Source organism: Sphingopyxis sp. LK2115 (assembly GCF_014595975.1).
Classification (GTDB): Bacteria; Pseudomonadota; Alphaproteobacteria; order Sphingomonadales; family Sphingomonadaceae; genus Sphingopyxis.
The window spans coordinates 110,884-155,832 of record NZ_JABWGQ010000047.1 but is presented as its reverse complement, the minus strand read 5'-3'; the positions used below and the strand labels follow the sequence as shown (position 1 = coordinate 155,832).

Here is a 44,949-nt window from a genome sequence, read left to right as displayed (position 1 = left end):
TCCGTGAAACCCTCGAGGGATCGCACCGCCTAGCTCTGCAATTACAGATCTGACCCTAAGAACCCCCGGCCGCCGCCAGTCGCGCGATCGCTTCCTCCTTTGCGATCAGCGGCAGCAGCTCGGCCATGTCGGGGCCATGGTCGCGCGCGGTCAGCGCGCGGCGCAGCGGCAGGAACAGTGCGCGGCCTTTCGCTCCCGTCGCCGCCTTTGCCGCGGCGGTAAGCGCGTGCCACGGGTCGGCGCCCCAGTCGATCCCCGGCGCCGCCTTTGCCGCGGCGGCCAGCACCGGACGGTCGACCGCGTCAGCCGCGGGCGGGACGAACGGCCCGTCGAACACCGCCACCCAGTCGGCGGCCTCGGCAACGGTCGCCAGATTGGGACGAATTGCGTTCCAGCGTGCTGCGTCGATCGCCGCGGGCAAACGATCGGCGACCGCGGCGTAATCGGTGTGATGGAGGATCTTCTGCCCCAGCAGCGCCAGTTCGGCCTCGTCGAAACGCGCCGGGGCGCGGCCAAAGCGCGCGAAGTCGATGCCCGCGATCAGCGGCGCCATATCGGTCACCGGCTCGACCGGATCGCTGGTGCCGAGCCGCGCGAGCAGCGCAGCAAGCGCGATCGGCTCGATCCCCCGTTCGCGCAGCGCATCCATCCCGAGCGAGCCCAGCCGCTTCGACAATTTGCCCTCGGTCCCGACGAGCAGCGCCTCGTGCGCGAAGGCGGGGGGCGCGGCGCCGAGCGCGGCAAACATCTGCACCTGCGCGGCGGTGTTCGACACATGGTCCTCGCCGCGCACGACATGGCTGATGCCCATCGCGATGTCGTCGATCACGCTCGGCAACAGGTAAAGCCAGCTGCCGTCGGCGCGGCGCACCACCGGGTCCGACATCGTCCGCGGCTCGAAATGCTGTGGCCCGCGAATAAGGTCGGTCCATTCGATGGGCGCATCATGGTCAAGCCGGAAGCGCCAGTGCGGCGCCACACCTTCGGGCGCCGGCGCACCCTCGGGCTTGCGCTCATAGACGGGGGGCAGCCCGCGCGAGAGCAGGATCTTGCGGCGAATCTCCAGCTCCTCAGGCGTTTCGTAACAGGCATAGACGCGGCCGGCCGCCTTCAGTTTTTCGAACTCGGCCTCGTAGAGCGCGAAGCGCATCGACTGCCGCACCTCGCCGTCCACGTCGAGCCCCAGCCAGTTCAGGTCAGCGCGAATGCCCGCGACATATTCCTCCTTAGACCGCTCAAGATCGGTGTCGTCGATGCGCAGCAGGAAGCGCCCGCCATGCTTGCGCGCCCACAACCAGTTATGGAGCGCGGTGCGAACGTTGCCGACGTGCAGATGGCCGGTCGGCGAAGGGGCGAAGCGGGTCGTGACGGTCATGGCGCGCGCCTATAGCCGCATTGCCGCCCCGATGGCGACCCCGCAGTTGCGCGCCGCGCCGCGTCCGTCAGCCTTCGCGCTCCTCGCGAAGCTTGCGGTTGACGCGCACATGCGCCGCCCAGCGCAGCGCCATGCCGATCACCGACAGCGCCGCCCCCGCGATCACCGCAAGCGCCAGCGTGCGATCCCCGCCCGCACTCGGCCACGCCGCCCACGCGAGCAAGGCGACGCTGACGATCGACAGCGCATAGCCGACGCCGGTCAGCCAGTTCGTCAAGCGATCACCCGGCGACCGGTTGCGGCGCGCGCGTCGCGGGCCAATAGGCCCAGGCGATCGCGAGCAGCGCGACGATCAGCAACACGCTATATTCCATGCCGTTGCGCCCGCCGCCGACGACGAACCAGCCGGCGGGCATGTGGACGAGGATCATTCCCAATGTCAGGATGAAGGCGTGGCCCAGCGCGGCAAGACTGGTCCAGCGGCGCGCGAGCATCAACGCGGGACCGACCAGCTCATAGATTGTGACCGTCATCGCCCAGCCATAGCCATAAGGAAAGCCGAGGCTGTCGAGCCAGGTGCCGAAGGGGACGACCAGATCGGCCACGAGCCGGTAGACGCCGTGGATCAGAATGAGCAGCGCGACCGTGATCCGCAATATGTCGAGCACCCGTTCGGCCCGGTCCGCCGGCGCCTTCGCCCCCAATGACAACATGATCCTTATCCTCCTCCTCTGTCCCGGCGCTATCCCGTCCGGAACCCGTGCGTGATCGGATAGCGCCGGTCGCGACCGAAATTGCGCGTCGACAGCTTGACCCCCGGCGGCGCCTGGCGGCGCTTGTACTCGGCGATGGCGAGCAGCCGTTCGATCCGCGCCACCGCGTCGCGGTCGAAGCCGTGACGCGCCACGACATCGTCGACGCTCGCCTCTTCCTCGACCAGCATATGGAGCATACGGTCGAGATCCTCATAGGGCGGCAGGCTGTCCTGATCCGTCTGGTCGGGGCGCAGCTCGGCGCTCGGCGGCTTGGCGATGATGGTTTCGGGCATCACGGGCATCACCGGGTTGCGCGACAGCCGCGGCACATTGCCATTGCGCCATTTCGCGAGCGCAAAGACCGTCATCTTATAGGCGTCCTTCAGCGGATTATAGCCGCCCGCCATGTCGCCATAGATGGTCGCATAGCCGACGCTCATCTCGCTCTTGTTGCCGGTCGTCAGCAGCATCGGTCCGAATTTGTTGCTGAGCGCCATCAGCGTCACGCCGCGGATGCGCGACTGGACATTTTCCTCGGTAATGTCGACGTCGCGGTCGGCGAAGCTGCCCGCCAGCATCTCATCAAATGCCTCGACCGCAGGCCCGATCGGGATGGTGTCGAGCCGGCATCCGATCAGCTTTGCGCAGCCTTCGGCATCGTCGAGGCTGGCCCGGCTGGTAAAGCGGCTTGGCAGCATCACGCACCAGACCTTGTCGGGGCCGAGCGCGTCGGCGGCGATCGCCGCGCAGAGCGCCGAATCGATCCCGCCCGACAGGCCGAGCACGACGCCGGGAAAGCCATTGCGCTCGACATAGTCGCGCAGCGACAGGATCATCGCGCTATAGATGTCGGCGGGATGCGCCTCCCATTCGGCGATCGCGCCCGCGTCGCAGCGCCAGCCCGCGGCGTCTCTCGTCCAGCGCGTGACCCGCTCCTCCGCCTCCCAGTCGGTCAGGCGATGCGCGGTGGCGCCGTCGCCGTTCAGCACAAAAGAGCAGCCGTCGAACACCAGCTCGTCCTGTCCGCCGATGCGGTTGAGGAAAATAAGCGGCAATCCGGTTTCGGCGACGCGCGCGGCGAACACCTGCGAGAGGCGCCGCTCGTCCTTGTCGATCTCATAGGGACTGCCGTTGACCGAGATCAGCAGCTCGGCGCCCTCAGCCGCGAGATGCCGGCACACGGTCGGCAGCCAGCCGTCCTCGCAGATCGGCAGACCCAGCTTCATGCCGCGCCATTCGACGACGTCGGGCAGCGGGCCGGGCGCAAAGACGCGCTTTTCGTCGAAGGTGCCGTAATTGGGCAGTTCATGCTTCCTTCGCGTCGCGACCACCCGGCCGCCATCGAGCAGCGCGACGATATTATAGAGCTTGCCGTCGGCGCCGCGTTCGACCGATCCCACCAGCATCGCCGGGCCGCCGTCGGCGGTCTCGGCGGCCAGTTCGGCAAGCAGCGCCGCGGCGCGTGTCGCGAGCGCTGGCTTCAGCACCAGATCTTCGGGGGGATAGCCGATCAGTTGCAGCTCGGGATAAAGAATGAGGTCGGCGCCCTTGTGCCGTGCACGAACCGCGCGCATCGCATCGGCATTGGCGGCGAGGTCGCCAACCGCCTGGGTCATCTGCGACAGGATGATGGTAAGCGTGTCGGCGCGGTCGGTCATGGCCGCGAGCCTTACCCCCGGCGCGCGCGATTGCAACGACCAAGCGGATAGCGATTGCGGCGACGCGAGCGCAGACGGCGCCAGCGGGCGGCCATCGCCCCTTTAACCCCTTCCCCTTGGCGCCTTCGCTGGCTAAGGGGCGCGCAATCCCATCGGCGAAAGGGCCCTGCACCCCATGAAACTCATCTCCGGCAACAGCAACCTGCCGCTGGCCCGCGCGATCGCCGACTATCTCGAACTGCCGCTGACCGATACCAGCGTACGCCGCTTCGCCGACGAAGAAGTCTTCGTCGAAATCCACGAAAATGTCCGCGGGCAGGATGTGTTCGTCGTCCAGCCGACCAATTTCCCCGCGAACGACAATCTGATGGAATTGCTCATCATCAACGACGCGCTGCGCCGCGCGTCGGCGAAGCGCATCACCGCGGTCGTTCCCTATTTCGGCTATGCGCGGCAGGACCGCAAACCCGGCCCGCGCACGCCGATCTCGGCCAAGCTCGTCGCGAACCTCATCACCACCTCGGGCGCCGACCGCGTGCTGGCGATCGACCTGCACGCCGGTCAGATCCAGGGCTTTTTCGACATTCCGACCGACAATCTCTATGCCGCGCCGGTGATGAGCGCCGACATCCAGGCGCGTTTCGGCGACAAGAATCTGATGGTTGTGTCGCCCGACGTCGGCGGCGTCGTGCGCGCGCGCGCGCTGGCCAAGCGCCTCGACAACGCGCCGCTCGCCATCGTCGACAAGCGCCGCGAACGCGCGGGCGAGTCGGAGGTGATGAACATCATCGGCGATGTCGCGGGCCGCTTCTGCATCCTCATCGACGATATCGTGGACTCGGCGGGCACCCTCTGCAACGCCGCGTCCGCGCTGAAGGCCGCGGGCGCCGAGGGCGTCGTCGCCTATTGCACCCACGGCGTGCTGTCGGGCGGCGCGGTCGCGCGCGTCGATGCAAGCGAACTCACCGAACTCGTCATCACCGATTCGATCCAGCCGACCGACGCGGTCAACGACAGCGCCAAGGTCCGCACGCTGACCATTGCGCCGCTGCTCGGCGAAGCGATCAAGCGCATCGCCGACGAAACGAGCGTCTCCTCGCTGTTCGACTGAGTCCAGCAACGGCGGCGATGAAAAATGCTGCGCGGGCTGGCGGCGCGAACCTGGCTGCGCTAGCGGGACGCGATGCCGATCTCTTCCGACCTTGCTCTCGCCAACCGCCTCGCCGACGTCGCCGGCGAAGCGATCCGTCCGTTTTTTCGGTCCCAGTGGGGGCATGAGGTCAAGGCCGACGCCTCCCCGGTGACCGAGGCCGACCGCGCCGCCGAAGCCGCGATGCGCCGCCTGATCGATGCCGAGGCGCCGCGCGACGGCATCGTCGGCGAGGAATATGGCGCCGAGCGCCCCGAAGCGGCGCGGCAATGGGTGCTCGACCCGATCGACGGAACGGTCAGCTTCATGGCCGGGCGCCCTATCTTTGGCACGCTGATCGCACTTTTGCAGGACGGCTGGCCGCTCATCGGGATCATCGACCAGCCGATCACCGGCGAACGCTGGGTCGGCGCGGCCGGTCACCCGACGCTGTTCAACGGCAAGCCCGCGACGACACGCAGCTGCCGCAGCCTGTCCGAGGCGGCGCTCGCGACGACCGGGCCGCAATATTTCAGCGACCATGACGGCGATCATTTCATGGCACTCGCCGCGAAAACGGCACACAAGCGGATGCTGTTCGGCGGCGACTGCTATAATTATGGTCTGCTGAGCTGCGGCCATATCGACCTGGTGGTCGAGGCGGGGCTGAAGCTTCACGATTTCGCCGCGCTCGTCCCTGTGGTCGAGGGCGCGGGCGGGACGATGTGCGACTGGAACGGCGATCCGCTCCACCACGAAAGCACGGGCCATGTCATCGCGCTCGGCGATCCGGCGCGGCTCGAAGATGTGATCGAAGCGCTCGCCTGCCACCATTGACCCCTGGCGCGATGACCCGCTTCCCCGAATCGCTTGCATTTCCCGGTAAATCCCCCTAAGCGCGCGCCTTCCGATTGTGTCGGCTGGCTGAAAGGGCTGCCAGGCCGATACGCAAACGGACTTCAAAGGAGACCAAAATGCCCAAGCTGAAGACCAAGAGCGGTGTGAAGAAACGCTTCAAATTCACCGCCTCGGGCAAGGTGAAGCACGGCGTCGCCGGCAAGCGCCACCGCCTGATTTCGCACAATTCAAAATATATCCGCACCAATCGCGGCACCAGCGTGCTCAGCGATTCGGACGCTGCCCATGTGCGCCTCTGGGCGCCCTATGGCCTGAAGTAAGGAGCACGGGACGATGTCACGCATCAAACGCGGCACGACGACGCGCGCCAAGCACAAGCGGATCCTGGAACAGGCGAAGGGCTATTATGGCCGTCGCAAGAACACCATCCGCATCGCCAGGCAGGCGGTCGAAAAGGCCGGCCAATATGCTTACCGCGACCGCAAGGTAAAGAAGCGCAGCTTTCGCGCGCTGTGGATCCAGCGCATCAACGCCGCGGTTCGCGCCGAAGGCCTGACCTATTCGCAGTTCATGCACGGCGTGAAGCTCGCCGGCATCGAACTCGACCGCAAGGTGATGGCCGATCTCGCGATGAACGAAGGCGGTGTCTTTACCGCGATCATTGCGCAGGCGAAGGCAGCGCTGCCCAAGGCAGCCTGACGCTTCAGCGCCAAGGCGAACGAAAAAGGGCGGTCCCGGCGGGGCCGCCCTTTTTCATTTCCCGCCGTCCGGGCGCCGATCCTGGACGACCGCGCGCATGACGCGCACAAAGATGCCCCGGCTGTGGGGGCCGGGGCATCCGATCAGGCTATTTAAGGGACCAACCGAATATAGCCTGAAGTCTGTTTGTCCGAGCTTAGCGGAGCAGGTTCATCACGCCCTGCGTGCTCTGGTTCGCCTGGGCGAGCATCGCGGTCGACGCCTGGGCCAGGATTCCGGCGGCGGCGAGATTCGTCGATTCGACCGAGAAATCGGCATCTTCGATCCGCGACTTCGATTCCGCCAGATTCGTGACGGTCGACGTCAAATTGTCGACGGCCGAGGTCAGACGATTCTGCTGGGCACCAAGGTTGGCGCGCTGCGTCGCCACCGTCTGGATCGCGGTGTCGAGCGTCGCGAGCGCACCCGACGCGCCCGCCGAAGTCGAAATGTCGAGTGTGGCGACACCCAGGGCAGCGGCCTGCATGTCGGCGATCGTAATGTTCACAACGTCGCCCGAATCGATGCCCGTCTGGATATCGAAGCCGGTTGCCGCACTGCCGTTCAGCAGGACATTGCCGTTGAATTCGGTGCGCGTTGCGATGTCGCCGATCTGCGAAATGAGCGCGGCAACTTCGGTCTGGAGCGCCGAGCGGTCGGTGGCGCCGTTGGTGCCGTTGGCCGACTGGACGGCCAGTTCACGCATACGGACGAGGATGTCCGAAATGCTGCCAGCGGCGCTGTCGGCGGTCTGCGCCAGCGAAATGCCGTCATTGGCATTGCGGATCGCCTGGGTCAGGCCTCGCGCGGTGGCGTCCATGCGGGTCGCGATGGCGAGGCCGGCGGCGTCGTCCTTCGCGGCATTGATGCGCTTGCCGCTCGACAGGCGTTCCATCGCCTGCGACTGCATTTGGCTCGCGACACGCGAATTATTCTGGGCGCGCAGCGCGCTCACATTGGTGTTGATGACAGTCATCTTAGTTCCTTTCCGGCCTCGACGGCCATTCCCGTGATGTGAGGGCTCGAGGAGCGGTCACGGAATGCAGTAACGGCGGCGTGCGGTCCGGTTTAAGCATGTCGTGTCAAAAAAACGCCGAGAGCCGCCGCGCGCCGATCGGGATTCAATGTAAATATATGGAAAATAACATATTTTAGCTTTGGCACGGGCTTTGCATTCTTCTTTGTGCGTGCGGCGCAATGCCGCGCATCAGGACGGATGAAGAAGCAATGAGCACGATTGACCCGAGCCGGCTGCTGCAAATGCGCAGCTCGATCCTCAATCAGAATCAGGCGCTGCAACGCGCCGCCGGACGCGGCGGCGGCGTCGGCGACGGTGTCGGCAACGCAGGGGGCGCCCCCGATTTCGGCGCCGCGATCAACCATGCGCTGCAACAGGTAAACGCCCAGCAAGCAAAGGCGAGCGAGCTTAGCGAAGCCTATGAGCGCGGCGACACGCACGACATCGTCAGCGTGATGATCGAACGGCAGAAAGCCTCGCTTGGCTTTGAAACGACGTTGCAGGTCCGCAACAAGCTGCTCTCCGCCTATCGCGACATCATGAACATGCCGGTGTAAGCGATGACCGACGCCCAGACCCTGACCCCGATCGATCCCGGCGGAGCGAGCCGCCTGCCCGCCCCCGTCCTCGGTGGCCGCTTTGCGCCGCTCGCACAGTTCATCCGCCAGCCCGCGGTGCAGCGCGCGCTGCCGGCAATCGCCGTCACCTCGGCGATCGGCATCGCCGCGCTCGCCTATTTCACGATGCAGGCGGCGCCGCAGGCGCAGCTGTTCGCCGGTCTCGACGACGCCGACAAGGCGGCGGTAGCCGAAGCCCTGCAGGCGCAGGGTATCGCGCACAGCATCGACGCCGCGACCGGCGCGCTCACCGTCGATGCCGACAAGTTGCATCAGGCGCGCATCGCGCTGGCCGGACAGGGTTTGCCGAAAGCGGCGCCAAGTGGCGACAGTCTGATCGCGTCGCTTCCCATGGGGTCGAGCCGCGCGATCGAAGGCGAAGCGCTGCGCTCGGCGCGCGAGGCCGACCTGGCCCGCACCATCGAGACGATCGACGCGGTCAAGAGCGCGCGCGTCCATATCGCCGCCGCCGAACCCAGCCTGTTCGTGCGCGACGACAAGCCTGCGACCGCATCGGTGATGCTGATGCTGCAAAACGGCCGATCGCTTTCGGATGGCCAGGTGCAGGCGATCCGCTTTCTCGTCGCGTCGTCGGTTCCCGGCATGAACGCCGATCAGGTGTCTGTGATCGACCAGCGCGGCGCGCTGCTTTCCGACACCGCGACCGGCAGCGACATGAAGGCGTTTCAGTTGCAATTGCAGGTCGAAGACCGTTTCCGCCGCGCGCTCGACACGCTGCTCGGCCCGATGCTGGGCGCGGGCAATTATACGGTCGAAGTCCATGCCGACGTCGACATGTCCGAAAGCCAGGCGACGCGCGAAAGCTTCCCCGAAAACGACCGCGCGCTGACCAGCGAACAGATCACCCGATCGGTCAGCGGCACCGTCGGCGCGGCGGCCGTGGGCATTCCCGGCGCGCTCGCCAACCAGCCGCCACAGGGAACGACGATCACCGCCGAAGGACCGCAGCCCGTGCCTGCCAACGCGCCGACACCCGGCACCGAAAGCAATGAAAATGCCGCGCGCGCCTATGAAGTCGGGCGCGAGATTTCGGTGACGCACCAACCGCAGGGCAGGCTGCGCCGCGTGTCGGTGGCGGTCGCGCTCAACCAGGGCAGGAAAGCGCTGACGCAGGCCGACCTCGCCAAGATCGACGCGCTGGTCAAAGGCGCGATCGGCTATGATGCGGCGCGCGGCGATCTTGTCGCGATCAATCAGCGCCCCTTTGCGCCCGTCGAAAATATGGCGCCCGCCTTTTACGATCAGGGCTGGTTCCTGCCGCTGGTCAAACAGGTCGGCGCGATCCTTGCGGCGCTGCTCGCTTTCCTGTTCATCGGCCGCCCGATGATCCGCGCGGCGAAACAGCGCGCCGCCGCGCGCGCCGAACAGAATCAGGCGATCGAGGAAACGCTTCTCGCCGCGACCGACCGCCCGGCGCTCGCCAGCGGCGCGAACGGCCGCGAAATCACGCTCGAAATGATCGAGGCGGCGCCGAGCTATGAAGCCCGCGCCAACCTCGTCCGCGCCTTTGTCCGCCAGGATTCGGCGCGCGCCGCGCTCGTCGTGCGCCAGCTGATGCAGGAGGGCGCCCGTGGCTGACGTCGCCGAACTCGACACCGCACCGACCGAAACCGCAATCGACGGGTCGGCGGCGGCTGCGATCCTGCTGATGCTTCTCGACGAAAGCGAAGCCGCGACGATCCTGAAGCATCTCGGCCCCGAAGAAGTGCGCCAGCTTGCCAAGGCGATGTTCGACGCCGCCAACGCCAGCGAACAGCAGATCGGGCAGGCGCTTGACCGGTTCGTAACGCGCAGCCGCGACGTCAGCGCGCTCGCGATCGGTGCCGACACGCGCATCCGCACGGTGGTGACGCAGGCGGTCGGCAACGTCCGTGCCGACAACATCCTCGCCGCGGTCGCGCCGCAGCGCAGCGCCGCCTCGCTCGAAATGCTGCGCTGGATGGACGTCGACGCGATCAGCGCGCTGCTCGCCAGCGAGCATCCGCAGGTCGGCGCGCTGATCCTTTCGGTGCTTGTCCCCGACGTCGCGGCGCGCGCGATCGAAACGCTCGACGACGTGCTCCAGGCCGATCTCGTACTCCGCGCCGCGATGCTCACCGCGGTGCCTGCCGCCGCGATCGAGGATCTGGAAGCGGTGCTCGCGAGCGCCAATGTCGACGGCCAACGCGTCGCCAAGCAGGCGATCGGCGGTCCGAGCGATGTCGCCAAGATCATGAAAAAGATGCCGAAACAGCTCAGCGAACGCACGCTGCGCTCGCTCAAGAAGCATGATCGCATCCTCGCGCAGACGATCGAGGAGGAGATGTTCGTCTTTGAAAATCTGCGCGACCTTGACAAGAAAAGCCTCAGCAGCGTGCTCCGCTCGGTCGACGCGGCGCAGCTTGCGGTCGCGCTCAAGGGCGCCGACGAGGATATGGTCGACATGTGCCTTGCCACCATGTCGCAGCGCGCCGCCGAAACGATCCGCGACGAAATGGCCGAAATGACGATGGTCAAGCGCGCCGACGTCGAGGATGCGCAGAAGAGCGTGATGCAGATCGTGCGCCAGATGGCAGCGAACGGCGAAATCATGATCGCGGGCGGAGGCGACGATTATGTCTGACCTCGCCGCCGAAACGGGCTTTGTCCCCATCCGTCTGGCCGATGCGATGGCGCAGCATCGCGGCTTTCGTCCACTGTCCTTCGTGCCGACCGTCGAAGCGACGGCGTCCGCGCCCGAGCCAGCGGCCGAACCGGACGAGGACGATCCCTTCGCGCGCGGCCTGGCCGAAGGGCAGCGTATCGCCGAAGCCGCTTATACCGCCGAGCGGCACCAGCTGCTTGCGCTGCTCGCCAGCGCCGAGGCGTTGCAGGACGAACCGAGCGAGGAACTGGCGCAGCTGATCGCCGAAACGGTCGAGCGCCTTGTCCGCCAGATCGTCGCCGCCGCGCCGATCGACGCCGAATGGCTGCGCGCGCAGGCCGAAACCGCCGCGGCGATGGTCGCCGACGCCGACAAGGCGCGCACCCTCTGGGTCCACCCCGACGATGCCGCACTGCTCGCCGATTGCCCGCTGACGCTGCCCGTCGAAAGCGATCCCGCGATGGAACGCGGCACGATTCGCCTCGAAACCTCGACCGGCTGGATCGAACATGGCCGCGCCGTCTACCTCGACGAACTGCGCGCCGCGCTCGGCGAAGGGGCGGACGCGTGACGCGCCGCCTCGCCCTGTCGGCCCAGCAGCTGCTCGGCGGCGTCGATCTGGCGCAGGCCAGCCCGCGCCGCATCGGCACGCTCGTCGCGCATGAGGGCATCATGCTCGAAGTGTCGGGTTTCCCCCAACCACTTGGCAGCAACGTCCGCATCCGCTCCGCCGACAATGACTATGTCTATGGCGAGGTCGTCGGCTTTCGCGGCCACCGCAGCCTCGTCCTTCCGTTCGACACGAACAAGCCGCTCGTCACCGGCGCGCCGGTCGAGCCGCACGGCGCCTCGTCGATGGTGCCCGTCGGCAAGGCGTTGCTCGGTCGCATCATGGACGCGCAGGGCAATCCGCTCGACGGTCGTCCGGCGATCAAGTCGCAGTTCCAGTGGCCGCTCGCCGGGCGCAAGGTCAATCCGCTGCGCCGCGGCCGCGTCACCCGCGCGCTCAACATGGGCGTGCGCGCGATCAACGGCCTGCTCACCGTCGGCGAGGGCCAGCGCGTCGCGATCATCGCGGGTTCGGGGGTCGGCAAGTCGGTGCTGATGGGCCAGATGATCGCGGGCACCGAATGCGACGTCATCGTCGTCGGGCTGATCGGCGAGCGCAGCCGCGAGGTCAGCGATTTCGTCGAAACCAAGCTGCCCCCCGAAGTCCGCAAGAAATCGGTCGTCGTGGCGGTTCCCGCCGACCATCCGCCCTTGCTCCGCCTGCGCGCCGCGATGCGCGCGACCGCGATTGCCGAAGCCTTCCGCGCCGAAGGCAAGAAGGTGCTCCTCCTTATCGACAGCCTGACGCGCGTTGCGCATGCGCAGCGCGAGATCGGGCTGACGCTGGGCGAGCCGCCGACGATGAAGGGCTATCCGCCGTCGGTGTTCGCGCTCATTCCCTCGCTGTGCGAGCGCGCGGGCATCGACCGCGAGACCGGCGGCTCGGTCACCGCGCTTTACACGGTGCTCGCCGACGGCGGCGACATCGACGATCCGGTCGTCGACAGCGCGCGCGCGATCGTCGACGGCCATATCATCCTGTCGCGCGCACTTGCCGAACAGGGCGTCTATCCGGCGATCGACGTCGCGCGCTCGCTGTCGCGCACCATGGCCGATTCGGTCGACCCCGACCATGCCGCCGCCGCCGCGCGCTTCCGCCAGCTCTGGTCGCTTTACGAGGAGAATCGCGACCTGATGCTGATGGGCGCCTATGTCGCGGGCGCCGACCCCACGCTCGACGAAGCGATCGCGCGGCGCGCCGACCAGCTCGCCTTCGTATCGCAGCCTGCCAAGGCGCAGGTCGATTTCGACACCTCCCGCCAAACCCTGATCGAAGGATATTCCGCATGACCGCCCGCATCGCACGCCGCAAACGCATCATCCGCGTGCGCTCCGTCGAACATCAGCTGGCCGAGGCCAATCTGGCGCGCGCCAATGGCGAGCTTGCGAATCTCGTCGAGCTCGCGCGGCGGCTCGAAACGCTGCGCAGCGACCTCGCGATCGCCAAGGGCGCGGTCGCGGGCCGCGCGCTCAACACCGTCGGCGAACTCGCGATGCGGCTCGATCTTGCGCAGGAGAATCTGACCGCGCCGCTCAGCAACGCCAGCGCGCGCCGCGACCAGATGGGGGCGCTGGCACAGCGTGCGATGGCCAAGGAAGAATCGGCCGTCCGCCTATATGAAAAGAGCCGCAAGTCGGCCGAAGCCGAGCAGGAACGCCGCAGCGATGCCAATCGCCCGCACCGCCCGCGCGTCGGCATGCGGCTGCGCCTGATCGAAGGCGGTGCGGCATGATGAACGCCCCCGCCCTTCCCGCGGTGCCGGGCGCCATGCCCGCAGGCTTCGCCGCCTTCCTCGCCGATATTGGCCAGGTCGCGCCGAATGGCAAAGCCGTGGGTTTCGACCGACTGCTTGCCGCCGCGCCGGTGCCGCTGCTGCCCGTGCCGACGGACGCGCCCGTCGCGCCCGTCGCGCCGGTCGCGCCGCCCATCAAGACCGATGCGGTGCCGACTGCCGAAACCGGCGTCGGCGCCGCCGAACTGCCCGTCGCGCCGCCGTCGGACTCCGCCACCGTAACGCTCGAAACATCGCCCGCCATGTCCGCCCCCGACGCAGGCGACGCGGCGGCGCTCGCCGCGACCCTGCTCGTCGCACTCGGCGGCGCGCGTCCCGGCGGGGTGCCTGCCGCGAACAAGCCGACTGACGCCGACACTGCGCCCGATGTCGAGCATCCCGGCGAAGCGCCCGCGGCCCCCGCCATCGAAAATTGGGCGATGATCGTGTCCGCCGTCCTTCCCGACACCGCGCGCGCTGGCGAACCCAAGGCCGCGAAAGCCGAGAGCGCCACGCCGCCGGACGCCCCGGCGCCAGGCACCAACCCGCCGCGCATCGCCCCGGACAAGGCCGCTGCCGACGTACGGGAACCGCTGCCCGGCACTCGGCCGGCCGCGGCGGCGCCCATCCGCGACGCTGTCGTCGCGCCCCCTCCGCTTGCCGCCGAACCGCCCGCCGCCCGCGTGGCCGAGGCCGCACCCGCGATGACCCTGTTGTTCGTTCAGGCGCCCGCCCTTGCCGCCGCCGCGCCGTTCGACGCCGCCGCGCCCGTGGCAATCGCCGAACGCGTGCTCGACATGGACAGCGACGGCGCATGGATCGACCAGCTTGCGCGCGACATCGCCGCGACCAAATCGGACAGCGGCGACATCAGCTTTCGCCTGATGCCGCGCCATCTGGGTCGCCTCGACGTTGCGATGCGACAAGGCGACGAAGGCATGTCGCTGAAGATGGACACCCAGCATGAAGCGACGGCGACGATCATCACCGCCGCGCAGGGCCGCCTTGTCGACGAACTGCGCCAGCAGGGTGTGCGCATCGCGGGCGCCGAAGTCACGCACACGCCGGCCGAGACCGGGCGCCAGTCGCAGGGCCAGAGCCAGGGCCGCGCCGCGACGCCCGACACCGCCCATCTCATCGAAACCGCCACCGAACGCGCCGAGCCGCGTGACGAAGCGCGCGCCGCGGATCGCCGCGGCCGCTTCGCCTGATCAGAAAGGGTCCGTCATGGCCAAGGATGTTGTCGAAGCCACGCCGAAGAAAAAGGGCAAGGTCAAAAAGCTGCTGCTGGTCGGCGTCGCGGCGATCGCGCTGATCGGCGCGGGCGCGGGCGCGGGCATCTATTTCGGCGCGCTGTCGGCGCACGAAGCCAAGCCCGAGGATCATTATCCCAAGCTCGTGCTTCGCAGCACCGATGATGCCGAGCCCGCGGCCGACGGCGACGACAAGGAAGCCCCGCTGAAGGTCGGCACCGTCTCGGTGCCCAACGACCGTTTCAAGGTCGATCCGCGCAAATATGAAATCACCTATTATCCGATCAACGACAGCTTCACGACGAACCTCGCCGACGGATCGGGCTTCCTTCAGGTGGGTATCAGCCTTTCGACCTTCTACGACGGCAAGGTTATCAATAATATCAAACGACAGGCGGTGCCCATCCGCTCGGTGGTGCTTATGGTCCTCGCCGAACAGGATCCGGCTTTGCTCTCCACATCGCAGGGGAAACAGCGGCTTCAGCGTCAGTTGACCGCCGCAATCAACGATGTGCTGCGCGAGAAGGAAGGTTTCGGGGGCATCGACAATGTTTATTTCACGAGCCTGGTGATCCAGTGACCGCCAGTGCCAAAAGCATGAGGGCCGCGAAGGCGCCCGCCGCACCCGCGGCCGAACCCGCCGACAGCAGGGAATCGCTGCTGCTGCGCCGCGCCGCGGCGAGCTATGCCTTTCCGGCGCTCGAAAGCGTCGCGAATCAGTTTTCGCGGTCCTTGCGCGACCTGATCCGCGCGCTGGGCGCACCGGCGGTGCAGGTCGAACGGTCGGGCGCCGAACAGCTGAGCTTCGCCGAATGGAGCGCTGCGAGCGCGCCCGCGATTTTCTGGCGCTATCACGCGCCGCCGCTCAAGGGTCCGCTGCTGGTCGCCGCGGCGCGGCCGCTTCTCCTCCAGCTCGTCGACATCTTCTATGGCGGGCGCGGCCAGCTCGCCGTCGAGCGCGAGGAGCTGACCGACGCCGAAGACCGGTTTGCCGCGCGCCTCGGCCGCGACATCGCCATGCAGATCGCCGCCGCCTGGCGCGACAAGCTCGCCATCGAACCCGAACTCGACTGCGTCACCGGCGACCCGGCAAAGCTCGCCGCCGTGCGCGCCGACGACGAATTATTCGTCCAGCGCTTCACGCTGCGCGGCGCGCCGCTCGACGGGCGGACGATCGTCTGCGCCTATCCGGTCGCGGCACTGCGCGGCATCGCGGATGACGAGCTGCTGCCCGATGTGGCAAGCAGCGGCGCCGACCCGGCGTGGACCGCCGCGCTCGACAAGGCGCTGCGCGGCGTGCGCCTGCCCGTCCGCTCGGTGCTCGCGCGGCCCGAAATCAGCCTCGTCAAGCTGCTCGCGCTCGAAGTCGGCGACATCATTCCGCTGTCGATGCCGCGCCATGTGCCGGTAACCGTCGCCGGGCGCAGCTTTGCCTTCGGCAGCATCGGCGAAGCCAATGGCAACGCCGCCATCCTGATTGACCATATCGAAAAAGGACCCGACCATGACTGACATCGCCGACGCGCCCAGGGCGGCGCGCGCCGACCGGCGCGACAAGAGCATCGCCGCCGCCCCCAATTTCGACCTGCTCGCGGGCGTATCGCTGCGCGTGTCGGTCGAGGTCGGGTCGACGTCGATGACGCTGTCCGAACTGCTCGCGCTTGGCGAAGGCAGCGTGATCGAACTCGATCGGGCGGCGACCGACCTGCTCGACATCTATGCCAACGGCACGCTGATCGCCAAGGGAGAGATCGTCAGCGTCGACGGCCGCTACGGCATCCAGGTCGCCGAAGTCGTTGCGCCCGCGCGCGGCCTCCAAGGGCTCGAACGGAGGGCCTGATGCTCGAATATATCCTCCGCTTGGCTCTCCTGCTGCCGCTCGTCGGCGCGATGGCGTGGGGCAGCCTGTGGCTGTGGAAGCGGGTGCAGACGGGGATGCCGCTCGTCGGCGGCGGCGGCGTCCGGCCGCGCGCGATCGAAATGGTCGACGTGCTGCCGCTCGGTCCCGGATCAAAGCTCGCGGTGGTCGAGTTCGCCGGGCAGCGCGTGCTGATCGCGGTGTCGCGCAACGGCATCACGCGGATCGCCGACGACGCGCAGGGGGATTTCCATGTCGACTAGCGTGAAAGCCGAGCTTGTCGAAGCTCCGTCCCTTCCTTCGACGTCAAAGGAAAAAGCGGCCCTTCGACAAGCCCAGGGCCAAGGATCATTTTTTGAAGCGCGTTGGATGCGCGGTGCGGCGGTTGCGGGTGGCCTCGCGCTGCTCGCGTCCGCCTCTCCGGCGTTCGCGCAGGCCGCCGACGGGCTCAGCCGTGCGGTGAACGAAATCGGCGGCGACGGACGCCCCTTGAGCCTGTCGCTCCAGATCCTCGTGCTGATGAGCCTCTTGACGGTGCTGCCGTCGCTGCTGCTCATGATGACCAGCTTCACGCGCATCATCATCGTGCTGTCGATCCTGCGCCACGCGCTGGGCTTACAGCAGACGCCGCCCAACCAGGTGCTCGTCGGTCTCAGCCTCTTTCTCTCGCTGTTCGTGATGCAACCCGTCATCAGCGAGGTGAACCGCGTCGCGATCGAACCCTATGGCCAGGAACAGATCGACATCGGCGAGGCGGTGACGCGATCGGGCGATGCGCTCCACGGCTTCATGATGAAACAGACGCGCAAGACCGACCTGATGATGTTCGCCAAGATCGCGAAGGCGCCAAGTTATGCCAGCCCGAAGGACGTGCCTTTCTCGATCCTGCTTCCCGCCTTTGTCACCAGCGAACTCAAGACCGCGTTCCAGATCGGCTTCCTCATCTTCCTGCCCTTCCTCGTCATCGACCTGATCGTCGCATCGGCGCTGATGTCCTTGGGCATGATGATGCTGTCGCCGACGATCATCTCGATGCCTTTCAAGCTGCTGCTCTTTGTCCTCGTCGACGGGTGGGCGCTGACGATGGGCTCGCTCGCCTCTTCCTTCATGGGTTAGCGCCATGGAGGCCGACTATTTCATCGGGGTCGCGCAGCAGTCGCTGTGGATTCTCGCACTCGCCTCGGCGCCCTTGTTGCTGCCGGTGCTGATTATCGGCGTCCTGCTCGGCATGGTCCAGGCGGCGACGTCGATCAACGAACAGACGCTGACCTTCGTGCCCAAGCTGATCGTCGCCGCCATCTGTCTCGCGATTTTCGGCGGCAGCATCCTCGTGCTGCTCACCGATTTCACCCGCGACCTGTTCGCGCAGATCCCGGCGCTGGTACGCTAAACCGGCCGTGAACCCCGCCGACATCCCCAACGTCGAAGCGATGCTCCAGCTGTGGATGCTGGGGATGATCCGTCCCGGCGCCGCCTTTGTCGCCGCACCCGTGTTCGGCGCGGCGAATGTGCCGGTGCAGCTCCGGCTCGTGATCGCGCTCGCGGTCGGCCTGCCCGCGGTCGCGGCGTCGGGCATGGTGCTGCCGGCCGAGGGGATCGTGTCGGTGCCGGGCTTCTTCCTGATCATCGGCGAGGTGGTGATCGGCCTGGCGATCGGCTTCGTGCTCCAGATGGGGCTCGCCGCGGCGCTGCTCGCGGGCGAAGTCATCAGCAACGCGATGGGCCTCGGCTTTGCGTCGATGGTCGATCCGCTCAGCGGCGCGTCGAGTTCGGCGATCGGGCAGTTCCTCGCGATGCTCGCCACCGCGCTCTTCCTCGCCGCCGACGGCCACCTGCTGCTCATCGACATCATAGTCGGCAGCTACACCGCCCTCCCCCCCGGCAATGCCTTTCCGTCGTGGGATGCGCTTGGCGGCGTGATCCGCTTCGGCAGCCTGATGTTCGCCGCCGCGCTGACGATCGCCATGCCCGTGGGGTTCGTGCTGATCCTCGTCCAGATCATCATGGGCGTGATCGGCCGTTCGGCGCCCGCGCTCAACCTGTTCGCGGTCGGCATCCCCGCGACATTGCTCGCCGGGATCGTGCTGCTCGGCGTCGCGACGCCCGCGATGGCCGAGGCGATCGCGCGTATTCTCTCCGACGCGCTCGACGCCGCGCGCATGGTCGCGGGCATCTGAACCATGGCCGAGGGCGCCGACAAGGACCAGAAAACCGAACAGCCGACGGCCAAGAAGCGCGCCGATTCGATGCGCGAGGGCGATGTGCTGATGTCGCGCGAGCTTGCGACCGCGCTGATGATGCTCGCCGCCGCCGGGTGGATCGTCGCCGCGGGCGGCTGGTTCGTGCAGTCGGCGGGCGATCTGGTGCGCCGCGGCCTCACCCTGACCGCCGCCGACGTCGCCGATTTCGCGCCGGGCGAGGCGCTGATGCGCAGCGGCGCCGAAATCCTGCTGCCGCTCGCCAGCCTGTTCGCGCTGGCGCTCGGCGCCGCACTCGCAGGCCCCGCCATGCTCGGCTCCATGGGCTGGCGCGGCAAGGCGCTTCATTTCAAGGGCAGCCGCATCAACCCGATGAGCGGGCTCAAGCGCATGTTCGGAATGCAGGGCGCGACCGAGCTGGCCAAGGCCATAGCCAAGGTCATCCTGCTGGGCGGCATAGGCTACTGGCTCGTCGCACGCAGCCTGCCTGCGATCATGTCAATGGCCGGAGCCGACCTGATCGGCGCCGTCGGCCTCGCGGGCAAGGCGATCGGCCATGCGATGCTCGCGCTCGCCGGCGGGCTGGTGCTCATCGCGCTGATCGACGTGCCGGTGCAATGGTTCCAGCGGAACAAAAGGCTGATGATGAGCAAGCAGGAGGTGAAGGAAGAGATGCGCCAGTCCGACGGCGCGCCCGAACTCAAGCAGGCGCAGCGCCAGCGCGCGCACGAGATTTTGAGCGGATCGGCACGCAAGGCAGTGTCCGAGGCGACCGTCGTGCTCACCAACCCCACACATTTTTCGGTCGCGCTGCGCTATCGTCCGGGGACCGACGCCGCGCCGGTCGTCGTCGCGCGCGGGCGCGGCGACGTCGCGCTGTCGATCCGCGAACTCGCGCGCGCCGCCAATGTCCCGCTGCTCGAATATCCGCAGCTGACCCGCGCCATCTATTTCACCGCGCGCGCCGGCCGCACCATCCCCGAAGAATTGTTCGTCGCGGTCGCGACCGTGCTCGCCTTTGTCTTCCAGCTCGAACGCGCGGTCGCCGACGGCATCGCGCCGCCCGCGGTCGATGTGCCGCCTTCGCACCGTTTCGACCCTGAAGGGCGGCGTCAGGCTTAAGATCGCTCGCGCGCTGCCGTTAAGAAGTGCGAAGGATATTTCGCCATGGTCAATTCCATCGCCAGCAGCCTGGGCTTCGGGTCGGGCATCGACATTCCAAAGCTGGTCGACGACCTGTCGAACGCATCGCGCCAACCCAAAATTGCCCGACTTACCGAATTGACACAGGCGAACCAGACGCGGATCAGCGCGGTGGCGAAGGCGCGCGCCGACCTCGACGGATTTGCCGATTCCCTCAGCCAGATGATCGGCGACGGGACGCTGCGCAGCACACCGACCGTGTCCGACGACAGCGTGCTCGGCGCGACGAGCCGCGCGGGCCTGTCGGCCGACAGCTTTGCCGCGACCGTCGTGGTGAACCAGCTTGCGCGCGCGCAGACCAATTATTCGGGCGTCGTCGCCGATCGCACCGCCGCGATCGGCACGGGAACGATGACGCTGACCGTCGGCGGCGTCGCGCAGGCGATCACGATCGACCCGACCAACAACAGCCTCGACGGGCTTGCCGATGCGATCAACGCGAGCGGCGCGGGCGTCACCGCTTCGATCATCGCCGACGAGGGCGGCCACCGGCTGATCCTCAAGGGCCCGACGGGCGAGGCCAATGGCTTCACCCTCACCGCCGATGCCGGCGCCGATCCGGGGCTCGCCGCCTTTGCCACCGATGGCGGCATGACGCTGGGCCAGAGCGCCACCGACGCCGAGTTCACGATCGACGGCATCGCCTTCAGCCGCGCGACCAATATCGTCGACGATGTTGTTCCCGGCATGTCGCTGACGCTGAAAAAGGCGGCTCCCGGCCAGCCCGTCGACATCGGCGCGAGCCGCCCGCTCGACATGATCAAGCAGACGGTGGGCGATTTCGTGGCCGTCTACAACCAGCTCAAGGCCAGTCTCACCGCGGCTTCCAACCTGCCCGGCGCAACGACCTCGCTGCGCGAACTCGAACGCGAGCTCGGCGGTCTGATCCACCAGGTAATTTCGAGCCACGACAGCATCAACCAGCTGTCCGACATCGGCCTGTCGGTGACCAAGGAAGGGCTGCTGTCGGTCGATAACGCCAAGCTCGACAAGGCGCTGGAAACCGACGCCGGTGCTGTCGAAGCCCTGTTCAATCCCCGCCGCGACGCGACGCACAACGAAACGACCGATCCCGGCATCGCCTTTGCGCTCGATGCGATCCGCGACAAGGCCGTCGGCGCCAATGGCGCGATCGACCGCGTCTCGCGCTCGCTCGCCGACAAGCAGAAAAGCCTCGCCGACCGGCTCGCGAAGGTCGAGGAGCGCGAAGACGCCTATCGGGCGCGGCTCGAGAAGCAATATGGCGCGCTCGAAGCCAAGCTGGCGGCGTTCAAGGCGACGCAATCCTATCTCGAACAACAGATCAAGCTCTGGACCAGCCAGGGCAACGACTAGACTGGATTCCGAGGACCGCCGTGACCGCCACCGCATCGACCGTCCGGGCAACCGGGCTTTATCGCCGGTTGCAGAATGAAAGCCGCGCCGCCGCCGCCGACCCCGTCGAGCTGGTGACGATGCTCTATGACGAACTCGAAACCGCGGTCGGCGTGCTCGCGGCGATGGTGCGGCAGGGGCAGCGCATATCGGCCACCGAACCCGCGCACCGCGCACGCACGATCCTGATCGGGCTCGACGTCAATCTCGACCACGACAAGGGCGGCGACGTCGCGGCGGCGCTGTCGCGCGTCTACCGCAGTATGCGGCGCAAGCTTGACGACGCCGTGGCGACGAACAGCGCCGATGCGCTTGCCGAACTGCTCGAGGGCATCAAGACGATCAGCGCCGCCTGGCGGCAGCTTCGCTGACGCTTTTCCCGCTTTCGCGAAACGGCACCGGCCCACCCTTCGCAAGAAGGGCGGGCCGGTTTCCTTTCGTCGAAAACCCGCTGGGTACCCGGCCGCCCTGGGTGGGGACGGGCGGCCGGGTGGTTCAGGAGCGGACCAGAGCTCCCTTTTTTCAGCGGGTGCTGAAACCTGCTTCGAACAGACCGTCAGGCAGCCTGTTGATAGACCCCATATTTGCGCATCTTTTCGATCAGTGTCGTGCGCTTCAGCGTCAAGAGGCGCGCGGCCTCCGAAATTATGCCGTCGGCGAGGTCGAGCGCGACGTGGATTTGTTCAAGTTCGATCGTCTCGATCTCGCGCTTGAGGTCGATCGGTCGGCCCGGTGCCGGCGTCTTGGCCACAGCCGCCGCAGGCAGCGGAGCGGCGGAATCGTTCGGGCGGACCGGCACCGCGGCGGCGCTGGTGGGGACAGCGGGCCGCGGTGCCAGCGCTGCGGTGGGGTTCAGGAGCATCGCGACGTCCTGCGCATCAAGCGTCTCGCCGCCGTGGAGGACGCTGGCGCGTTCGACGAAGTTTCTGAGTTCGCGCACATTGCCCGGCCAGCGATGCTGCATCAGCGTCGCCATCGCACCGGCGTCGAAGCGGCACTTGGCATCGGCGGGCATCTTGCGCTGGAAATGGCGGATAAGCGCGGGAATATCCTCGGCGCGGCTCGCCAGGCTGGGGACCTGAAGCACAACCACGCCGAGCCGGAAGAACAGGTCTTCGCGGAATTTGCCTTCGGCGATCGCGGCGCCGAGATCCTGGTGCGTCGCCGAAATGACGCGCACGTCGATGGGCTTTACCTCGCTCGACCCGACGCGGACGATTGTCCGGTCTTCCAGCACGCGCAGCAGTTTGACCTGCATGTCGAAGCGCATGTCGCCGATTTCGTCGAGGAAGATTGTGCCGCCTTCGCTCGCCTCGAAATGGCCGATGCGGCGGGCATGGGCGCCGGTGAAGCTGCCCTTTTCATGCCCGAACAGTTCGGATTCGATAAGTTCGCCGGGGATCGCGCCGCAATTGATCGCCGAAAAGGCGTTGCCCGCCCGGGCGCTTTCGTGGTGGATCGCCCGCGCCACCAGTTCCTTGCCCGACCCCGAGGGACCGCAAAGCATGACCGACGCGTTCGACCGCGCCACGCGGCGGATCATTTCGCGCAGCCGCGCCGCGCCTTCGCTTGTCCCGATGATCGACGCTTCGAGCGCCACTTGTTCCTTGTGCCCCACGGTCATTCTGGTCTCCATCGCGCCGCCCGCTCGGCGCCCCTTCGATGGCCCCAGAAATTGAGGAAACTGGTAAACAAAAGCTTATCGCGTGGTCATTAAGTCATTCAAAAATAAAGATTATTGCCAAACTGGCAGTATCTTCGACGCTTCTGCGTTAACCATCTCCGATATGCTGCCAAACTGGCGCTAATTCCTTGCCGAGCGCCAGCCGAGCGTGATCGAGATGCGCCGGTTGCGCGGGTCGAATCGATCCGAGGGAACATAGGGTTCGCGATCGGCAACCCCTTCGATTCGTGCAAAGCGATTCGATTCAATGCCCCGGAACTCGAGATAATGGCGCGTCACTTCGGCCCGGTCGACCGACAGGCGCCAGTTGTTCGTTCCCGATTTCGCCGACCAGGGCGCGGCGTCGGTATGGCCGCGGATCATCAGCTGGTTGGGCGCCTCGGCAATCGGCACCGCGATTTCGGCAAATAATTTGGCGCCGGCCGGGGTGAGTTGGCTGGTGCCGAGCGCAAACATCGAAAAGTCCGCGTCGTCGACGATGTCGATGCGCAGCCCCTCCATCGTCTCGGTAAAGTGCAGGTTGCGCGCCAGCCGCTTGAGGTCGCCCTTGCTCAGGACGCGGTCCTTCATCGCCTGCGCGAGCAGGCTCAACCGCTTCGACTCGGCCTCGCGCTCGCGCCCCGATGCCTCGCGCGGGCCGCCCACCGCATCGCGCGGGATCGTCATCGCGCGCGTTCCCGTCTGCGCCGCGCCGTGCGGATATTTATCGACCGACACCAGCGAATCGCCGCCGAACAGGCCGTTCGAACCCGCAGTGTCCTGCTTGCTCTGCACGATCGTCGGCGCGAAATAGTCGGCGAGCGCCTTGCGCTGTTTTTCGTTGGTCGCGCCGAGCAGCCACATGAGCAGGAAAAAGGCCATCATCGCCGTGACAAAGTCGGCATAGGCGACCTTCCACGCGCCACCATGATGGCCGCCATGCCCGGCCTCGATCACCTTTTTGACGATGATCGGGCGGATCGGCGTATTGGGCCGCGCGGCCATCAGCGGCCCCGCATCCCGTCAAAGACCTCGGCAAAGCTCGGCTGGTTATGATGATCGACGCCCGAACGTGCGGCCTCGATCACCAGCGGCTGCGGATGGCCGTGGAGCGAGGCGATGATGAGTTGCTTCACCGTATGATAGATAGCGCCGTCGCTTTCGATCACCGCCTTGGCGCGCGTTGCAAAGGGTCCGACAAGGCCATAGGCAAGCAGCACGCCCAGAAAGGTGCCGACAAGCGCCGAGCCGATCATCGCGCCAAGGATTTCGGGCGGCTTGTCGATCGAACCCATTGTCTTGACGACGCCGAGCACCGCGGCGACGATGCCGAGCGCGGGCAACGCATCGGCCAGGCTTTGCAGCCCCTCGGCGGGCCTCATGCTATGATGGTGGTGATTTTTCAGGGCGTTGTCCATGACCTCCTCGACAGCGTGGGGGTCGAGCGTGCCCGACGAAACGACGACGAGACGCAGTGTGTCGCAGATCAGGTGGACGAGCGTATCGTCCTTCAACAGCTTGGGATATTGCTGGAAAATCGCGGAGTTTTTCGGATCCTCGATATGCGGTTCGACCGCGACGGGCCCTTCGGTGCGCATCATCTTCATCAGCGACGAAACGAGCAGGATGCAGTCGAGATAATCCTGTTTCTTATACTGCGGCCCCTTGAACACCTTGCCGAGGCCGCCCGCGAGCGCCTTCAGATCGGCGCCCGAATTGCCGATGATGAGCGAGCCGAGCGCGGCGCCGCCGATGATGAGCATTTCGTGCGGCAGCGCATGCAGGACGGGGCCGAGATTGCCGCCGGTCAGCGCAAAACCCCCGAACACCAGCAGGATCAGAACGACGATGCCGATAACGGGAAACATGCGCAGGCCACTCCAATCGGGCACCGGACATCACCGGCCACCCGCAAATCCAAAGGACGTCTTGATGTTTAACGGCAGCGTGGCCGCGATATTGAGCGCGCTCAGCGCAAAAGATCGAACAAGGTCTGCCGGTTGATCTTGGCAAAGGCCGCTTGTGCGGCATTGAGCGTCAGTTCCTGGGCATGGAGCTCGGCGATCGCGACGGTCAGGTCGGTATCCTCGACGATCGAACGTTCGTCCTTGAGGGTGATCCCGCGCGCCGCCAGCCCGTCGCCGATGCGGTCTAGTCGCCCGCCCGCCAGGCCGATCGCGGCATGTGCGTCGGCGACATGGCTGATCGACGCCGCAAGCGTCCCAAGCGACAGGTTCATCGCCGCCGTGTCGCCCGCGACGACCGCGGCCGCAGCGTCACGAATCCCCGTCGACAGGCTGTTGCCACCAAGGACGAACACGTCGGCCGCCGACGGGACGGGCGCGAAGCTGAGGTCGGCGTCGAAACGCATCACACGCGCCGGCCCCGCCGCAAACAATGGCTCGCCATTCGAATCGCGCGACGCGGCCAGCGCGTCGATCTCGTCGGCGATCGTCGAGAGTTCGGCGGCGATCGTCGCGCGGTCGGCCGGGTTGGCGGACTCGCTGACCGCGGCGAGCGTCAGTTCGCGCGCGCGCGTCATCAGATCGCCGACCGACTTCATGACGCCATCGGCCTGCGACACGAGCGCGGCGGCCGAATTGACGTTTGCTGCCCACGCGGTCATGCTGGCCTGCGTCGTGCCAATCGTCGCGATCCGCCGCGCCGCGACCGGATCGTCGGACATGCGCAACAGTTTCTTGCCGCCCGAAATCTGGATCTGCGTCCGCTCGAGCTGGTCCGCAAGGCTTTGTTGGCGCGCGATTTCGCGCGTCATGCGATTGCCGACGGCGTTGATCATCGTCCCGGACCTTCCTTAAAGCGAGCTCAAGAGCGTTTGCATGGTTTCGCGCGCGACCTGGATCGTGCGCGCGGCCGCCGAATAGGCTTGCTGGAACCGCAACAGTTCGGCCGCTTCGGTGTCGAGATCGACCTGGCTGACGCTGTCGCGCGCCGCAGCGGCCGCGTCGGCGCGCGTCGTCGCAGCGGCATCGTGCGCGCGCGCTGCCGCGACTGCCTGTGCCTGCGTCGCCATATGTCCCGACCAGCGCGCTTCGGGATCGTTCGCGCCGCGCATCGCGCCGAACGCCAGCATATTGCCGTTGCCGCCCGACGCATCGGCGGCGGCGACCTGATCGGGCGTCAGCGGCGCGGCGGTCAAGGTCGCCGCGCTTGCCCCGGTGAACAGCGGTTGTCCCGGATTGCCCCCCGCATCGATGCCCGCCTGGTGTGCGGCATTGAGCTGCGCCGCGAAGTCGGTCGCCATCGTGTCCAGCGCGGCGCGCTGGTCGGCCACGTGGTTCGCACCCTCGGCCAATCCGGCAAGCGCGCCGGTCGAAATCGCGAGCGGCGCGCCGCCGATGCTGTACGACAGGCGGCCGTCAGGCGCGGTGGTAACGGCGATCGGCGTAACCACGCCGCCACCGACGAGCAGATCGCCCGTCCCTGCGGCGCGGAGCGTCACAGCGCCATTGGCATCGAAGGTCGCGCTGACGCCCGCCTGCGACGACAATCGATCGAGAAGCCGGTCGCGCTCGTCGAGCAGGCTCGCTTCGTTGGTCGACCCCGGCCGCGCCTTGCGCAGCCCGATGTTGATTTGTTCAAGCGCGCCCAGATTGGCGTTGAAGTCGCTGACCGCGCTCGCCGCGGCGCCCGATATCCCCTCGCTCATGCCTGCAAGCTGATCGGCGGCAGTGCGAAAACCCGACGCCACATCGTCGACGGCTTGCAGGAACTGCGCGCGGAGCGTCCGGTTCGCGGGGTCGGCGGTGAGCTGGTCGGCGGTGGTGAAGAGCGTCGTGAGCGCGGTCTTGATCCCGTTGGTTTCGTCGCTGAGCGCGCCCTCCACCTTGCCGAGCCAGTCGAGCCGGGCCGCCGCGCGCTCGGCATCGCCCGAAGTCAGCCGCGAATCCGCGATCAGCCACTGGTCGACCGAGCGGTCGAGACCGCGAATATCGACGCCGCCGGGGTGGGTGCTGCCGCGGTAGAAGATCGAATTGCCGCCGCCGACCGCCTCCATCATCTCAAGGCGACGACGTGCATATCCGGGCGTCTGGGCATTGGCGATATTGTCGCCGATTGTCGACAGCGCGCGCGAATAGGCCTTGAGCCCGCTGTAGCCGATGCCGAGCAGGTCGCTCATTGCATGCCTCCGCCAACGCGGCTGCGAAACTGCCGTTCGACCAAGTCGGCGATGCCGAACTGGCGCATCGCGGCCAGGCTGTCGGCGGTGCGCGCATCGGCCATTTCGCGGAAATTGTCGGTCGCGCTCGACCCGAAGATGTCGTCGCCGAGTTTCGCCTGCCGCATCGACGCCATCAGCTGGCGCAGGATCACCGCCTCGAACGCTTCGGCCGCCTTGCGCAGCCCGCCGTCGCCGCCCCCCGCAGCCGCGGGGGCAGGCGACGCCGAAAGGGAAGAAATGGGGCTCGTCATATGATCACCAGCTCTGCTGTGAGTGCGCCGGCCTGGCTCAGCGCCTCGAGGATGGCGACCAGGTCGCCGGGGGGAACGCCGAGCCGGTTGATCGAATCGACCAGATCGGAGAGCGAGGCATTGGGCTTGATCAGGAAAGCGGGTCGCGACTCCTCCGCCACCTCGATTTCGCTCGACGGTTCGATCGCGGTTTCGCCGCGGCTGAACGGCGCGGGCTGCACGACCATCGGCGATTCCCTGACCGACACGGTGAGCTTGCCGTGGCTGACCGCGGCGGTGCCGACGCGGACCGCGCCGTTGATGACGACCGTGCCGGTGCGCGCGTTGACGATGACCTTGGCAGGTGGCTCGGCGCGCGTGACGGTCAGATTTTCGATCCGCGACATCAACCGCATCCGTTCATCGCCATTGCCCGCGGCACGGATCGCGATGCTGGCGCCGTCGATCATCGACGCGCTGCCCGGAATGTCGGCGTTGATCGCGTCGGTGACGCGCTTCGCATTGGTCGCGTCGAACTGGTGCAGGTTGAAGGTCAGCCAGTCGCTCGTCGCAAAGCCGGTGTCGACCGCGCGCTCGACCGTCGCGCCGGCCGCGATCCGGCCGCTCGACGGCACATTGACCGTCAGCTTCGACCCGTCGGCGGCGTCGACACCGAGCCCGCCGATCACCAGATTACCCTGCGCCATCGCGTAAATCTGTCCATCGGCGCCATAGAGCGGCGCGAGCACGAGCGTGCCGCCGCGCAGGGACTTCGCCTTGCCGATCGCCGACACGGTGATGTCGAGCCGCTGGCCGGGCTTGGCAAAGGGCGGCAACTCGGCGGTGATCATCACCGCCGCGGCATTTTTGAGCGCGGGATTGACCCCCGGCGGCAGGGTAAGGCCGAAGCGCGACACCGCACCCTTCATCCCCAGCGTCGAATAGTCGAGGCTGTCATCGCCCGTGCCCGCAAGCCCGACGACGATGCCATAGCCCGTCAATTGGTTGGCGCGCAGGCCCTGAAACTGGCCCATATCCTTGATTCGCTCGGCATAGGCGGGCGCCGCAAAGGCAAAGCTCGCGACGACGAACGCCAAAAGGGTGAGAAGGGTCGAACGCTGGGTCACGGATATGTCCTCGGTCCTAAAAGGGGCTGATGATCGAGAAAAAGCGTTGCAGCCAGCCCTGGCGGCTGGCGCGCGCAATCTCGCCCTTGCCGACGTAGCGGATCGTCGCATTGGCAACGCGCGTCGAAAGGATGCGATTGTCGGGGCTGATGTCGATGGCGCGCACGATGCCCGAAATCTGGACCCGCTCGTCGCCGCGATTGAGCGTCAGGAACTTCTCGCCCTTCACCAGCATCGTGCCGTTGGGATAGACGGCAGCGACGGTCACGCTGATCTCGCCCGACAGCGCGTTCGATTGCGACGCTTCGCCCTTGCCCTTGAACTGCTGGCCGCCGCCCATGCCGATGTCGCTGGGGTCGAAGAAGGCGAGCGGGCCGGTGGTCGGCGGGTTGAGACCGATGCTGCCGTCGCGCTGCGTGCCCGCGGCGTTGCTTTTCGTTGCCGCGGTGCGCTCGACGAGCTGGATCGTGACGATGTCGCCGACCGCGCCCGCGCGCCCGCCCGACGTCAGCGGCACATAGGCGCCCTGAAAGATCGAACCGTTCGCCACCGGCGGCGGAGGCGGCGGCGGCAGCGTCGCCGCAAAGGCGTCGGGCGGCAGCTTGTCCTTCGCCTGCGCCGTGACGGGCGCGAGCGCGAGGATCAGCAGCGCCAGTTCAGAGAGTCTGCGCCGCATTTTTCATCATCTCGTCGGTGGCCGAGATCATCTTGGAATTGACCTCATAGGCGCGCTGCGTTTCGATCATGTCGACAAGCTCTTCGACGACATTGACATTCGATCCTTCGAGCATCCCGCCGCGCAGCGTGCCGCGCCCTTCCTCGCCCGCGCCGCCGACGAGCGGGGCGCCCGATGCCTGCGTTTCGACGAGCATGTTGCCGCCGATCGCCTGGAGCCCGGCCGGGTTGGCGAAGCGCGCGATCTCGATGCGGCCGAGTTCGAGCGCGGTGCCGTCGGCGGCGGTCGCCGAAACAGTGCCGTCGAGCCCGATCGACACATTGCTGGCGTCTTCGGGAATCTGGATCGCGGGGGTCAGCGGTTTGCCGTCGGAGGTCACGATCGTGCCGTCGGGGGCGCGGCCGAAATTGCCCGCGCGGGTATAGCCGATGCGCCCGTCGGGCAGTTCGACCTGGAAATAGCCGGCGCCGTCGATCGCGACGTCCAGCCCGTTGCCCGTCGTCTGGAACGTTCCCTGCGTGTCGATGCGCGCAGTGCCGTTCAACGCGACGCCGGTGCCGAGGTTCAGGCCCGTCGCATAGCGGTTTTCCGCGGTCGACGGCGCGCCCGCCTGCGTCATCAACTGATAGCTCAATGTCTCGAAGCTCGCGCGGTCGCGCTTGAAGCCCGTGGTGTTGACGTTGGCGAGGTTGTTCGCGATCACCTGCATGCGGAAGCTTTGCGCATCCAGACCGGTTCGTGCGACGTGCAAGGCGCCGAGGCTCATCTCTCTATCTCCTTAACGGGGAAGCTGCATCAGATTGGCGGTCGCGCTGTCCATGTCGCGCACGTCGCCGATCATCTTCAATTGCGTGTCCCAGCTGCGGCTCGCCTCGATCATCTCGACGAGCGCAGCGGTGGCGGTGACGTTCGATCCTTCGATCGAGCGCGTGAGCAGGCGCGCTTCGGGGTCGTCGGGCAGGATGCCGCCACCCTTCACGCGGAACAGGCCGTCGAGGCCTTTTGCAATCTCCGATCCCGCGGGGGTCGCGAGCCGCAGCCGATCGACCTCCTGCGGGTTTTCGGGATCGCCGCCCTGCGGCACGATCCACACCCGGCCCTGCTGGTCGATGCTGATCGCGTCGGCGGGGGGGATCGTCACCGGCCCCTGGCCGCCCTGGACGGGGTGGCCGTCGCCGGTGGTGAGGAGGCCGCTCGGCGAAACCTGCAGGTCGCCGCGCCGCGTATAAGCCTCCTCGCCATTGCTGGCCTGGACGACGAGCAGCGCGTCGCCCTGCATCGCGATGTCAAGGTCGCGGCCGGTCGCGGTGACGGTGCCCGCCTTCATGTCGGCGCCGAGCACCTCTTCGGACGCCATGGCGCGCGCGTCGAGGCCGGAGCCGTCGAGCCACAGCGACTGCGCGCTCGCCATGTCGGCGCGAAAGCCCGGCGTCTGCGCGTTCGCCAGATTGTTGGCGATCGCCGTCTGCCGCGCCATGCTGCCGCGCATCGCGGAGAGGCTGGTGTAGATAAGGCGGTCCATCGGCTTGCTCCTGGCGGTTGCCGGTCAGCGCAGCATCAGCGCATGCCGATGATCGTCTGGGTCAGCTGCGACGCGCCCTCGATCGCCTTGGCATTCGCCTGGAAATTGCGCTGCGCCGCCATCAGCATCACCAGCTCCTCGGTAATGTCGACGTTCGATCGTTCGAGCGCGCCCGAACGGATCGCGCCCATCGGGCCGTTGGTCGCCGCGTCGATCGTCGGCGGGCCGCTTTCACCCGTCGACTGCCAGTGCGCATCGCCCGTCGGGCGCAGCCCCGACATGGTGGGAAAGGTCGCCATCGCCACCTTGCCGAGAATCTGGTCCTCGCCATTGGCAAAGGTCGCGGTGACCAGGCCGTCGAGGCCGATGGTAACATTCACCAGCGCCGACGTCGGGTCGGACGGCGCGCCTGCGGGCAGCTGGAAATCGAAGGTGCCCGCGAGCGTATTGTCGGTGACATTGCCCGCGGCATCGACCGGCAGCAGTTGCAGCGTCGCGCCCGTCGTGTCGATGACCTTGCCGTCGGGGGTCGGCTCGAACGAACCGTTGCGCGTATAGGCGACCTGTTCGCGCGGCGGCTCGCCCTTCACGATGAACAGCCCTTCGCCGACGATCGCAAGGTCGAGCGTCTTTTCGCTCGATTCATAGGAACCCTGCGTGAACTGCTGGGTGATGCCGTTAAGCCGCGTCCCCTGTCCGGCGATCATCTTCGTCGACTGCGTCGGCGACGAGGCGAAAATGTCGCCGAACTGCGCCTTGCTGCGCTTGAAGCCGACCGCGCCGGCGTTGGCGATATTGTTCGAGATGACCGACATGTCGGTCTGCGATGCCTTGAGGCCGGAAAGCGAGGTATAGAAAGACATGGGCGTATCCTTATTCTGCAGGGGTAGGGGCCGGGGTGGCGGCCTTGATGTCCCGAAGCAGCTGCGTCTGCGTCGCAAGCTGCTCCGAAATCTGCGCGAGCGCATTGTTCGTCTCGCTGATCCCGGCGAGGCTGGAAAATTGCGCCATCTGCGCAACCATCTCGGTGTTGTCGACGGGGTTGAAGGGATCCTGCTGCGACAGCTGCGCGGTCATCAGACGCAGGAAGTCGCTCTGGCCCATCTGCTGGCTGGTGCCTGGCGGATGGAACACGGGATTGTTGTTGGTGATGCCGTTGACGCTCATCTTACTGTCCCATCCTCAGGGTTTCGTTGATCAGGCCCTTCGCGGTTTCGAGGACCTGGACATTGTTCTGATACTGGCGCGCGGTTTCGACCATCTCGACCAGCTCGGCGGCGCTATCGACCGCGGCTTCCCAGACATTGCCGTCGGCGTCGGCGAGCGGGTTCGACGGATCGTGGCGCTTCGACGGCGCCATTTTCGAAGTCGTGATCTGGTCGATCTGCACCGTCGCGCGGCCATGATCGTCCATCACCGTGCGAAAGACGGGCTTCAGCGAACGAAAGGCGCCTGCCTCGCTGCCCGCGACCGTCCCCGCATTGGCGAGGTTCGACGCGGTGGTGTTAAGCCGCACGAGCTGTGCCGACATGGCGCGGCCGCTGATGTCGAAGACGGAAAAACTGCCGTTCATCGTCATTCGCCCTTCAGCGCGCGCGACAGCGTGTTGATGCGGCCGCTCAGAAAGGCGAGGCTCGATCGATAGGCGAGCGCATTTTCGGCATAGGCCGTCTGCTCGGTCGCCATTTCGACGGTATTGCCATCGAGCGACGCCTGGACGGGCACGCGATAGGCGACCGCGCCCTCGGTCGACTGACCCGGCTGCGCGAGGTCGAGCGCCTTTGCAAAGTCGATGTCGCGCGCCTTGTAACCCGGCGTCGCAGCGTTCGCGATGTTCGACGCGAGCATCATCATGCGCTGGCTGCGCAGCTGGAGCGCCGTCGCATGCAGGCCAAAGAGTTTCTCGGATGCCATCATCACATTCCCTTGCTTGCCGCCGACCGGCCGACTGGCGCGGACGCACGGAAACACCCAAGGGATATGCAACGGTTGTGCCAATCATTATTTTTGATTATTTTTCAAACGTATAATGTTCATCTTCACCCTTGTCCGGCACGCGTCGTCAAAAAATCGACGTGTCCGCTTCATGCCCGGCCCAAGGCCGCGCCGCGCCGCGGCTGGCACAGTTTGTGCACATTGTCGGGCGAGCCTTTCGCATCGAAGGAGACGAACCATGTCCCGCCGACTTTCCGCAGCGCTTGCCGTGTGCGCCGGACTCGCCCCGCTGGCCGCCGAAGCCCAGCCCGCCATCGAGGACTGGCAGGCGATCGACGCGCTGACCGCGACGGTCGCCAGCGCGCTCGGCCGCACCGCCGTGCCGATCGACCGCCGCATCAAGCTGGCGCGGTGTCCCGAACCCGCCACTGTCAGCGCGATCGACGCCAACACGCTCGCGGTTCGCTGCGCCCCGCTTGGCTGGCGGTTGCGCGTCGCCATGACGGGTGGCGCGGGCGCCGCATTGCCCGCCACCGCGCCTTTCGCGCGACCGGCGCCGAGCGCACCGGTCGTCCGCCGCGGCGACAATGTCCGCGTATCGATCGACACGCCGAGCTATTCGATCAGTTATGCCGCAATCGCGGTCGAGGATGGCCGTGTCGGCGAAACGATCGCGCTGCGCGGCAGCGACCCCAAATCGACGCTGACCGCCACCGTCACGGGTCCCGGCGCCGCACGCATCGACAATTGAGCGCGCGCTCCCCGTCCACACCGCCCGGTCGCCGTCGGCTTTCCGACGCGGCCGGGTCTTTCTTTTCTTTCTTTTCTTTTTACCGTCGGCCGCGCTTAATCCACGTGCCGATGCGCCGTTAAAGCCTTTGTGAAGCGCGTCGTCACTTTTCCGACGGCGCCCGATGGAGGCCTTTATGTCGGGTGACAGCAAGATCGGACCCGTTGGCGGCGTCGCCCGCACCGGCCCGCTGCGCCGCGTCGCCAGCGAAGCGACCGCATCGGCGCGCGCGCCCGCAGGGATACAGGCGGTGCAGGATAATCTGCCCGCCGCGCGCTTGACGCGCCTGTCGACCAGCCTCGCCGACCAGCCGCCGCCGGTGGACGTCGCGCGCGTCGCGGCATTGCGCACCGCGATCGACAGCGGCAATTACGGCGTCCACCCGGCGATCATCGCCAGCGCGATGCTGGACTTTCACGGTCGCGGTACCGAATGATGCTGGCGGCGATGGACGAGGTGCAGGCGCGGCTCCATGCGCTGATCGACGCGCTCGACGGCCATGACGCGGGCGCGATCATCGCCGCGACCGAGGATCTGGCGACGGCGGTGATCCTGCTGCGCGGCGCGCCTGTGCCCGCCGGGAGCGAGCATCGCGCGCGCGCACTGATCGCCCAGACGCTCGGCCAGCTCGAAGCCGCCGCGATGCGCGTCAACATATTGAAGGACTGGACCCGTCAGCGGATTGACAGAAACCATGACATCCGCGGCGCCCGGTCGGGCGGAATCGCCCTAAGCTATTGAGATAAAATTGCTAAATTGCCGCTTTTGGGAAAGTGGCACGATGATTGCTTTGGGTCTGCTGAACCAGCGGAACCAGGACAATGAACGCAATCAACCGACCCCAGGACCCCGCCCGCATCGCTGCCCCCGTCCTCGACGCGGTGCAGCGCGCGGCGGCGCGCACGGGGATTGACTTCGACTATCTGGTCGACGTCGCGCGGGTCGAGAGCGGCTATAATCCGACCGCCAGAGCGTCGACCTCGTCGGCGCGCGGACTCTATCAGTTCACCAGGCAGACGTGGCTCGCGACGCTCGAGCGTCATGGCGCCAGCCATGGCCTCGCCTGGGCCGCCGACGCGATCACGCGCGATGCGTCGGGGCGGCTGTCGGTCGCCGACCCGGTGCTGCGCGACCAGATTTTTGCGCTGCGCGACGATCCCGACGCCGCATCGAGCATGGCGGCGGCGCTGACCGGCGACAATCGCGCCTATCTGGAAAGCCGGATCGGGCGCAGCGTCGAACCCGTCGACCTTTATCTTGCGCATTTCCTGGGGTCGGCGGGCGCCGCGCGTTTCCTGACCGCGCTCGCCGCCAATCCCGACCAGCCCGGCGCGACGATGATGCCCGAAGCGGCCGCGGCCAATCGCTCGGTCTTTTACACCGCCGACGGCAATATGCGCAGCCTTGCCGAGATCCGCGACCGTTTTCGCGCCAAGCTCGAAGACGGCGGCAAGACCGACAATCTGAAACCCCTGGCCCCGCTCGGCTGGCGCGCCGAGATGCGCAGCGCAAGCGGCGTCGCGAACGGCGCGGGGCGACCTCCACTGCAAATGATGGATATCCAGCCGATGCCCCGGAAACTCTCGATGGGCTTTGCCGCCGACGCCTATCGGCGTCTCGCCTCGCTTTCGGGAGGCGCGGCATGACCGCGGGGTTCGACCTTCGCAACATCGGCCGCATCGCGGGCGTGTCGGCGCTGCCCGCGGCGATGCTGATCCTCGTCGCGCTGATGGTGATCCCCGTGTCGCCGCTGATCCTCGACATCAGCTTTGTCGCGAACATCATGATCAGCCTGCTCATCCTGATGGTTGCGCTTCAGGCGTCGAAACCGCTCGATTTTTCGGCTTTTCCGACCGTGCTCCTGCTCGCGACACTGTTTCGCCTCGCACTCAACGTCGCATCGACGCGCGTCGTGCTCGTCCACGGTCATGAAGGCACCGCGGCGGCGGGGCATGTCATCGAAGCGTTCGGCCAGGTGCTGATCGGCGGCGATTATGTCGTCGGCCTGTTCGTCTTTGTCGTGCTGATGATCATCAACCTGATCGTCATCACCAAGGGCGCGGGACGCGTCTCCGAAGTTTCCGCGCGTTTCACGCTCGACGCGCTGCCCGGCAAGCAGATGGCGATCGACGCCGATCTGAACGCCGGGCTGCTCACCCCCGAAGAAGCGAAGGCGCGCCGCATCGAAATCGGCACCGAAGCCGACTTCTACGGGTCGATGGACGGTGCGTCGAAGTTCGTGAAGGGGGATGCGGTCGCCGGGCTGCTGATCCTGTTCGTCAACATCGTCGGCGGGCTGATCCTTGGCGTCTTCAGCCATGGCCTCAGCCTCTCGGAGGCCGGCAGCACCTATATCACGCTGGCGATCGGCGACGCGCTCGTCGCGCAGATCCCCGCGCTGCTGCTGTCGATTGCCGCGGCGGCAATCGTCACGCGCGTCGCGTCGCCCTTCGACCTCAGCGGCCAGATCGGCAGCCAGTTCGCTTCGCCGCACATCTGGATCGCGGTCGGCGGCATCCTGTTCATCCTCGGCCTCGTTCCCGCGATGCCGCAGCTGCTGATCCTTCCGGCGTCGGCGGTCTGCTTTTTGATCGGCTGGCAGCTCCGCCGCGCCGAAGCGGCCGTTGCCGCGACGCCCGAACCCGCGGCGGCGACGCCCGACCCGTCGCGCATCGAATGGGCCGAGGTCAGCGAAGCCAGCGCCTGCCAGCTCGAAATCGGCTATGCGCTCGTCCCGCTCGTCGACGAGCGCAAGGGTTCGCCGCTGATGACGCGCATCACCGGCATCCGCCGCCAATTGTCGAAGGAACTCGGCTTCGTCGTCCCGCCGGTGAAAGTGACCGACGATCTGTCGTTGCCGGGCAATGTCTATCGCATTTCGGTCGCCGGGGTGATCGTCGGCGAGGATGAGGTGTTTCCCAATGAAATGCTCGCGCTCGATTCGGGCGATCTGGTCACCAGGGTTGCCGGGCGCGCGTGCAAGGATCCGACCTTCGGCCTCGACGCCCTCTGGATTCCCAAAGCGGCGCAGAATGACGCGATCGCCGCCGGTTATACCGTCGTCGACCCCTCCACCGTCGTTGCGACCCACCTGAACAACAGCATCGTCGGATCGGCCGCCGAACTGTTCGGCATCGACGATGCACAGGCGCTGATCGACAATCTGAAGGCGCATTATCCGCAGCTTGCGCAGAATCTGAGCCCGCAGGGCTATTCGCTGCCGCGCGTCGCCAGCCTTTGCAAATCGCTGCTCGTCGAACGCGTGCCGCTCCGCGATTTCCGCAAGATTGCCGAAGCGATGGTCGCCCTGTCGGCGCAACAACTCGGCGAGAGCGAGCTGGTCGAAGCGGTGCGGCAGCGGATCGGCGCGCTGATCGTCCAGACGATCGTGCCGAGCCGGATGCCGCTCCCCGTCGTCACCTTCAGCCCCGAGGTCGAAGTGCTGCTGAACCAGGCGGTGCGCGCCAATCCCGCCGCCGAATGGCCATTCGAGCATGGCATGGCGATGAAGATCGTCGAACAGATCGGACAGGCAGTCGAACCCTTGCTCCTGTCGACGCGCAGCTTTGCGCTTGTCGCCTCGCCGATCTGCCGCTCCGCGCTCTCGCGCCTCGTGCGCGCAACCTTCCCCGACGTCGCCGTCATTTCCTACCTCGAAATCCCGGCGACCAAGCAGACCGAAATCGTCGCGACAATCGGCGCCGAAGTGCCGCGCCTCGCGACCGGACCCGACGCCCCGATGGAGGACCATCTGAATGAGAATTGAGCCCGCCGAGCAATTCGCCGGGGCGCACCGCCGCGCGCTGCGCCCGCATGGCTACGTCGAAAGCGCCGACGCGCTGGTCGCCGAATACGCCCCTTTGGTGCGCAAGATCGCCTGGCAGGTCTTTTCGCGCGTGTCGCGGACCAGCGAACTTGACGACCTGATCCAGACCGGCCTGATCGCGCTCATCGAGGCGAGCCGCCATTATGAGGAGCGCGGTTTCGCCTTTGCCACCTATGCCTCGACGCGCATTCGCGGCGCGATGATCGACCATCTGCGCCGCGAAGCCGATGTCGGGCGGTCGGCGATGGTCGCGGCGAAGCGGCTCCAGGCGACGCGCGACGCGCTCGAACAGCAGTTGCTGCGCGCGCCGACCGCAGCCGAAATGGCGGTCGCGCTCGACATGGCGGCGGAGGATTATTTCGCGCTCGAACGCAATGCGACGCACGGCCGCTCGACTTCGCTCGACGAGCTGACCGAGATCGGCGCCTTCCTCGCCGCCGACGAGGATTCGGGGGCCGACGAACGCTGCGAACAGGAGGATATGATGAGCGCGCTGCGCCAATGCATCGACCGCCTGTCCGAGCGCGAACAGATGGTGCTCCAGCTCTATTTTTTCGAGGAACTGAACCTGCACGAAATCGGCCTGACGCTCGACGTCAGCGCGGCGCGAATCTGCCAGATCAAGCGCGAGGCGATGATCAAGGTCGAACGCATGATGCGCGAGATGACCGAGTAGCGCGCCTCGAAGCAATGACCGGGTGCCGCCGCGACCCGGCTGCGGCACCCGGTCAGGGGGCAAGGCGCTGTATCAGGCGGCGAGCGGCCTTCCGCCGTGGGCCGCGCCGCCGATCCGTTCGAAATAGGAGGCCATGCGCTCAGCCCCGGCGTCGGTCAGCCGGACAAGCGTGCGGCGGCGGTCGCGTTCGTCGATCGCCCGCTCGACAAGGCCATGTTGTTCGAGCGCGGCGATCATCCGCAATCCCGATGACAGCGGCACCCCCGCGCCGGTCGCCAGGTCGCTGGCGCCGAGCACCCGCGCTTTGGCGCGCGCGAGCATCAGGTCGAGCATCATGTCCCAGACCGGTCCCGACATGTCGGCACCGCCGAAATGGCTGCGGCGGATACGCCGCGCCTCGATGCTGAACGACAACTGGTCGAGCAGCGGCGGCTGTGCCCGCTCGTCACCGCGGCGATCGGCCACCGAAGGCCGAAGCATCGCCGCGCCCTCATCGCCGCGACGCGCCAGCAGATCGTGGATCCGGTCGACCCGCGATTTCAGTTCGGCCATTTCCTGATTCGAGAATTGCTGCATGTGCAAATGCCCCGGAGAGCCACCGCTACGCCGCAATCTCCTTTCGCCGACCCGACGACCCCGATGCGTAGATGATGAGCAGCAGGATCGGATAGGATATATACACCGACAGCAGCGAATAGGGCCGCGCCAAAATCTCCACGAACATCAGCTTCTGGATATGGCCGAAAATGGCAATCAGCTGCCAGCCGGTGATCCAGTATGGCCAGAAACGCTGCGTCCTGAGCGCGATGAACCAGAAGCTCAAGAGCACCAGCACATCGATGATGAAGATATTGACCTCGATGTTCGTCCAGGTCGGAAAAGGCGTCACGACGGTCGTAAGGACCGAGGCGATCAATGCCGTATAGGCTGCCCAGCGTTCAAACGGCCCGCCGTGCCGGACGGCGACAGCGACGGTGATGAGCAGAACGACATAATAGATCGCCACGGACCACATATGTGGCAGTCAACCTTTCCTGCGGATCAACCCGCCTTCGCGAACGTCGGCGCGTCGATGCGCTGGCGGTCGTTGCTGCCTTCATCGACCAGCCTGGCCGACGCCGGCTTGACGCCTGCGCCGAACATGCGCGTGCCCAGCCCAACCTCCTTCTGCGTCACCGTCAACGCCAGATGGGCGTCGGTCAGAAGCTGGCGCACTTCGCCGGCGGCGGCGAGCGCATGGGCAACCTTGGCCATCGCTTCCTGGCCGACGATCGCCGACATGTTGGTTTCGCGCCGCGCGGTCGGCAGCGTCGCCGCGAGCTGGGCAATGCGGATCATCGCTTCGTCGATGGCGTCTTCAGCCTGGTGCAGGTCGGACGCGATCTTCTTCGCCGCAGAAACTCGTTCGTTCAGCATTAACTTTTCCCTTGAAAAAGAATGCTACCGGTCTCCCCCCCGCAGCATTCGGTTCGAACAGTCAGGTCAGAACACGACCGAGTCCGACAAGGATCGAATAGAGGGCGGAAAAGGCCAAAATCGTCGCGAAAGCAATGAGGATCGGCCAGATAATCCTTTCCATCAACCCATGCCGATTGGTCGGCTGGGACGCGGTGGGAAAAGGCGAACCGATATCAAAAAGCCGCCGAAACGCACTGCGCCCCGGTTCGGCATCGACGGCGGGCGGTTTGTCGCCTAGGTCGATCAATTGATATGTCAAAGGCTGATAAGGGGTAACCTGATCGAAGACACCGTTAACAGCTAATATCCGGGCTGCATCTATTCTGTTGGAAACATTAAGCTTTTTCAGAACTCGCCGCACACGTTCGTCGACCGTGTGCGGCGAAACATTCATGATCCGCGCGATCTGCTTGGAATTTTTGTGCTCATAAACGTGCCGCAACGTTTCGATTTGCGCGGCCGAAAGCAGGCTGATGTAATTGTCTGGATCGCCTTGCACGGGGGCTGGAATAGAGCATCACGAGTCGAAATCAAGGTCGGCAGCGGTCAAATTCGTTCGTCATCCGATCATGTTACGGTGACATGGCAGCGCGCGGACGATGGTTCACCGTAACATTCGAGACCGGTGCGCCGCCGACCCCGTCGCTCGGCATCCCGCAAGCGCGCGATCGCTTGCGGCCTTTCGACGTACAGTGACGGGTCACGGAAAACCGCCATTTCGCCCTAGGGTCGTCTTCGACTCGCCAGCTTCCAAATGTCGATCGGCCCTAGTTTCGCCGTTCGACCAGCCCGCGCGCGATCACCTGCGCCTGAATCTCGGCCGCGCCCTCAAAGATGTTGAGGATACGCGCGTCGCACAGGATGCGGCTGATCTCATATTCGAGCGCATAGCCGTTGCCGCCGTGGATCTGCAGGCTGGCATCGGCGTTCGCCCATGCGGCGCGCGCGGCGAGCAGCTTTGCCATCCCCGCTTCGATGTCGCAACGCTTGCCGCCGTCCTTGGCGCGCGCCGCGGCATAGGCGAGTTCTCGCGCCATGACGAAATCGACAAGGCCCATCGCCAGCTTGTCGGCGACGCGAGGGAAAGCGACGATCGCGCGCCCGAACTGCTTGCGAACCAGCGCATAGGCGACGCCCAGCTCGAGCGCGCGCCGGGCGACGCCGACCGCGCGCGCCGCGGTCTGGATGCGCGCGCCCTCGAAGGTGCGCATCAATTGCTTGAACCCCTGCCCCTCGACGCCGCCCAGCAGCGCGTCGGCCCCTGCCGTCATGCCGTCGAATTGCAGCGCATATTCGCGCATCCCGCGATAGCCGAGCACTTGGATTTCGCTCCCGCTCATGCCGGCGGCGGGGAAAGGATCGGCGTCGTTCCCGCGCGGCTTGGGGACGAGGAGGATCGACAGGCCGGCGTAACCCTTCGCGTCGGGCAAGGTACGCGCCAGCAAGGTCATCAGGTCCGAGCGCGCGGCATGGGTGATCCACGTCTTTGCGCCGTCGATGATCCAGCGGCCGTCGTGAAACCGCGCGCGCGTCTGCAACGAACCGAGGTCCGAACCGACATCGGGTTCGGTGAACACCGCGGTCGGCAACAGCGCGCCGCTCGCGATCTTCGGCAGCCATTCGGCTTTCTGCGCGTCGGTGCCGCCGGTCGCGATCAGCTCGCCCGCGATTTCAGAACGCGTGCCGAGCGATCCCGCGCCGATCCAGCCGCGCGACAATTCTTCGGTGACGAGGCACATCACCAGCTTCGACAGGCCGAGCCCCCCATAATGTTCGGGAATGCACACACCAAAGGTGCCAAGGTCGGCCATCGCCTGCACCGTGGCATCGGGAATCAACGCATTGGCGAGATGCCAGCGGTGCGCGCGGGGGATGATCTCGGCTTCGGTGAAGCGGCGAAACTGCTCGCGGATCGCGTCGAACCCGGCATCGTGCAGCGTCTCGCTCGGCCAATGCCCCTCGGCAAGCGCAGCAGTAACCTCGGCACGCCGCGCGGCATGGTCGGTATCGAGAAGGTCTGCGCAGCTGTCGGCGAGCACGCGCGCTTCGGCGCCAAGTCCCAAATCGGCGGGGCGAAAAATCTCGTTCTGTCCCATCGGCAGACCGCCGGCGAGCTGGCCGATCCCTTCGGCGAAAGCGAGCGTCGCGATCGTCGCGTCGAGCGGATTTGCACCGCCACCAGCGTCGAGCCAGTCGAGCGTCGCTTCGAGCGCGGCGATCGTCGTCGCCACCCAGGCGAAGCCGTGCGCGGCGCGCTGTTCGCGCTCGAGCGGCCGCGCCGCCAGCCGCTCGGTCAGCGCCGCCTGCGCCGCGTCGCGATAGGTCTGCGCGGCCTGCAAGGCTTTCCGCAAATCCCCCACGCTCAGGCGGCGCGCTCGAAGATCGCGGCGATGCCCTGCCCGCCGCCGATGCACATCGTCTCCAGCCCATAGCGCCCGTCGCGGCGCACGAGTTCACGCGTGAGGTTGGCGAGAATGCGCCCCCCCGTCGCGCCGATCGGATGGCCGAGCGAGATGCCCGACCCGTTGACGTTCAGCATGTCGTTGCGGCTGTCGTCGTCGGCCCAGCCCCAGCCTTTCAGCACCGCGAGAACCTGCGGCGCAAAGGCTTCGTTCAGCTCGACAAGATCGATGTCCCGCCAGCCGAGGCCGGTGCGCGCGAACAGCCGCTCGACCGCGGGGACCGGCCCGATGCCCATGCGGCTGGGGTCGCAGCCCGCCGACGCCGCGCTGTGATACCAGGCAATCGGTTCGAGGCCGAGTTCATCGAGCTTGTCCTCGGCGACGACCAGGCACGCCGCGGCGGCGTCATTTTGCTGGCTGGCATTGCCGGCGGTGACGACGCCGCCCTCGATCGGCTTGAGCTTGCCGAGCGTTTCCATGCTTGCGTCGGCCCGATAGCCTTCGTCGTGCGCAAAGATGACGGGATCGCCCTTCTTTTGCGGCACGATCACCGGCACCAGTTCGTCGTCGAACAGGCCGTCCGCCCACGCCGCCGCCGCGCGCTGATGGCTTCGCACCGCATAGGCGTCGGCCGCCTCGCGGCTGATACCATAATCCTTCGCCAGATTTTCGGCGGTCTCGATCATGCCGCTGATGACGCCAAAGCGTTCGACGGGCTGCGACATCAGTCGCCCGCGCGTCAGCCGGTCGTGAAGCGTCAGATTGCCCGCACGAACGCCTTTGCGAATATCGGTCGAATAATGTTCGACGTTCGACATCGATTCGACCCCGCCCGCCACGACGACGTCGGCCATGCCCGTCTGGACCATCATCGCCGCGTTGACGACCGCCTGCAGCCCCGATCCGCAGCGGCGATCGAGTTGATATCCCGGCACTTCCAGCGGCAACCCCGCCGCCAGCCACGACCAGTGACCGATCGCCGGCGCCTCACCATTGCCATAGCCTTGCGAAAAAACGACATCGTCGACGCGCGCGGGGTCGATCCGCGTCCGTTCGACCAGCGCCTTCAGGATCACCGCGCCCAGCGCGCCCGCGGTCATCGACGAAAGCGCCCCTCCGAACTTGCCGACGGCGGTGCGGATCGGGGCGACGATGGCGGCGCGGCGCAGGGTCATGGTTCAGTCTCCAATTCTTCTTTTCCGTTCGCCTCTCGACCACGCTCGACGCGAACGGGGTTTGGATTTCGTCATCTTGAAGCGACACCGACGATACCCGCATCGATCAGGCGGGCAAGCTCGCCCGATGACAGCGACAGGCGGTCGGCCAGGATTTCCTCGCTATGCTCGCCGTTCAGCGGTGCCGCGCGCGGCGGCTGGCGCTCGGCGCCGGGCAAGGTCGCAAAGGCGCCCGCGGCGGGGTAGGTGAAACCGCTGGGGTTGTCGGCGGCGCCAAAGATCGGATTGTCGGCAACCAGCGCCGGATCCTGCACCGCCTCATACATCGTCCGATAGGGTGAATGGACGATGCCGCCCGCGTCGAACACGGCGGCGAGGTCGGCATGGTCGCGCGCCGCGATGGCGCGCTCGAACAGCGGATAGAGCGCGTCGCGATGCATGAAGCGCAACCCATCATCGGTCGCAAAAGAAACGCCGCGATCCGCCTCGACCGCCGCCACCGCTTCGCAGAGATCCAGCGCGGCGACAAGGTTCGCCCATTGCCGCGACGTCACGACGACGATCATCGTCCGCTCGCCGTCGCGCGTCACGAAATCGCGCCCGAACAGGCCATAGACCGCATTGCCGAGCCGCGGCCGGTTTTCGCCCGTATAGAACATTTCGGCCACCCCGCCGAGATTGGCGACGGTGCCGATCGCGACGTCGGACAGCGGCAGGCGAACCTCGCCGCCTTCACCCGAAACGCTGCGCCGCCGGATCGCCGCGAGCATTGCGAACGCCGCATAGGCGCCGGTGAGCAAGTCCCACGCGGGCAGCACGTGGTTGACCGGATCGGGGCCCGCCCCGGTCAGCATCGGATAGCCCACCGCATTGTTCACCGTATAGTCGAGCGCGGGCGATCCGTCGGCCCATCCCATCACGCGCACGGTGACAAGGTCGGCGCGGCCAGCGGCAAGCCTGTCGTGCGACAGGAAGCCGCCGACCGGAAAATTGGTGAGAAACTGTCCCGTCGCGCGCACCAGCGCCGTCAGCAGCTCGCGCCCCTCTGCCCGGCCAAGGTCGAGCGCGACCGACTTTTTCGCACGGTTGAGATTTTCCCAATAAAATGAATCATTATGCCTGGTGACCGGCCAGCGCCGGAAATCGGGGCCGCCGCCGATCTGATCGACACGGATCACCTCTGCGCCCATCTGTGCAAGATATAGTCCTGCGGTCGGCGAAGCGACAAAGGAGGAGGCTTCGATCACCGACAGGCCGGCCAGCAGGTCGTACATCCGGCGCCTGTCTCCCCCCGACATAGCGGCACGAACTGCCGCCCTGCAGCCATCTGGCGCACCCGAAGGGATTCGAACCCCTGGCCTCTGCCTTCGGAGGGCAGCGCTCTATCCAGCTGAGCTACGGGTGCGGACAGAGCGCGGCCTCTAGCAAGGCTGCGCCCCGCCAGCAATGGCCTATCGACCGGATCGCGCCGATATGCGAAGCGGGCGTGGCAGCAAGGGCAAGGGAGCGGCGGTGAAAGCGTCCGAACAACATTGGCCGATGGCCGCCGACCTGTATGGCGAGATGCAGCTCGAGGCGAACCCGCCGACGCGGCGGCGCTGGCGCGATTATCTGCCCGGCACCCTCGTTACCGCCATCGCCGCACTCGCTGCGGCGTGGCTCGCCGATCATTATGCCGCGCCGATCGTGCTGATGGGTTTGCTCATCGGCCTCGCGCTTTCCTTCCTGTCGCAGGATGTGCGCACCCATGCCGGGCTCGATCTCATGTCGCAGACGGCGCTGCGCATCGGCATCGTGCTCGTCGGCGCGCGGATCACCGCGGCCCAGCTCGCCGAGCTGGGGCCGCTGCCCTTCCTGCTGCTCGTCCTTATCATGCTCGCGGTCATCCTCGTCACCACCCTCGGCGCGCGCCTCCTTGCGCAGGACCGCCACGCCGCGCTGCTCGCGGGCGGTGCGACGGCGATCTGCGGCGCGTCGGCGGCGCTCGCGCTCTGGTCGCTGATCGGTGACCGGCGGGTCGATCAGGCGCGCTTCACGCTTACGCTCGTCGGCATCACCGTCGCGAGCGCGCTCGCGATGACGCTCTATCCCGTGCTCGCGGCGCAGCTCGGGCTGACCGACGCGCAGGCAGGGTTTCTGATCGGCGCATCGGTCCACGACGTTGCGCAGGCGATCGGCGGCGGCTTCTCCTTCTCTTCGCAAGCGGGCGAGGTGGCAACGATCGTCA

The 44,949-nt window shown here is 66.6% G+C and carries 54 protein-coding genes and 1 tRNA gene (1 of these 55 only partly in view); 28 read left to right on the top strand and 27 right to left on the bottom strand.

Annotation, left to right across the window (positions count from 1 at the left end):
- Nucleotides 1-55: 55 nt before the first annotated feature.
- The 4 genes from HUW43_RS10995 to HUW43_RS10980 form a co-directional block, all read right to left on the bottom strand.
- Entirely contained in the window at nucleotides 56-1,375 is a 1,320-nt protein-coding gene (locus HUW43_RS10995) for a glutamate--tRNA ligase (protein ID WP_188237440.1), read from the bottom strand.
- Nucleotides 1,376-1,442: 67 nt separating this feature from the next.
- Nucleotides 1,443-1,652, bottom strand: coding sequence for a hypothetical protein (locus HUW43_RS10990; protein WP_188237439.1), 210 nt, complete (start codon nucleotides 1,650-1,652; stop codon nucleotides 1,443-1,445).
- 4 nt (nucleotides 1,653-1,656) lie between these two features.
- Nucleotides 1,657-2,088: a DoxX family protein gene (locus tag HUW43_RS10985; protein WP_188237438.1), complete on the bottom strand. Its 432-nt coding sequence runs from the start codon at nucleotides 2,086-2,088 to the stop codon at nucleotides 1,657-1,659.
- 29 nt (nucleotides 2,089-2,117) lie between these two features.
- A complete protein-coding gene (locus HUW43_RS10980) occupies nucleotides 2,118-3,788 on the bottom strand; it encodes an NAD+ synthase (RefSeq protein ID WP_188237437.1) in 1,671 nt (556 codons plus the stop codon).
- Nucleotides 3,789-3,963: 175 nt separating this feature from the next.
- Here HUW43_RS10980 and HUW43_RS10975 point away from each other — a divergent pair, with 175 nt between their 5' ends.
- The 4 genes from HUW43_RS10975 to rplT all read left to right on the top strand — a co-directional run bounded on the left by HUW43_RS10975 (nucleotide 3,964) and on the right by rplT (nucleotide 6,474).
- Nucleotides 3,964-4,899, top strand: coding sequence for a ribose-phosphate pyrophosphokinase (locus HUW43_RS10975; protein WP_188237436.1), 936 nt, complete (start codon nucleotides 3,964-3,966; stop codon nucleotides 4,897-4,899).
- Nucleotides 4,900-4,971: 72 nt separating this feature from the next.
- Nucleotides 4,972-5,754, top strand: coding sequence for an inositol monophosphatase family protein (locus tag HUW43_RS10970; protein WP_188237435.1), 783 nt, complete (start codon nucleotides 4,972-4,974; stop codon nucleotides 5,752-5,754).
- Nucleotides 5,755-5,891: 137 nt separating this feature from the next.
- Nucleotides 5,892-6,095 (top strand): 50S ribosomal protein L35, encoded by a 204-nt coding sequence (rpmI, locus tag HUW43_RS10965; RefSeq protein ID WP_053555918.1) that lies wholly within the window; start codon nucleotides 5,892-5,894, stop codon nucleotides 6,093-6,095.
- A gap of 13 nt (nucleotides 6,096-6,108) precedes the next feature.
- Complete coding sequence (gene rplT / locus HUW43_RS10960; RefSeq protein ID WP_188237434.1) at nucleotides 6,109-6,474, top strand: 50S ribosomal protein L20; 366 nt, start codon at nucleotides 6,109-6,111, stop codon at nucleotides 6,472-6,474.
- 196 nt (nucleotides 6,475-6,670) lie between these two features.
- On the opposite strand, the gene HUW43_RS10955 is transcribed toward rplT, so the two are convergent.
- Entirely contained in the window at nucleotides 6,671-7,489 is an 819-nt protein-coding gene (locus HUW43_RS10955; protein WP_188237433.1) for a flagellin, read from the bottom strand.
- 251 nt (nucleotides 7,490-7,740) lie between these two features.
- Here HUW43_RS10955 and fliE point away from each other — a divergent pair, with 251 nt between their 5' ends.
- The 17 genes from fliE (at nucleotide 7,741) to HUW43_RS10870 (ending at nucleotide 21,430) form a co-directional block, all read left to right on the top strand.
- A complete protein-coding gene (gene fliE / locus HUW43_RS10950) occupies nucleotides 7,741-8,088 on the top strand; it encodes a flagellar hook-basal body complex protein FliE (RefSeq protein ID WP_188237432.1) in 348 nt (115 codons plus the stop codon).
- A 3-nt stretch (nucleotides 8,089-8,091) separates the two neighbouring features.
- On the top strand, nucleotides 8,092-9,747 hold the full coding sequence (gene fliF, locus HUW43_RS10945; RefSeq protein WP_188237431.1) for a flagellar basal-body MS-ring/collar protein FliF: 1,656 nt from the start codon (nucleotides 8,092-8,094) through the stop codon (nucleotides 9,745-9,747).
- Complete coding sequence (gene fliG, locus HUW43_RS10940) at nucleotides 9,740-10,771, top strand: flagellar motor switch protein FliG (RefSeq protein ID WP_188237430.1); 1,032 nt, start codon at nucleotides 9,740-9,742, stop codon at nucleotides 10,769-10,771. The genes fliF and fliG overlap by 8 nt, the downstream gene beginning before the upstream one ends.
- Nucleotides 10,764-11,363 (top strand): FliH/SctL family protein, encoded by a 600-nt coding sequence (locus tag HUW43_RS10935; protein ID WP_188237429.1) that lies wholly within the window; start codon nucleotides 10,764-10,766, stop codon nucleotides 11,361-11,363. The genes fliG and HUW43_RS10935 overlap by 8 nt, the downstream gene beginning before the upstream one ends.
- A complete protein-coding gene (locus HUW43_RS10930) occupies nucleotides 11,360-12,691 on the top strand; it encodes a FliI/YscN family ATPase (protein ID WP_188237428.1) in 1,332 nt (443 codons plus the stop codon). Before HUW43_RS10935 ends, HUW43_RS10930 begins: the two co-directional genes overlap by 4 nt.
- Nucleotides 12,688-13,134 carry a hypothetical protein gene (locus HUW43_RS10925; protein ID WP_188237427.1) on the top strand — a complete coding sequence of 149 codons (447 nt, stop codon included), beginning with the start codon at nucleotides 12,688-12,690 and terminating at the stop codon, nucleotides 13,132-13,134. The genes HUW43_RS10930 and HUW43_RS10925 overlap by 4 nt, the downstream gene beginning before the upstream one ends.
- A complete protein-coding gene (locus HUW43_RS10920) occupies nucleotides 13,131-14,384 on the top strand; it encodes a flagellar hook-length control protein FliK (RefSeq protein ID WP_188237426.1) in 1,254 nt (417 codons plus the stop codon). The genes HUW43_RS10925 and HUW43_RS10920 overlap by 4 nt, the downstream gene beginning before the upstream one ends.
- Before the next feature lie 16 nt (nucleotides 14,385-14,400).
- Nucleotides 14,401-15,006, top strand: a complete 606-nt coding sequence (gene fliL, locus HUW43_RS10915) for a flagellar basal body-associated protein FliL (protein ID WP_188237425.1) — start codon at nucleotides 14,401-14,403, stop codon at nucleotides 15,004-15,006.
- Between the two features lie 17 nt (nucleotides 15,007-15,023).
- A complete protein-coding gene (locus HUW43_RS10910; protein WP_223181465.1) occupies nucleotides 15,024-15,938 on the top strand; it encodes a FliM/FliN family flagellar motor switch protein in 915 nt (304 codons plus the stop codon).
- The gene (fliN, locus tag HUW43_RS10905; RefSeq protein ID WP_188237423.1) at nucleotides 15,931-16,266 is read left to right on the top strand and encodes a flagellar motor switch protein FliN; all 336 of its coding nucleotides are present in this window, start codon (nucleotides 15,931-15,933) and stop codon (nucleotides 16,264-16,266) included. Before HUW43_RS10910 ends, fliN begins: the two co-directional genes overlap by 8 nt.
- Nucleotides 16,266-16,547 carry a flagellar biosynthetic protein FliO gene (locus HUW43_RS10900; protein WP_188237422.1) on the top strand — a complete coding sequence of 94 codons (282 nt, stop codon included), beginning with the start codon at nucleotides 16,266-16,268 and terminating at the stop codon, nucleotides 16,545-16,547. Before fliN ends, HUW43_RS10900 begins: the two co-directional genes overlap by 1 nt.
- Nucleotides 16,548-16,653: 106 nt before the next feature.
- The gene (gene fliP, locus HUW43_RS10895) at nucleotides 16,654-17,400 is read left to right on the top strand and encodes a flagellar type III secretion system pore protein FliP (RefSeq protein WP_188237421.1); all 747 of its coding nucleotides are present in this window, start codon (nucleotides 16,654-16,656) and stop codon (nucleotides 17,398-17,400) included.
- Between the two features lie 4 nt (nucleotides 17,401-17,404).
- Nucleotides 17,405-17,674 (top strand): flagellar biosynthetic protein FliQ, encoded by a 270-nt coding sequence (locus HUW43_RS10890; protein ID WP_120221615.1) that lies wholly within the window; start codon nucleotides 17,405-17,407, stop codon nucleotides 17,672-17,674.
- A 7-nt stretch (nucleotides 17,675-17,681) separates the two neighbouring features.
- Nucleotides 17,682-18,461: a flagellar biosynthetic protein FliR gene (fliR, locus tag HUW43_RS10885; RefSeq protein ID WP_317450858.1), complete on the top strand. Its 780-nt coding sequence runs from the start codon at nucleotides 17,682-17,684 to the stop codon at nucleotides 18,459-18,461.
- A 3-nt stretch (nucleotides 18,462-18,464) separates the two neighbouring features.
- Nucleotides 18,465-19,604: a flagellar type III secretion system protein FlhB gene (gene flhB / locus HUW43_RS10880; RefSeq protein WP_188237420.1), complete on the top strand. Its 1,140-nt coding sequence runs from the start codon at nucleotides 18,465-18,467 to the stop codon at nucleotides 19,602-19,604.
- Between the two features lie 45 nt (nucleotides 19,605-19,649).
- Nucleotides 19,650-21,020: a flagellar filament capping protein FliD gene (fliD, locus tag HUW43_RS10875; RefSeq protein WP_188237419.1), complete on the top strand. Its 1,371-nt coding sequence runs from the start codon at nucleotides 19,650-19,652 to the stop codon at nucleotides 21,018-21,020.
- A 20-nt stretch (nucleotides 21,021-21,040) separates the two neighbouring features.
- Entirely contained in the window at nucleotides 21,041-21,430 is a 390-nt protein-coding gene (locus HUW43_RS10870; RefSeq protein ID WP_188237418.1) for a flagellar protein FliS, read from the top strand.
- A gap of 185 nt (nucleotides 21,431-21,615) precedes the next feature.
- On the opposite strand, the gene HUW43_RS10865 is transcribed toward HUW43_RS10870, so the two are convergent.
- From HUW43_RS10865 to HUW43_RS10800, 14 genes are all read right to left on the bottom strand, one after another.
- The gene (locus HUW43_RS10865; RefSeq protein WP_188237417.1) at nucleotides 21,616-22,683 is read right to left on the bottom strand and encodes a sigma-54 interaction domain-containing protein; all 1,068 of its coding nucleotides are present in this window, start codon (nucleotides 22,681-22,683) and stop codon (nucleotides 21,616-21,618) included.
- Between the two features lie 180 nt (nucleotides 22,684-22,863).
- Nucleotides 22,864-23,727: a flagellar motor protein MotB gene (locus tag HUW43_RS10860; protein ID WP_188237416.1), complete on the bottom strand. Its 864-nt coding sequence runs from the start codon at nucleotides 23,725-23,727 to the stop codon at nucleotides 22,864-22,866.
- Complete coding sequence (motA, locus tag HUW43_RS10855; RefSeq protein ID WP_188237415.1) at nucleotides 23,727-24,590, bottom strand: flagellar motor stator protein MotA; 864 nt, start codon at nucleotides 24,588-24,590, stop codon at nucleotides 23,727-23,729. Before motA ends, HUW43_RS10860 begins: the two co-directional genes overlap by 1 nt.
- A gap of 101 nt (nucleotides 24,591-24,691) precedes the next feature.
- Nucleotides 24,692-25,522, bottom strand: a complete 831-nt coding sequence (locus HUW43_RS10850; RefSeq protein WP_188237414.1) for a flagellin-like protein — start codon at nucleotides 25,520-25,522, stop codon at nucleotides 24,692-24,694.
- 15 nt (nucleotides 25,523-25,537) lie between these two features.
- Nucleotides 25,538-26,863 carry a flagellar hook-associated protein FlgK gene (flgK, locus tag HUW43_RS10845; RefSeq protein WP_188237413.1) on the bottom strand — a complete coding sequence of 442 codons (1,326 nt, stop codon included), beginning with the start codon at nucleotides 26,861-26,863 and terminating at the stop codon, nucleotides 25,538-25,540.
- Nucleotides 26,860-27,156 (bottom strand): rod-binding protein, encoded by a 297-nt coding sequence (locus HUW43_RS10840; RefSeq protein ID WP_188237412.1) that lies wholly within the window; start codon nucleotides 27,154-27,156, stop codon nucleotides 26,860-26,862. Before HUW43_RS10840 ends, flgK begins: the two co-directional genes overlap by 4 nt.
- Entirely contained in the window at nucleotides 27,153-28,268 is a 1,116-nt protein-coding gene (locus HUW43_RS10835; protein WP_411157942.1) for a flagellar basal body P-ring protein FlgI, read from the bottom strand. Before HUW43_RS10835 ends, HUW43_RS10840 begins: the two co-directional genes overlap by 4 nt.
- A 10-nt stretch (nucleotides 28,269-28,278) precedes the next feature.
- Nucleotides 28,279-28,938 (bottom strand): flagellar basal body L-ring protein FlgH, encoded by a 660-nt coding sequence (locus HUW43_RS10830; protein WP_188237410.1) that lies wholly within the window; start codon nucleotides 28,936-28,938, stop codon nucleotides 28,279-28,281.
- Nucleotides 28,919-29,704 carry a flagellar basal-body rod protein FlgG gene (gene flgG, locus HUW43_RS10825; RefSeq protein WP_188237409.1) on the bottom strand — a complete coding sequence of 262 codons (786 nt, stop codon included), beginning with the start codon at nucleotides 29,702-29,704 and terminating at the stop codon, nucleotides 28,919-28,921. Before flgG ends, HUW43_RS10830 begins: the two co-directional genes overlap by 20 nt.
- A gap of 12 nt (nucleotides 29,705-29,716) precedes the next feature.
- Nucleotides 29,717-30,460, bottom strand: a complete 744-nt coding sequence (flgF, locus tag HUW43_RS10820; protein ID WP_188237408.1) for a flagellar basal-body rod protein FlgF — start codon at nucleotides 30,458-30,460, stop codon at nucleotides 29,717-29,719.
- 35 nt (nucleotides 30,461-30,495) lie between these two features.
- Entirely contained in the window at nucleotides 30,496-31,323 is an 828-nt protein-coding gene (locus HUW43_RS10815; RefSeq protein ID WP_188237407.1) for a flagellar hook-basal body complex protein, read from the bottom strand.
- A 10-nt stretch (nucleotides 31,324-31,333) separates the two neighbouring features.
- Nucleotides 31,334-31,627, bottom strand: a complete 294-nt coding sequence (locus tag HUW43_RS10810) for a flagellar hook assembly protein FlgD (RefSeq protein WP_188237406.1) — start codon at nucleotides 31,625-31,627, stop codon at nucleotides 31,334-31,336.
- Between the two features lies 1 nt (nucleotide 31,628).
- Nucleotides 31,629-32,039, bottom strand: a complete 411-nt coding sequence (gene flgC, locus HUW43_RS10805) for a flagellar basal body rod protein FlgC (protein WP_120221630.1) — start codon at nucleotides 32,037-32,039, stop codon at nucleotides 31,629-31,631.
- A complete protein-coding gene (locus tag HUW43_RS10800; RefSeq protein WP_411157941.1) occupies nucleotides 32,036-32,374 on the bottom strand; it encodes a flagellar basal body rod protein FlgB in 339 nt (112 codons plus the stop codon). The genes flgC and HUW43_RS10800 overlap by 4 nt, the downstream gene beginning before the upstream one ends.
- A 259-nt stretch (nucleotides 32,375-32,633) precedes the next feature.
- On the opposite strand from HUW43_RS10800, the gene HUW43_RS10795 reads away from it, so the two are divergent.
- The 6 genes from HUW43_RS10795 to HUW43_RS10770 all read left to right on the top strand — a co-directional run bounded on the left by HUW43_RS10795 (nucleotide 32,634) and on the right by HUW43_RS10770 (nucleotide 37,687).
- Nucleotides 32,634-33,146, top strand: coding sequence for a flagella basal body P-ring formation protein FlgA (locus HUW43_RS10795; RefSeq protein ID WP_188237404.1), 513 nt, complete (start codon nucleotides 32,634-32,636; stop codon nucleotides 33,144-33,146).
- Nucleotides 33,147-33,321: 175 nt separating this feature from the next.
- Nucleotides 33,322-33,621 carry a flagellar biosynthesis anti-sigma factor FlgM gene (gene flgM / locus HUW43_RS10790; RefSeq protein WP_188237403.1) on the top strand — a complete coding sequence of 100 codons (300 nt, stop codon included), beginning with the start codon at nucleotides 33,322-33,324 and terminating at the stop codon, nucleotides 33,619-33,621.
- Entirely contained in the window at nucleotides 33,618-33,926 is a 309-nt protein-coding gene (locus HUW43_RS10785; RefSeq protein WP_223181464.1) for a hypothetical protein, read from the top strand. Before flgM ends, HUW43_RS10785 begins: the two co-directional genes overlap by 4 nt.
- 80 nt (nucleotides 33,927-34,006) lie before the next feature.
- Entirely contained in the window at nucleotides 34,007-34,831 is an 825-nt protein-coding gene (locus HUW43_RS10780) for a transglycosylase SLT domain-containing protein (protein ID WP_188237402.1), read from the top strand.
- A complete protein-coding gene (gene flhA / locus HUW43_RS10775; RefSeq protein WP_188237401.1) occupies nucleotides 34,828-36,951 on the top strand; it encodes a flagellar biosynthesis protein FlhA in 2,124 nt (707 codons plus the stop codon). The genes HUW43_RS10780 and flhA overlap by 4 nt, the downstream gene beginning before the upstream one ends.
- Complete coding sequence (locus HUW43_RS10770) at nucleotides 36,941-37,687, top strand: sigma-70 family RNA polymerase sigma factor (RefSeq protein ID WP_188237400.1); 747 nt, start codon at nucleotides 36,941-36,943, stop codon at nucleotides 37,685-37,687. The genes flhA and HUW43_RS10770 overlap by 11 nt, the downstream gene beginning before the upstream one ends.
- Nucleotides 37,688-37,759: 72 nt before the next feature.
- Here the strand turns inward: HUW43_RS10770 and HUW43_RS10765 are convergent, their stop codons facing one another.
- The 8 genes from HUW43_RS10765 to HUW43_RS10730 all read right to left on the bottom strand — a co-directional run bounded on the left by HUW43_RS10765 (nucleotide 37,760) and on the right by HUW43_RS10730 (nucleotide 44,127).
- The gene (locus HUW43_RS10765) at nucleotides 37,760-38,263 is read right to left on the bottom strand and encodes a winged helix DNA-binding protein (protein ID WP_188237399.1); all 504 of its coding nucleotides are present in this window, start codon (nucleotides 38,261-38,263) and stop codon (nucleotides 37,760-37,762) included.
- 25 nt (nucleotides 38,264-38,288) lie between these two features.
- Nucleotides 38,289-38,702 carry a hypothetical protein gene (locus HUW43_RS10760; RefSeq protein ID WP_188237398.1) on the bottom strand — a complete coding sequence of 138 codons (414 nt, stop codon included), beginning with the start codon at nucleotides 38,700-38,702 and terminating at the stop codon, nucleotides 38,289-38,291.
- A gap of 26 nt (nucleotides 38,703-38,728) precedes the next feature.
- On the bottom strand, nucleotides 38,729-39,103 hold the full coding sequence (locus tag HUW43_RS10755) for a hypothetical protein (protein ID WP_188237397.1): 375 nt from the start codon (nucleotides 39,101-39,103) through the stop codon (nucleotides 38,729-38,731).
- A gap of 61 nt (nucleotides 39,104-39,164) precedes the next feature.
- Nucleotides 39,165-39,644, bottom strand: coding sequence for a helix-turn-helix transcriptional regulator (locus tag HUW43_RS10750; protein ID WP_317450857.1), 480 nt, complete (start codon nucleotides 39,642-39,644; stop codon nucleotides 39,165-39,167).
- A 268-nt stretch (nucleotides 39,645-39,912) separates the two neighbouring features.
- Nucleotides 39,913-41,484, bottom strand: a complete 1,572-nt coding sequence (locus tag HUW43_RS10745; protein ID WP_223181463.1) for an acyl-CoA dehydrogenase family protein — start codon at nucleotides 41,482-41,484, stop codon at nucleotides 39,913-39,915.
- Nucleotides 41,485-41,507: 23 nt separating this feature from the next.
- Nucleotides 41,508-42,722, bottom strand: coding sequence for an acetyl-CoA C-acetyltransferase (locus tag HUW43_RS10740; protein ID WP_188237395.1), 1,215 nt, complete (start codon nucleotides 42,720-42,722; stop codon nucleotides 41,508-41,510).
- A 71-nt stretch (nucleotides 42,723-42,793) separates the two neighbouring features.
- The gene (locus tag HUW43_RS10735; protein ID WP_188237394.1) at nucleotides 42,794-43,996 is read right to left on the bottom strand and encodes a CoA transferase; all 1,203 of its coding nucleotides are present in this window, start codon (nucleotides 43,994-43,996) and stop codon (nucleotides 42,794-42,796) included.
- 54 nt (nucleotides 43,997-44,050) lie between these two features.
- Nucleotides 44,051-44,127 (bottom strand) — tRNA-Arg (locus tag HUW43_RS10730).
- Between the two features lie 68 nt (nucleotides 44,128-44,195).
- On the opposite strand from HUW43_RS10730, the gene HUW43_RS10725 reads away from it, so the two are divergent.
- Nucleotides 44,196-44,949: the 5' portion of a YeiH family protein gene (locus HUW43_RS10725; RefSeq protein WP_223181462.1), read on the top strand. Its footprint extends 347 nt past the window's final position; the window shows 754 of its 1,101 coding nt (coding positions 1-754); its start codon is at nucleotides 44,196-44,198; its stop codon lies off the right edge, out of view.

Excerpts from the sequence above, each read along its gene's own strand:
- HUW43_RS10995 (WP_188237440.1), bottom strand. The coding sequence starts at position 1,375 with ATGACCGTCACGACCCGCTTCGCCCCTTCGCCGACCGGCCATCTGCAC.
- HUW43_RS10985 (WP_188237438.1), bottom strand. The coding sequence starts at position 2,088 with ATGTTGTCATTGGGGGCGAAGGCGCCGGCGGACCGGGCCGAACGGGTG.
- HUW43_RS10980 (WP_188237437.1), bottom strand. The coding sequence starts at position 3,788 with ATGACCGACCGCGCCGACACGCTTACCATCATCCTGTCGCAGATGACC.
- HUW43_RS10975 (WP_188237436.1), top strand. The coding sequence starts at position 3,964 with ATGAAACTCATCTCCGGCAACAGCAACCTGCCGCTGGCCCGCGCGATC.
- HUW43_RS10970 (WP_188237435.1), top strand. The coding sequence starts at position 4,972 with ATGCCGATCTCTTCCGACCTTGCTCTCGCCAACCGCCTCGCCGACGTC.
- rpmI (WP_053555918.1), top strand. The coding sequence starts at position 5,892 with ATGCCCAAGCTGAAGACCAAGAGCGGTGTGAAGAAACGCTTCAAATTC.
- rplT (WP_188237434.1), top strand. The coding sequence starts at position 6,109 with ATGTCACGCATCAAACGCGGCACGACGACGCGCGCCAAGCACAAGCGG.
- HUW43_RS10955 (WP_188237433.1), bottom strand. The coding sequence starts at position 7,489 with ATGACTGTCATCAACACCAATGTGAGCGCGCTGCGCGCCCAGAATAAT.
- fliE (WP_188237432.1), top strand. The coding sequence starts at position 7,741 with ATGAGCACGATTGACCCGAGCCGGCTGCTGCAAATGCGCAGCTCGATC.
- fliF (WP_188237431.1), top strand. The coding sequence starts at position 8,092 with ATGACCGACGCCCAGACCCTGACCCCGATCGATCCCGGCGGAGCGAGC.
- HUW43_RS10935 (WP_188237429.1), top strand. The coding sequence starts at position 10,764 with ATGTCTGACCTCGCCGCCGAAACGGGCTTTGTCCCCATCCGTCTGGCC.
- HUW43_RS10925 (WP_188237427.1), top strand. The coding sequence starts at position 12,688 with ATGACCGCCCGCATCGCACGCCGCAAACGCATCATCCGCGTGCGCTCC.
- HUW43_RS10920 (WP_188237426.1), top strand. The coding sequence starts at position 13,131 with ATGATGAACGCCCCCGCCCTTCCCGCGGTGCCGGGCGCCATGCCCGCA.
- fliL (WP_188237425.1), top strand. The coding sequence starts at position 14,401 with ATGGCCAAGGATGTTGTCGAAGCCACGCCGAAGAAAAAGGGCAAGGTC.
- HUW43_RS10910 (WP_223181465.1), top strand. The coding sequence starts at position 15,024 with ATGAGGGCCGCGAAGGCGCCCGCCGCACCCGCGGCCGAACCCGCCGAC.
- fliN (WP_188237423.1), top strand. The coding sequence starts at position 15,931 with ATGACTGACATCGCCGACGCGCCCAGGGCGGCGCGCGCCGACCGGCGC.
- HUW43_RS10900 (WP_188237422.1), top strand. The coding sequence starts at position 16,266 with ATGCTCGAATATATCCTCCGCTTGGCTCTCCTGCTGCCGCTCGTCGGC.
- fliP (WP_188237421.1), top strand. The coding sequence starts at position 16,654 with ATGCGCGGTGCGGCGGTTGCGGGTGGCCTCGCGCTGCTCGCGTCCGCC.
- HUW43_RS10890 (WP_120221615.1), top strand. The coding sequence starts at position 17,405 with ATGGAGGCCGACTATTTCATCGGGGTCGCGCAGCAGTCGCTGTGGATT.
- flhB (WP_188237420.1), top strand. The coding sequence starts at position 18,465 with ATGGCCGAGGGCGCCGACAAGGACCAGAAAACCGAACAGCCGACGGCC.
- fliD (WP_188237419.1), top strand. The coding sequence starts at position 19,650 with ATGGTCAATTCCATCGCCAGCAGCCTGGGCTTCGGGTCGGGCATCGAC.
- HUW43_RS10865 (WP_188237417.1), bottom strand. The coding sequence starts at position 22,683 with ATGACCGTGGGGCACAAGGAACAAGTGGCGCTCGAAGCGTCGATCATC.
- HUW43_RS10860 (WP_188237416.1), bottom strand. The coding sequence starts at position 23,727 with ATGGCCGCGCGGCCCAATACGCCGATCCGCCCGATCATCGTCAAAAAG.
- motA (WP_188237415.1), bottom strand. The coding sequence starts at position 24,590 with ATGTTTCCCGTTATCGGCATCGTCGTTCTGATCCTGCTGGTGTTCGGG.
- HUW43_RS10850 (WP_188237414.1), bottom strand. The coding sequence starts at position 25,522 with ATGATCAACGCCGTCGGCAATCGCATGACGCGCGAAATCGCGCGCCAA.
- flgK (WP_188237413.1), bottom strand. The coding sequence starts at position 26,863 with ATGAGCGACCTGCTCGGCATCGGCTACAGCGGGCTCAAGGCCTATTCG.
- HUW43_RS10840 (WP_188237412.1), bottom strand. The coding sequence starts at position 27,156 with ATGACGAGCCCCATTTCTTCCCTTTCGGCGTCGCCTGCCCCCGCGGCT.
- HUW43_RS10830 (WP_188237410.1), bottom strand. The coding sequence starts at position 28,938 with ATGCGGCGCAGACTCTCTGAACTGGCGCTGCTGATCCTCGCGCTCGCG.
- flgG (WP_188237409.1), bottom strand. The coding sequence starts at position 29,704 with ATGAGCCTCGGCGCCTTGCACGTCGCACGAACCGGTCTGGATGCGCAA.
- flgF (WP_188237408.1), bottom strand. The coding sequence starts at position 30,460 with ATGGACCGCCTTATCTACACCAGCCTCTCCGCGATGCGCGGCAGCATG.
- HUW43_RS10815 (WP_188237407.1), bottom strand. The coding sequence starts at position 31,323 with ATGTCTTTCTATACCTCGCTTTCCGGCCTCAAGGCATCGCAGACCGAC.
- HUW43_RS10810 (WP_188237406.1), bottom strand. The coding sequence starts at position 31,627 with ATGAGCGTCAACGGCATCACCAACAACAATCCCGTGTTCCATCCGCCA.
- flgC (WP_120221630.1), bottom strand. The coding sequence starts at position 32,039 with ATGACGATGAACGGCAGTTTTTCCGTCTTCGACATCAGCGGCCGCGCC.
- HUW43_RS10800 (WP_411157941.1), bottom strand. The coding sequence starts at position 32,374 with ATGGCATCCGAGAAACTCTTTGGCCTGCATGCGACGGCGCTCCAGCTG.
- HUW43_RS10795 (WP_188237404.1), top strand. The coding sequence starts at position 32,634 with ATGTCCCGCCGACTTTCCGCAGCGCTTGCCGTGTGCGCCGGACTCGCC.
- flgM (WP_188237403.1), top strand. The coding sequence starts at position 33,322 with ATGTCGGGTGACAGCAAGATCGGACCCGTTGGCGGCGTCGCCCGCACC.
- HUW43_RS10785 (WP_223181464.1), top strand. The coding sequence starts at position 33,618 with ATGATGCTGGCGGCGATGGACGAGGTGCAGGCGCGGCTCCATGCGCTG.
- HUW43_RS10780 (WP_188237402.1), top strand. The coding sequence starts at position 34,007 with ATGAACGCAATCAACCGACCCCAGGACCCCGCCCGCATCGCTGCCCCC.
- flhA (WP_188237401.1), top strand. The coding sequence starts at position 34,828 with ATGACCGCGGGGTTCGACCTTCGCAACATCGGCCGCATCGCGGGCGTG.
- HUW43_RS10770 (WP_188237400.1), top strand. The coding sequence starts at position 36,941 with ATGAGAATTGAGCCCGCCGAGCAATTCGCCGGGGCGCACCGCCGCGCG.
- HUW43_RS10765 (WP_188237399.1), bottom strand. The coding sequence starts at position 38,263 with ATGCAGCAATTCTCGAATCAGGAAATGGCCGAACTGAAATCGCGGGTC.
- HUW43_RS10760 (WP_188237398.1), bottom strand. The coding sequence starts at position 38,702 with ATGTGGTCCGTGGCGATCTATTATGTCGTTCTGCTCATCACCGTCGCT.
- HUW43_RS10755 (WP_188237397.1), bottom strand. The coding sequence starts at position 39,103 with ATGCTGAACGAACGAGTTTCTGCGGCGAAGAAGATCGCGTCCGACCTG.
- HUW43_RS10740 (WP_188237395.1), bottom strand. The coding sequence starts at position 42,722 with ATGACCCTGCGCCGCGCCGCCATCGTCGCCCCGATCCGCACCGCCGTC.
- HUW43_RS10735 (WP_188237394.1), bottom strand. The coding sequence starts at position 43,996 with ATGTACGACCTGCTGGCCGGCCTGTCGGTGATCGAAGCCTCCTCCTTT.